The sequence below is a fragment of the Paucibacter sp. DJ2R-2 genome (assembly GCF_025717675.1).
Lineage (GTDB): Bacteria > Pseudomonadota > Gammaproteobacteria > Burkholderiales > Burkholderiaceae_C > Paucibacter_A.
The window spans coordinates 172434-229592 of the sequence record NZ_JAJIRT010000003.1 but is presented as its reverse complement, the minus strand read 5'-3'; the positions used below and the strand labels follow the sequence as shown (position 1 = coordinate 229592).

Sequence of the window (57159 nt, the reverse complement as noted above, 5' to 3'; positions counted from 1 at the left end):
AAGTGGCACACGCATCGCACCGATCGCACCCACTTGATCTGCACTTGGAAGACCTAAGACCCATAAGGGATTCGATGAAGCAGTGACGCCCAGTCCGCAAGCCGCTTCCTGATCCAGGAGACCATCAGCATGCTGGTCAAAAAAATGGCCGCCGGGACAGTGACCGCACCTACGGCACCCGTCAGTTCTGGCGCGATGTGCTGGCCAGCGGCGGGGATTTCGGACTGCAACTCATCGAGAAGCGGCGCTGCTCATGGCCGTTTGGCATCGAGGCAAGTTGCTGCCGCTTCTGCGCCGATACAGAACGTGGCAGTCAACACACAAGAGAACCCTTTGGGCTGTTGCTGCTGCACAAGGACCTCAGGGGAAGCATGAACCGTGCAGCGAGCTGCGGCGCAAATCGACCGTACAGGGGCGCTCCAGTTCGATCAATAACCAATGGCTTGCACGCAAAGTCTACAGAACGCTCAACGCGGCATGGCCTGAGACTCTCGACTACAGACCGCAGCTACAGCCTGACACGGCGTCATTCAAGCGTCAGCCAGACCAGCCCCATACAGCTCGAAGCGGCACATGAAGGCGTAGCCTGCTAACAGCTACCTTAAAGCACAGCGGCAGCCCACAAACTCGTCCAACAAATAGTCAGAAGAAATAGCTCAGGTCAGACTCAAGCACCAGCGCCAGTTGAGCGACCCTATTTCCCTTTTCGGAGAGCTTTCCTTGCAAATTGACCAAGTCCATTTGGGCATTCGCCAAAGCTTCAACCAGATTAGCAAGCTGCGACTTATGTTCAAACTTCTCCAATGATGAGTTGGAGTCTTGAAGCACCTTGGCAATGTCGGCGGCAGTCTCGATGCTGCTGAGTGCAGCCTTGATGGTTGAAATGTCGGGCATGAAATTACTACGTGAATTGCGCCGTGTGCCTCAACGCCAAAGCCACCTCAAGTCGCCTCGGTAGACGCGAATCAAGGCCGTGATGTCGACACGGCAGCCTCAGATTGCGTCGGATTGAAATCACGCACACCAAAGCAAAAAAGAAGATAGGATAACGTCGATTCCTTACTTTTACCAGTCGAGATTTTCCGAAGATGGCTTCTTGACATGTCGCAACCCGACCGCGACGACCGCGTGATCAACAGCGTCTGTGCGATGGAAGTCGCATCAATGCATCCAGTCGACCTTGAGCCCGAGAACGAAGATCAAGTGAGTGACCCGGATCCAAAGGTGGCGGCGGAACTGGCCAGCCTTCGGCCGCAATTGTTGAAGTTCGCGAGGTTTCAGCTGCGAAACAGCGCCGGTGCAGAAGACGCAGTCTCGGAGACCATGCTTGCTGCGCTCATGCGCGCGCCTTCATTCCAAGGAAAGAGCCAGTTCAAAACTTGGGTGTTCGGCATCCTCAAGCACAAGCTGATTGATCAGCTCAGAAAGCAACCGCGGGAAGTTTCCCTGGACGAAGATCCCGGCCTGATGGACACACTGTTTTTGTCCGATGGGCACTGGTCCAATCCCCCTTCAGATTGGGGAGATCCAGAACGATCACTTCAGCAGGCCGAGTTCTTCACAGTTCTGGAAGCTTGCATCGATCATCTTCCGGAGAAGCAAGGACGAGCCTTCATGCTGCGTGAATGGATGGACATGGACGTCGAAGAAATCACGAAGACACTGGGCGTAAGCCCTGGAAATTGCGGAGTGTTGCTGCACCGAGCGCGTCTACGCCTGCGCGAATGCCTCGAGCAAAAGTGGTTTTCGCCGCAGAGAGGCAAATGAAGTCCTTAGACATCACCTGTCGGCAAAGCTCATTGTTGCTGATGCAAGATGCAGACGAACCCAACTCGCTATTCGCTCAATGGCGGCTCAATCGGCATCTGGTGATTTGCAGCGCCTGCCGATGCTTCAAAGGCAATCTGACCCTGATGAAGCAAGCGACCGAGCGGTGGCGTAAGGAGTCAATTGGATTCAACTTCCCCACCAGTAGCCAATGAGGGATCTACGGCGCAGCCATGCTAGTCAAGCCACGAATAAGCATGCGCTTGATGGCCGAGCCGTTATCTGGTTCAAGCAGGAGCCAACGTGCCATCATCCGATGAGACGCCCCCGTCATCATGTCCAAAAGCACATCAGCTGGAACATCCTTGTTCACAAGGCCCGACTTCTGGCCCTCTTTCAGCACCTGGACATTGGCTTGAATCACGGCGGTTTGGATGAAATGAGGGTTCGACAGCCAATAGGCTGAGGGTATGCGCAGGAACACGACCGTCGCAAGGCGATGGCGGGCCATATAGAAGTCACACCAAGCCTTGGCGATGGCCACAACCTTCTTCGACGCATCAAGCGAAGTCTTGCGACCGATTTTTGCCAACTGCTGATTGAGTTCGTCCATATCCGGCTGGATACAAGAGTAGATCAGTTGATCCTTGGTGCCGAAGTACTTGTAGATCGTCTTTGGGCTCACACAGGCCCGCTTGCAGACCTCACGAATGGTGACTTCGTCATAACGCAGACCCCCAAACATATCGAGCAGGGTCTCTCGCAAGCGCTGCAAGTCCTCAGCACTGATTTCCCGGCCATCGCCTACAGAATTCTCTACCACTTCAGCTTCCCAATCATGCTGCCCCCACCTGGGGCAGCACACATCGTAGCGTGCAAGCGATAGGCACCGTCAGAACAGGCGAGCCGCCCTTTAAGCCCTATTTGTAGAAGACGTAAGCAGCCGTGTACGGCACACGGAGCTGCGTACCCAAAAGCCCCTTTCCGCAAGCTACATCCTGAGCGACGCCCCCCTTGGTGTCCAAGCGCTGAATGAAACTCACGCCTTGAAAGACTCCAGACGACGGCGTTGGCAGAGCATCCAGCAGCAATTGAGGGATCGCTTTCGGGCTTGCTGAAGGTACCGAGGCTCGAGACTTGCCTGCTACCTTGCTGCCGTCAAATGCCTCCCATGTTGGGCCATCGTAGTGACGACCCATGAGCTTGGTGAAGGCCGCATCTTGAAACAAGTCAGCCTCCGGCGCTTGAAAGACCCACTTGCCAGATCCAGGTGCCACAGGATCTGGCTCACAACGATAGATCTGCGAACCACGGGCGAAGATTACGGCACTTTCGGCGACTGCCCCGGGGGCAACAAGACTCTCTGGAACCGGAACTTCCGCGGCTGAACTCAAACCCGCGAATGCCAACCCAGTCACTAGAGCGAGCGCACGGGTCCAACCGAAAACTTCATTGGCAAATTTTAAACTCATCATTGTTTCTCCCGCGATCAAGAATCCAGAACACCACAGGCAATACGGGCGCCGCCACCGCCGAGTGCAACTGGATGATCAGCATGGTTGTCACCTCCTGCATGAATCATGAGCGAACGCCCTTTGAGATCGCTGGAACGCAGGCGCGGGGCCACGACGGCATTGGTCGCCTGGCCCTTCGCATCAACGTAAAGTGAGGGCAGGTCCCCCAAGTGACCATCACCCCAAGGACCCAAGTGTTGAGCGGTTTGTGCAGGATCAAAATGCCCGCCAGCTGCACCGCCGACCACAGCTTTCCCATTCACTTGACTGGGCCCACAGCTGGGCTTTTCATGAACATGAAAGCCATGCAGACCCGGAGGGAGTCCATACAGATTTGGAATTAGCTTGACGCCATATGTTGTGGCCTGGACTTCAATACTCCCGACCGGAACTTCCCGGCCGTCTTGGTCTATCAGGCTCATTGGAACAGTTACTGCGTGCGCCGCACCGGCACCTGCGAAGACCGCAAGTCCAAAAAGTGCGAGTGCCATAGACCTAGTTTTCATCGCGTACTCCATTCAGTGAAAAAGCTTCCGGGGGCCCCGGCTTAGAAGTATCGTGATCACTGAACCGAAAGCCCAATCGGATTCTTGAATGGCGACGTTGAGCTGAATCTATGGGTCGACAGCTCGGTCGCAGCGTGTGCAGTTCGCATGCCCATAACAGGCGCCATTGATGCGATGGCAAATTGGGCGGCACCCACAGGCTAACAAAGCTACCCAGCCATCCCCACACGCCAAGGTCAGATCTAGAAGTCTGACTGCCGTTCGTGCGAGTGCAAGCCCTCGGCGCTGATCGCTGGCGTTGGATATCCCGGCATGGACGCGGCATGACGCACAGGTACAACGGTACAGGCGCGCTTGTCCATTTGAGAACTTCTGATGGGCATTGCGCCCTCTTTAGGATGGGCGCTGGCCTCTAGACTCAATTCTGCGAGCCTGATATGCGAGGTTAGGCCTTTACGCAGAGTGCGCCCCTGAGTTCGCGGATATTCGAGTGCGCCTCGGCCAGCATGTGCCTTAGCTTGGCGTTCTCATTTTCGAGCAACTGCAATCGCTGGTCACCCATGGAATGCGCGCCGCCGCGTTTTGCCCGCCATCTATAAAAGGTGGTGTCACTGAAGCCGCCGAGACGGCACAGCTCCCCGATCGGCAGACCGGCTTCGGCCTGCTTGAGGAATCCAACGATTTGTTCCTCAGTGAATCGACTCTTGTTCATGCCCATCACAGTTCTGGTTGATGGACTTGCGTTCCACGATACCGGCACAACTCAAAGGGCCCGCGTCAGGCGAGGACCTGATGTGCTGAACGGCGTCATTCAAATGTTGCAGAGAATTGTTCACATCGCTACGAGGGAACAAGGGCAAGGCGGACTTACCCCCAGGAAGTCCCTTCTAAATTACGCTCGTTTTGTAGACCAGGACATGGCCTCAGAACGGCGCCGGCGGCGCGCAGTTACGAGACCCAAGCCAAGCAAAGCCGCCGAGGTGGATGCGAAGGTGCTGGGCTCAGGAACATCGGTGACCTCGATGCTCGTCGTGTACTGAAAGCTCCCCCCAGCGGGCTGCATGAAGTCCAGGGATTGAAAAGCTCCAGCGCTGTAAACCATGTACGTGCTCTGGCCCAAGAGCCCGCTGAAGAGGTCGCTTCCACCTGCCGCCATTGAGCGGCAAGTGCTGCCAACCAGGCTCAAGCAATCCTGTCCAATCAGGGCTTGAGACAAGGCATCAACCAGGGTCCAAGTCCAAGAGAAGGCTGTCGTGTTTGAACTCTGTCCATTTGCAAAAAATTGCCCAGTCACGGACATTCGCCGGATATGGCCTCCAGGCACGATAGAAAAAGCGAATGGGTCCTGATCAATGAACATTTGCGGCTCGCCGAGTGCATCCGTTGTGCTGCTCAAGGTCATGGTGCCGCTGATCGTGTTGATGCCGAGGCCGAGGGAGAACTGCGTCACGGGCCCAGAAACCAGGTCTCCTGAGACGGCCTCGTCATAGTGCACAGGCGAACTTTGCGAGTCCTGCGCAAACAGGACCAGGCCGACGCAGACAGTTGCAGCGAGGAAGTTTTTCATTTTGCTTTTGCCTCAAGGGCATGTGAGAGGTATGAGGCGGATCTCGCCCGAAGGCGAGATCCGCCAACGCAGTCTTACTGGATCAGACCTGTCAGGCTTGAGCTGCGAACATTTCGGCCCGATGTGAAATTGGCGCGAATAACATAGGGCTCAGCCGCGCCACCCGTCGTGAACGTGAAGGTGCCGGTCCCAACGCCGCCAGGCGCAACGGAAGCTGTTGCCGCGGCTTGGTTCAAGACACCTCCAGCTGCAGACAATGCGATAGCCGGAGTTATTGCCGTTGTGCCACGATTCATCGCTGTCCAGGTCACGGTGTAAGTCGTGTTCTTGCTCAGCGTCTGTGGGAGCGCGGACAGGCTTCCACTCAGGTTGCTCGAGAAGTCGACCACCCAGTTGCTGCTTCCGCCGCCAACCGTATTCACGGGCAGGCTCAAGTTGCTGAACCCGCTGGTTTGCGCTGTGAGCACAACCTTCTGCCCCAGGGGCAAATCCGTGATGCTCAGCTTGCCACTGTTGGGGACGGTGTAGCTGCGAGTTGCGATTCCAGGGTTGGACGGGAAGCTCGCAGAAACCGTTGCACCAATTGCGGCCGCGCCATTGGTGAAGTCGAGGTTCACTGCGTGAGCGCCTTCAAGATTCACAGCCCCCATGACGTAGGCATGGCTGTAGGCGATCCAACTCTCGCCCGAACCGTTGTTGATCGCATCAGCCGGCAGCTGGCGCGTCGAGTCAAAGTTCACCCAGAAAGAGTCGTTACCAGGGGTCGTGGTGTAACCACCGAAGACCGATCCATCAGCGGCCCACGACTCCATCAGCTGATTCGCCAACGAAGTATTGGGGATGCCTTTGAACATCGAACTTGGCTTCACACCGCCCGCCACGGCGAAGCCGCTGTTCAAGCCGGCAAACATCTGAACGTTGGCGTTGGCAAGGACCTGGTAGCTTTCATCATTCAAATAGTTGCCAACCTTCAAGAGGGTGCGTGCTGCCTGCCCCCAAACCTCACTTCCACCATGCAAGTGATTGCCAAACCAATAGATCGAAGCATTGGCGGAGTTGCCAGTGCCAGTCGGATCACGGTAGACCGTGTTGGGCGCGATCTTGAACGGGTTCGCATTGGCTGCAGGCTTCTGATATCCCTCTGCCCAAGTCTGCAAGACACGGTGCCACTTCGCGGAATCAGGATCGTTGGGAGCCAATTTCAGCAGATCGACAAAACCATCCAAGTTTGTGTAGATGTAGTGACCGAGATGCATCCAGCCCGTCTGAGCAGACTCCATCAGGAACGAGTTGTCATCCGCCGTATTGGCATCCGACTGGCTGAACTCCTTGAACATGCCATGGACACCAGCCAGCTTTTGCGTGTGGTTCAGGTACTGCCGCGAAGCAATTTCGCGCGCAACCGCCTTGGCTTCTGTCAAGTACTTGTCCTTCTCAGCACCCGTCTCGTCGGTGACCTGATACAGCAAGGTCGACGCCCACAAATACTCGACCAGCTCGCGAGTTCGCAGGCCCTTGTATCCCGTAGATTGGAGCGTCACAGTGCCCATGTCCCAACGCGGGTCAGTGATGGCGTACATGGCGCGAGCTTCGGCTTGCCATTGATACCACGGCCAGTTGTCCGGGCCGCCTGACGATTCGATCGAGTTGACGATGTCAACCTCGCCGGGCAAGTAGTACGGGCGATTCTTGGCCAGCTTCCAAGCCTTCTTCGCGGCCGTCAAATAGCCAGCAGCATTTGCGCCGGCGCCCGCGACGCCATTGAGCGCCTGATAGGCCTTTGCCAAGGTGACCGCACCGACATTCAAGTTGTTCCAAACGTAGACCTTTCCGGCCCAGAATGCGTTCCTGTTGTTGAACTCCTTGAGCAGGTTGATGTACAGCGAATGACGGAACCGCCCGTCAACCTGCGGGTCCGAAGAGGTCTCTTGAAGACCGACGATGTAGTCGGCGCCACGCTTGATGTTGGTCAGAATGGCGCTCTTCTGGGCGGCCGAGAACCGGCTCCGATGCAGTGCATCCAGGTCCACCAGCGCGCGCGTAGTGATTGCCGTGGATCCCATCTCTGTGTAATTGCTTGCGCAATCGATCCAGATCTGAGGGATGGGCGGAACCGCATTGGCGGTGCTGCCACTGGCGATCAGACTGGTACCAGAGGGGTCCGGGTTGTTGGACAGACGGACATCTGCTCGGGTGTTGCCTGTCGCCGGCAAGTAGCCGCCGAGATACGGCATGCCGCGCGCAGCCATGACAGGCGGGGTTGGGCCACCAAATCGATCTTCCAGCTGTTGGACGGCGATGGTGTACATGCTCGAATCCATCAGTGGCGTATCACCGATCTTGAACGGCTTGGAGGTTTGGGTGAACCCCCCAATCGTGACCTCCATCGTGTAGGTGCCAGCACTGGTCACTTGGCTGAAATCGATGGGGTAGTAATCGACACCCCACTTGTTCACTTTCGCGCCAACCGTCCCGGAAGCAGCGGCGCTGTTCGCCGAATTCAGAAGTCGCCAGGTCGCACCGGCCACGTTGAAGCTCGCGCTGGTCTGCGGGCTCGCACGAACCATGGCACGCTTCTCTCCATAGGTTTGGTAACCCAGCTCCGACGAATGCACGGTGGCGCCAGTTGCAAGCGGCGCACTCAACTGGGTCAAATTGATGTTATTGAAACGTACTGCTGTGCCGGCATGGAACATGCCCAGTTGTCCACTCAAGTAAGGCGAAGACGAGTCCGTGTACGTGAGCGTGGCAGTGGTGGCCCCATTGAAGTAGGCCTTGATACTGCCCCCAATGGCCTCAACCTTGACGTGATAGGCCGTTCCAAACGTCAATGCTGAAATTGGCTGAGTCAACAGAAGCGCACCGTTCTTGAAGAGCTCGATGGTGCTGCCCGTACTTTGCCGATGCAAAAGCAGCAAGTAGCCGTTTGTGAAGCTTCCGCTGCTGCGGAACACCAAGCCGCCTTGTGATGCCTGAGCGCCCGTACCAAGCAATGTGATATCGGCTTCGAATCGGATGTCACTACCCAACTCCGTTGTCGCAATGTCGAGGCCTGCAGCAGCTGTGGCCGTTACGCAATCTGCCGCATCAATGTTGGCGCTCCATCCTGCCACCGGCCAATTTGCGAGATGGACGTTCAAGCAAGCTGCAGAAGCAAAGGAATGAGAGAACAGGCCTGCTGCAAGAATTGCTGAAACCGCCACCGCATGCAGCTTGTGCGTATGGGACTTCGTGCGCTGCGCTCTTGGCTGCGAAGACAGAGTGCTCCGGAGAGCTTCCTTGTTTGTGGACATATTGGAACCTTGAAGTGTGTGTGGGAACAGTCGCATTGCAAACCACGCTCGCGCGTTTGATTGACAAGCGCGGCAGATTGCAAGCAGACAAAAAGCCAAGGCACCACCTGTCCCCATAGCTCACTTTGCCGCCATCCAATTTATCACTTATGAATATTTAATTTATTGGTAAAAACTCTCAACGTAGCCGAGTTTTGGGCCAGCCAAGCTGAAGTCACGTGCTCCGCCGAAACTGAAACCCTTCTCATACAGAGAATCGGCAAGACCATCCGCCCACATGTCAAAGGGAACAGAGCATTAGCAAAAGGTCATCGCCGGCTGCTCAGAAGTAAGCGTCCTGGCAAGTCATGTTGATCCGCAAAGCAGTGCCTAGGATGCTCGCATCCATCAGCGACTTGATGGATACGTACGCACCATGGACCAAGCAGCGCCAGGCCGCCGGCGGCGAATTCACAGCGCCGAGTTCAAGGCTCAGACCGTGCAAGCCCCTCCCCCCCCTGCAGCCGGGGATCTCGACGGCCACAGTAGCGATGGCTCAGAGCATTAGCGCAAACCTGCTGCGGCGCTAGTTCCAAGAGAGGGCTCAGCAGCCTATTGACTCAGTGATCGTCAGCGAGAAGCCTGCTGGCTTCATCGAGCTGCCGATGCCTGTGACACCCGCGCCGCCTGCGCCCAGCGCTGAGCCCATCCGCATTGAGGTCCGCCGCGACTCGACCATCATCGCGGTGACGTGGCCGGCAAACGCTGCCGATGTATGTGCTGCCTGGATGCGCGAACTGCTGCGTTGATCCGCATCGACACTGTGTGGCTCGCGACGACGCAACTGGACATGCGGGCCGGCACGAAGACCGCACTGGCCCGTGTCGTTCAGGTCTTTGGCAGCGCCAAGCCGCACCATGCCGACCTCTACGCCAACCGACGCGCCACGCTCATGAAGGTGCTGGCGCATGACGGCATCGGTGCGTGGCTGTCAACGCAAGCTCGGAGACCAAAAGGGCGGAACTCACAGAGCACCTCAGCGAGGTGCCAAGCGGCGAATTCGGGTGAGTCGTCGACCTAGACCTGCACGACACGAGCTCCGGCAAAGAGACTGCGCCACTTCGTCGGCATGGCTGCTACTCGCCGGCAGCCAGCCAAGTCAACATGACTTAGCCAGACGCTTACGCTCAGAGGGGCGAGGCGATGCCTTGAATTTCCAACCTAGAGATGGGTACAGCCCAAAGAACTTCGAACCAGAGGTCTACCGCTGGCCTGGTCCTGTTGACGGGATAGCTATCGGGTCGGAGCCGGCGCCACGGCGAGAACACCGATCAGTTTGGAGTTCACTCCGGGATGCGGCTGCCTGGCAGCGTCAGCAACCTTGCCAGCGCGTCTTTGCCGCAACAACGCAGGCCATTGAGGCTCTCGTTAACATGCGTCAAACTTTTCGGAGGCAGTTCAAAAACCAAGACGACTTAGTCGCGATGAGGGATTTCAAAATAGGTTGTCGGCAAGTGCTTTTTGTGCAGGCTTGCGATCCAATTTTCGTACAGCTTCCGGTGCAGTGCGCGCCTAAAATTCATCGAGTTGTCCAGTGCTATGCCCTGAACTAGCAGGATGGACAAATACAAATCAATTTCAATCGCCCAAGCACTAGTTGGACTGATCCGCCCTGCGATCTTAGGAAGCTCAGAACTAACGCGCGCGAGAAAAGTTCGCGCTCCCTCGAGGGAAGCTTCAGCATGCATACCAGTTCTCGCAAGCAACAGGAGCTCAGCTTGCGCCACAAAAATCGGCTTGTCGAGCAACAGCCAGAGGTTATGGAAAAAGCACTTGAAGACTTCGTGGGGTTCGCGTAAATCTCTCAATTCACGCTCCACAATTTGCAACCATTCGTCGCCCAATTGCTTATGACTTGAAGCGACGTCGGAACAATGTTGCCTCTGCTCCATTGCACATCCTTTCTAGAAATTCTTTAAACCGACGCCTCTTGGTCTCGTAAAACAGGTTTCAACACGCTCATTGTCGCCAAGGCGAAAGCCGCGCCCCAGAACAGCAGCGCAAGGCCGGTTGCCTGCTGGTCATCGACGAGATAGTTGACACACAGCTGCTGCTCAGCATCAAAGTAAAGCAATCCGGCTGTTGCCATCATCCATGCCGAGTTCCCCAAGAAAAATGAAGTAATGACTGGCGTGAGGCGTCTTCTTGCCGCGTGCACAAGAGCACCGGCCAGCAGCCAAGTAAGGTATTTGAGCGCCGCAACCTTCGGCTCCAACAACGACAGATCCACCGCTACTGGAATCATCCAACCGGCAAGCACGCAAGATGCGAAAGTGGCCGCGAGGAGGCCGCCGCCGTCAATGCGAGCAATAAACTTCAGGTGTACATCGGCATTGTTGGCGAACAGCCATCCAATCGCGAACAGAAAGGGGAACTCGAGCCCCATGTGAAAGCTCATGCGGCCTTCGAAGACGCCTCGTATTTGCGGCACCATCAGCAGGCAAAGCAAGGCCAATGCAACAAGTCTCTTCAAGGGAGCTCCCCATCCAGACGTCGGGCGAAGGCCAGTGCCTGTTGCCAGTCAGGCGTATCGAAGATTGCTGCAACTCGCCCATCTCGATTCACAACATGCAAGGTACCGTTGTGGGTGAAGCCACCAAATCCGTCTTCGATCGCCACGATGCCGAGTTGCCTCCTTGCAGCCGTCGCGTCTTGAAGGGAAAGCGGCGCAGCAATCGTCCAGAAGCCAGGGTTGGCGTTGTAGCGACGGGCATACGCCATCAAAGCTCCCGCGGTGTCATATTCAGGGTCGATGGACATTGACAGCAAGCGGACCGACGACCCGGCCGCCACGATCACCTGTTGAGCCTGGAAGAATTCAGCACCCAATGACTGGCACACTGACTCGCATCGGGTGTAAATGAAGTTCACTATCCCGACGTGACCTGTTGAAGGCACTCTGCGAGCTGTTCCAGACGCCTCGCGGAGTTCCAACACTGGGAAGCGCAAATTCCCGCTCGCCGCCGAGTCGCGACGGAGAGACTCAAAGGTCCAGAACTGAAAGCCAGCCGTCATCGGACCGACGACGACAAAGAAACCGGCCAGCACAAGTGCACACGCGGCCAAGGTGGATCCAATACGGTTCACGACGAGCGGCTCCTAGATCGCTTCGTACCCGACCGCCTTGCCGTCGACCACAACGAAACGCGCGAACTGCTGGAAAAAGCCGTAAAACAAGTTCCGCCCAATGCCTTTGGCGGTCTCTTGCAGTTCTTGCGCAACTTCCGCCGGGAACAGGGCCGAACTATGGTGATTCCAAAGCGTTATCCAACGCAAGAAGTGCTCAGGCCGGACGTCGGCAATGTCAGCCAGGGCCACGTGCTTCTTAAACACGTTACCTCTGAAGCTTCGCGTGCCAAGCATGACCGTGCTCCAGAAATCGGTCATTCGCTCCAAATGCACCTCCCAAGCATCCGCAGGGATACTCGCTTCGAATACCGGCCCTAACAATTCGTCCCTTCGTACGTCCACATAGAAGGCGTCGACGAGCCGGCGCAACGTGGTTCGGTTAACGCTGCCCCCTTGGGCTGAATGCAAATCAGCCATACAACACTCCGAACGCCTGAACTAAGGTGGAAGCAAGAATGAGGGCAAGAATGACACCGAGGCCTAGCTCTAGACCTAGCGTCCGTTCTTCTGCAGCCAGTTCCTCGTCACAACGGACTGCGCCATCAAACAAACATTTGCAATGCAACATTTCTTCGTCTCCAAGTTGACTGCAGAGCAATCAAGTCAATCGTGGGGTGGAAGTTCCTTTGCGCCGGCGAATGGTGCCGTGCGGTCCTTGAATGTGTCACGTGCTTGAGCCACCGACTCTGCGCTAACCGCCGGGGCGCTATTGCCCCACTGGGTGCGAATATGGGTAAGCAACGCTGCCATCTGCTCATTCGACAATTGGCCACCAAACGCGGGCATCACGCCGTTGTACTCGTTCCCTTTGACGGTGAGCTTGCCTGTGATCCCATGCAGCACGATGGCCACCGCCGTAGTGTCCTTGCCATTCACCCACTCGCTACCCGCGAGAGGAGGAAACACCCCGGGAAGACCCTGCCCACTGGCTTGGTGGCAGGCAACACACAAAGAAGCGTACAGCGCGGCACCGTCCACCTTGACAGCGCCCTCCTTCTTGCTGCCACTAAGTTCTTCCGCTACCCGACCGTCACCCCAAGAAGACGGGCTCGCGATATCGGCGGTGCTGATGTAAGCGATACCGAAGGAAAACAGCAGCGCTACCAAAATGATCAGCGGCCAGGGAATCGGATTGGTCTTCTCGTGAGGGTCCGGGTTCTCGCGCTGCTGCTGAGCCGTGATGTGAGGGTCTTGTTTCATTGCTACTCCACAGTTGGCGTTCAGCGGCTGGCGGGCGGCCTAGAAGCAGCCATTGCAGGCGCCTCTACCACCGGATAGTTGTGGCTCAAAGCCTTGAGGTAGGCAACAAGGTCAAGTGCGTCCCGATTGGCCACGACCAGCTTCCCCGCCGGCGCATGGCCAGGAGGCAACTTGACCTCTGTGTCCCCCGTTTCCAGGCTGGTCTTGATGTCGAAAAGGTAGGGGTAGCTCGGCATCACGCTACCCGGTACGTAGGCCCGCGGTTGGTAAAGATGCCCCAGGTGCCACTGGTCGCTAGGCTGGCGCGCTCCAATGTTGAACAAGTCCGGCCCTGTTCGCATCGTTCCAAGGAGGTGTGGTGTGTCGTAGGCATAGTCCGCGGCGACGCTCGCACGCCCCCAGCCACGCGCGAAGTCTGGAGCGAAGTTCTTGGCGCGCGGCTGCTGGGAGTGGCAGTACACACAGCCGTTGGCGATGTAGACCTGACGACCCCGCAGTTCCATACCCGTATATGGCTTTAGACCTTCAGGTGGCTTCACATCCCGAACTGTCATATAGGGCACGACAACGAGAACGCTCGTTGCGATACTCAACATCGTCATGCCGCCGGCGATCAACTTGGTTTCGTTATGCATGCTCGCCCCTCACAGTGTCTTCAGCAAGGTCGGCTGGCTGCGCCCAGCGGATTTGCCAGCCAGTAGCATCAAGAAGTGGACGGCGAACACAAGATGACCCAAAGCCATGAGCCCGCCTCCGATGCTGCGCGCTTTCAGATAGGGAATGGTGAGCGCCACTGACTCGATGAAAGGCTGACTCGCGTTTAGCATGGCCCTCCCCTGCAGCCAGCCACCGATGGTCAGGGAGACGAAGTAGACCGTGATGCCCACCGCTGCAAGCCAGAAGTGCGCAGCTATGAGAATTTGCGACGGCCACTCGCGGCCAGAAACCCGAGGCACGACGAAGTAAAGGGCGCCGAAGAACACCATTGTCACGAAGCCGTACAAACCCAAATGCGCATGTGCCACGGTGAAGTGGGTGAAATGGGTAACCACGTTCACGCTGCGCAAAGCCTCAAAGGAGCCTTGAATGGAACTGGCTGTGTACATCAGGCCCCCAAAGCCAATGAACCTCAGCGTAGGCGACGTTCGAAAAGCGTCGAGGTGCCCCTTCAATGTCTGGTGTTGATTCACAGTAAAGGCCAGGACCGGCACGATCATCATCATGCTTTGCACGATGGACAGCGTAACGAGCCATCCGGGAACGGGGCCACCGATGAGATGGTGACCACCCACCTGCCCATAGAAGAAGGCCAGCCCCCAGAAGCCCAGGAGCGATAGGTTGTAGCTCTGGACCGGCCGGCCGACGATTTTGGGCAGAAAGTAGTACACCGAAGCTAGGGCCAACGGCGTGTAAAACAGCCCAAGCACGTTGTGACCGAACCACCAGTTCGTCGCCGCTTGCTGCACGCCTTTGTGCAGATCAGGCACGTTGCCAACGAGGAACAGCACGGGAAACCAAAACAGTGCGCAACCCATGTACCAGACCGAAACATACAAATGTTCGACCTTGCGGTTGAGTAGCGTCAGCACGAGGGGCACGCCAACCAGGGCACCGCCAACCACGAACAAAATGTCAATTTGCCAGGGAATCTCCAGCCATTCGAGGCCGTCGCTGAATCCTGCTGCAATGGCGCCTAGGCCGGCGATGAGGGCTGCGTTCCAGAGAGCCGCGCCAAGAAACGCATACTTCGCTCCCACGAGTTCGGTCTTCAAGAGTCGGGGGATGACGAACAAGGCAATGCCCAGGCCGGCCATCGGCGCCCAGCCATACGCGACGGCATTCAAATGGATGGTCCGAATTCGGCCAAAGGTAAGCCAAGCCTGGCCCACAAGCCAATCAGGCTCATGAAGCTTGATGGACGCCGTTAAGCCAGCGGCGGAAGCGACAAGCAGCCATACAAAGGCACAGCAGATGAAAAAGAAAACAAGCGGTGCAGTCGACGCATCAGCACGTGCGCGGGATAGGAGTTCATTGTTGACAATTGGCGGCGTCCGTCCCGCAGCAGGGTCCTCGACAAGACCGATCTCGCCAGGAGCGAAGATGACCTCAGCACCCTTCGCCCCGCGCTCAAACATGTCGCTTCGCTGTGTCCAGATAAAAATCAACAAGGCGACGACCGACAAAACAAAGGCCGATAACAAGATGGCGGCGGTGTTCATTGAACCTCTCCAAGGTGGCATTGGCTAGCATGCAGCCGCGCGAGTAAGACAAGCGCGCTCAGCTTGAGCAATTCGAGCACTACATACGCGAGGTGGTGCGGCGAATTGGGCGAGGTTCTGCCCTCATTCAGCGAAACAAGTCGCTGAATCAGAGTTGGCATCACGAAGACCTGCTGCCCAATCAACGTGCCAGCGGCGGCCAAAAGATATAGACGCGCCTTGGAGGCAGGACTTTTTCCGGGCACCACACTCACGAACAGCAAAGCAAACGCAGTCCACTGCATGAGATGTGATGCTTCAAAGATGGTGGCCCCGACTGACACCAATTGGGCGTTGCTGAGACCGGGCGTTAGGAATTTGATTGGCTGCGCGAAGAAGGAAATTCCGAGCAGCATGCCGACCACCACCCAAGGAACAGCCTCAGTCCAGCGAGGTGAAGATAATTGGCGCATGTCAGCCATCCTGCCCATCGACGCGAGGACGAAGCAGCCATGGGGCATATACAGCGAGATAAAGCCCGAAAGCACACGCGTAGCAAACGCCTGCCATGACCAATGCGGCAGGCGTTGCAAGCGGCCAAGTCAAGGGCAGCACGACCCGAGTTAGAGCGGCGACGGCAACCAACACATAAGCCGCTGTCTCAACCCAGCCCACCTGGAGAGGTCGACCCGTGTGGCCGCGAGCGGTCCTGGTGAGCATCGCAATGATGAGACCAGTGGTCGCACCAACCGAAAACGCATGTAGGGCCGGTGAGACCGAAGACTCCGTCCATACGGCCCAGGCCAACAGCGCGAGCCCAACAGGAATCCAGGCATAGGCCAAGTGCAACGACCACAGAATTGGCCTGTGCAGCGTAACCTGCGGAGACCAAGTTAGCAGTCGCCACGCATGCAGCATCGCCGCTAGCGTCAGCACCGTCGCAGCCAGGCCACGAGGCCATTCCTGCAGCCACGCCCAAAGACTCACCAGGGTGGCGACCATCAGCAAGTACTCCCGCCACACTGGCACTGTATTGCTGAGTCCAGGCGTCACGTTGCGCGTAAAGAACGGGATGACTCGGCCGCCAATCACCGTTTCCAACACTACAAGCAGCGCTACTCCTGCATGCAGCGCACGCTGGGCCGGCCAGCTAAACACACCGCTCGCTCCAAGATGAAACCCCAAGTTTGCCAAACCCAGCGCCATCAGCACCACAGCGACGCCAGCATTGCGGAAATTCTTGGAGCGCACCAACAGATCGCCGAACAAAATTGCGACCATAGGCAGAAAGGCCACATCCAACACGAAAAAGACAGAATACGGCGCAAGTACAGCCGCCACTCGAGCAGTCAGCCAAAGCAGCACCAGCGCCCCCAAATGGGCGCCACGCGGCGTAGCGAGTCCAGTCCAACTCTTTCCCGCCGTCAGCAAAAAACCAACCACGACGGCACAAACGAACCCAAAAAGCATTTCGTGACCGTGCCATAGCGAAGGCGCCAAACCAGTTGCAGGCACGACACTCCCCGTAAAGACAGCCCACCAAAGCGGCATGAGCAGCACAGCACTGAGCGCGGCCAACAGGTAGAACGGCCGAAACGCAAGCCGCAAAGGCGGCCAACCATGCGGCGCATAAGTTGGACCTTGTCCAAGCAGAGGCAGCGATACCAGAGTGGGTTTCATACGCTCACATAACATACATGACTGATGGCATTTTAAGGCTACCCAACAAGAAAAGCAATAGGCGACGCGATGTCTTATAAGGTAGACTCTCCATGAATTTATGAGGGCCCGTATGCGCTTGACCGTCTACACCGACTACACGTTGCGCGTGATGATGTATCTGGCTGTGCGCCACCGCGACGATGGCATGTCTACAATCGACGAAATTGCGAAGGCTTATGACATCTCGCGGAGTCATCTCACCAAGATCGTCAATGAGCTAGCACAAACGGGCTTCGTGACTACGGTGCGCGGCCGCTCCGGCGGCATGCGAATAGCCAAGGACCCGAGTGAAATCTCAATCGGCTCCATTGTTCGAATGGCGGAGAAGGACTTCTCTATCGTGGCCTGCCATGACAAGGCGACCCCTCATCATTGCGCCATTCAGCCAACCTGCAATCTGAAGCGCCGCATGTCGCGAGCGATTGACGCATTCATGGCTGAGCTGGACTCAATGACGCTTGCCGAGTCAATTGCAGCACCCACCGTAGCCGCCTCATTACTGGGCATTGCACCGCAGCCAATAACAATCACTCCACGCAAGCGCAAAGCAGCAACGGTGCAGCAATAGCCCAACTCGCAGCACGTTGCACGCTTGCGGGAAGCGGTGCGCGCGGCGCAGCTTGTCAAGCTGCTCAAGGCTGCAGTGCACGGCCCGTCAAGATGGCGGGCCATGCACTAGCTCAGCCGCCTCAGCGGGCCTCAGCCCCCCCCCCCCCCCTTCACCACGTCCAACCGCACGGCGGGCACTCCTGGCCTAGGCACCGCTGCGCTTGGCACCTCGCTCCAGTTCAGTTCACCCTTGATGCAGACTTGGCGAACCTTGAACCAAAGGGTTGCTGGGGCGGCAGGAAGCGTTGCGCGCAGCGTGAATTCGTCGTACCAGTCGTCCTGCAGAAAATTGGCCTCAGTTAACGCAGTCCATCGAACCTCAACTACCTCGTCGGCAATTGACTTGCCGTGGGATTCATATGGGCGCTCAAGGAGTGCACGATGCGTTGCCAGTTCCCATCCCGGCTTTGGCATAGGTTTCGCGCCTCGCAGCCCGGACGGCAACGTGACGATGACCTGGCGCGTGGCCTTGCCATCACAACCATGGCCGACCCGCAGTACAGCCTTGTACGATTTTCCAGCCTCGGCCTCGGGCTGCTCGAGCGTCACATGAGCTTGCGCTATCACCGAAAGCGGCAGTAGCAGCGAGGCGATGAAATATTTCATGGTCGCGCTCCTCACAGGTCGAACTTCAGCTCGGCTAAGTAGCTGCGCTGAGGATAGGGATGGAAGTTCCAGTACTTGTCGTTGTTCAGGTTGTCCACACCGAAGGCGCCACTCCACTGGCGGTCAATCTTCCACACGACTCGCAGGTCGGCCGTCGTGTACCTGCTAACGCCCATGTACGCATAACCATTCACGTCGGTATTGTTCAGCGTACGGTACTGGCGACCGCTATGCCGTACCGCGAGGCTGCCACTCCACTGCTCATCGAAGCGATACCCGACCATGGCGGTCGCGCGCCAACGAGGGATGTTGGGCTGCCACTTGCCTACCGTGTCGCCAGACACCGCAACGAAGCCCTTATTCGCCTTTATCTTTGAGTCCGCGTAGGTGGCACTGGCGGACAAATCCAGCCCCTTCAGCAACCAGTCGTTCGCAGCGAGAGTGGCCTCCAGGCCACGTGTGCCGATTCGGTCAATGTTCTGGACGCGAGTGATGTTGTTGTTTGCCACCGCATCAAAGAGCGTCTGCGAATACAACGCATCGCGGGTGGATTCCGCGAATGCCGTCAACCGAGTTTGGATCTCGCCCCAACTGGTCTCTGCGCTCAGTTCACCCGTCCAGGACTTCTCTGGCTTCAGGCTCGGATCGTTGATGTAGCGGGAATTTGTGGTGGACGTGGCTCCATACAGCTCCGACACAGTCGGCAGGCGCACTGCCCGACCAATGGAAGCCTTCAGCACTGTGTCGGGCGTCCCTTGCCAGGAGAGCGCTGCCTTTGGCGAAATAAAGCCCGCGCTGCGAGCAGCGTAGATGCTGGGCGGCGGCGTCCCGGTTGCCGAGAAGTCTGTTCGACCGCCATAGGCCTGCCAGCGCTCGGTACGCGCGCCGAGCACGGCCCTCCATTCTGCGGCAAGCAACCAGGCGTCCTGAACATAGAAAACCTGCGTCCGCGTCTTGCCCTGCACGCTAGCTACGAGCGCGCCCGGCGCATCTGCGAGGTAGTTGCCTGTGATGCTCGAAGTCAAGTATGCGAGCTCGTAGCTGTCTTGCTGAACGCCCATGTCTACAACATGCATTCCTCCAGCGGGGCGCCAGATGCCCTTTAGCGCCAGTGTGCTCCAGCCAGTGTCGCCACCGTCCGCCAATGTGCCTGCGCCGCCCGTCAAAGCACCAGGCAGGGGATTGCCGGCGGCGTTCTGCCGCTTCTTGTCCCGCCGGTAGTCGTACGTACTCGCTGCAGCTTCCCAGTCCCAGGCGCCGCCCGTGCGGCTCTTGAGGGACACGCCCTGCATCACATGCACCAGTTGTTCCCGGGTGGCCACAAAGTCTGCACCCGTCAGCGGAGCGAACTGCTTACCGTCGATGACGATGGGGCCGGCATAGACAGCCGCTCCGCTGGCGTCCCAAAGGTAGCTCTGAGAATTGCCTTCCGACTCATTGCGCCAAGCGCCCCCGGTGTAGCTAGCCCGCAGCGTCGGGCTTAGGTCATAGGCAAGCTTGATTTTGAGGTGGTCTTGCGTTGTACTGTATCGGGTCACAGCGCCCAGCATGTACCAGGGCTGTCCGTTGCTGTTGGGAAGCAGAACAGCGCCAGCTACGGGAGTCCCTTTCGTTGGAGCGACCCCAGTGCTTACCAAGCGGTTCGCAAATGTCAGCGGCTGGCCGTCACTGTCAGTGCGGTTGACGTTGACCCACCAAGCCAGGTCACCCGAACGGTCGCCAACCGACGCGCTAGCCTGCGTGGCCCGGTAGGTTGAGTTCGTTCCGTAAAGGTCGAACGGTTGCGATACGTATCCCAGCTTGGCGTGAGCCTCAAACCTGGTCGGCATGCGTGTCACATAGTCCACCACCGCACCAACTGAGTTGCCGGGATAGGCGGCCGAGAACGGTCCATACATAACGTCCACGCGTTCAATCTCTTCTGGAGTCACCAACCCCCATCGGGGTGGGAAGCTCAGGCCGCCAACACCGTTGCCGAGATAGTTGGACAGCAGGATGCCGTCGGCATAGACCGCCGACCGTGCACTGTTGCCTGTGCCAGAAGCGCGGCTGGACAAGATAGCGTGGTTGTAGTCGCCGATGTAGCGCTTGCGTACCAACAGGCTGGGCAGGTACTTGAGCGCGTCTTCCGCATCGGTCGCGTTGATGGTCCGCTCAATGTCTTGACGGGTAACCGACTCACGGGTCGTGGGAATATTTGTAGGCAACGAACTGGGTGCAGCACCTTGCACACGAACGAGCGCCAGCTTCTGAACAGGCCGATCGTCGCTGCAGTCGTCGCACGCCATGACGGCCGTGGCTGACATTGCAGTGAGAGAGAGAGCGATGGCGCGCGCCAGAGGATGAAGGCGAAGTGGGAAGCGATTTTTCACGGGAAACCTTAAATTCGTATGGACTTGGCAAGTCGAGGTGGTCTATTCGCGCATCGCGAACTGCTGCCGCAACGGCGGCGGGTCAGTTGCGGGGTGGCCCGCGACAACAGGAGACCCGAGGCTCGGGCGAGGGTGTGTCATGGGCTGCACTTGAGGCACCAGAAGACTCGAAGGGCTGGGCATCGGCGGCATCACCCATCGATAAGGGCGGAGCATTGCCCAGCGACCGGACAACGCACATCGCGCAGCAGTCCAGAGTTGGCAAGCCACCGCGTTCGCAATGGCCGCGGAATGCTTCAGCCAGCACCCGCCCTACCTCATGTTGCAGGACGCGTGAGATGTCAGGAGCGATGGCGGCCAGCAAGAGCATCGACGTCGCCACCCAGCGACGCTTCAGCAAACACGCACGACCTTTGCAGCAGAAAACATACATTGCACGTCCAATTTAACATGCAACTCACATGAACCTTTAAATCCCGCAAGCAATTAAGTATTTACATAGTATTAGCCGCAAAACATTCAGGGGCTCTACTTGATTAACAATCATAAACAATGTATCTTTGAGTCTCACAAATGTTTGGAGGTCTCATGAATCCAGGCCACACCCTTGGTCTCACATGGCGCGGAGCCGCCACCACTATCGCGCTACTGACAGCACTCCTCTCAAGCCAAGCCTGGGCCGCTAAGCGCGAGTTCGAAATGAATATCGAGGACACGCGAATCACATTGGTGGAAAAGCAGCAGTTCCACACGTTCGCGTTTGCGGGCCAGGTACCCGGCCCAATGTTCTACGTGGACGAGGGTGACGACATGGAAATTCAGGTCAACAACCTGACTGCCCTGCCCCACACGATCCATTGGCACGGCATGCTGCAGCGCGGCACCTGGAAGATGGACGGAGTTCCGGACGTAACCCAGGAAGGCATCAAGCCCGGCGACAGCTTCACCTACAAGTTCAAGGCAGAGCCCTCGGGGACGATGTGGTATCACTGCCATGTCAACGTGAACGAACACGTTGCGCTGCGCGGCATGTGGGGTCCATTCATCGTCAAGCCCAAAAAGCCGACAGCTCTGGAAAAGCGCGTGACGAAGGACTTCATCCTGATGTTGTCCGACTGGGATTCGAAGTGGGCGAACAAGCCCGGGTTTGGCGGACTGCCGGGCGACAAATTCGACTACTTCACCATTAACGGGAAAGCCTTCCCAGAGACGGAACCGCTGCGTATTACAAAGGGCGACGTCGTTCGCATCCGCCTTATTGGCGCGGGTGATGCTGTCCACTCAATCCACATCCACGGCCACGCCTTCCAGATCGCCTTCAAGGACGGTTTCCCGCTGGCGTCTCCCATAACTGCCGACACCGTACTCATCGGCCCTGGCGAACGCTACGACCTCATCTTCGAGGCCGACAACCCTGGTCGCTGGATGGTCCATGACCACGTGGACAGCCACACGATGAACGGTGACCGCCCTCATGGCGGGCTGATGACCGTCATTGAGTACACGGAAATTAAGAGCAACGACTCCTTCTATCCGTGGAACAAGCGCGTGCCCAAGCCGAACTTCTACTACCAGGAGTCGCTGCAGAAGGGCCCGGGCATCTACACCAACGAGACCTTCAAGGGTCAGGCCATCCAGTGAGGTCGCAGCCATGAAAAAAATCACCTTCACGATGCTGGCCGTGACCGCACTCGGTGTAGCCACGACCTCCCACGGCGCAACCGGCGCCGAGCTGCTGAAAAGCCAGTGCGTTGCCTGCCACGCCGTCACTAAGCCCGCTGAAGGCGGTCTCGAACGGCTCCTGCAACGCAAAGGTCCGGACCTCTACTACGCTGGCAACAAGTTCAACCGCGACTGGCTCACGGCATGGCTGCAACAGCCTACCGTACTGCGTCCAGGTGGCGCCACGTTTGCGAACGCAGTTAAGGCAAGCGATCCGGGAACGCCTGACGTCATCGACGCAGCGAAGCTCATTCCCCATCCAAAGTTGAACGCCGCCGACGCCACAGCGGCTGCAGACGCGTTGATGGCGTTGACTACCAGCGACCTTGTCACCAAAGGGGCGTTCAAGGGCGACCCAGTCAATGCGTCTATGGCAGCCTTACTTTTCAACAAGCTGCGCGGCTGCGCGTCCTGCCATTCGGCGAAACCGGGCTCGGGCGGCAGCTCAGGCGTCGAACTTCTCAGCGCCGGTGAGCGACTGCAGCCTGACTACGTCGTTGAGTACATCCGCAACCCGCAGAAGTTCGAGCCGCACATTTGGATGCCGAAGCTGGATCTGACTGATGCCGACGTGCAGAAGCTGACCGGCTATATCAACACGCTTAAGCAAGGGGGTGCGAAATGAAGCGCTGGATCACGTTTACGGCTGCCTTCTTGGCTGCCGCCGTCACGCATGCGGCCGAACCGCCCGCTCGCGCAGTGCGCAACTACAACGCCTATTGCGTGCAGTGCCACGGCGTCAATCGAGACGGCAATGGCATCAACAGCCGCGATATGGCCGTCAAGCCGCGTGACCACACGGACACGAAAGGCATGGGCGACACACCCGACGAACTGCTCTTCAAGGCCATCAAGGCCGGCGGCCTGGGTGTAGGCAAGTCTGTGCTCATGCCCAAGTGGGACGGCGTTATGACCGACGAGGAGATAGGGGAACTGGTGGCCTATCTCCGCTTCGTTAGCAAGACCACCGCCAAGTGAAACCAGAAACGACAACTGAAAGTATGACCATGAAGAAGACATCGCTAGCCCTGGCCATGGCCCTGGCACTCGTGGGCGTCGCGCACGCCAAGACAGTGCAGGTCACACTAACCGCCAAAGAAGTGGAGCTGCCTATTGATAACAAGGGCACGATGTACCGCGCGTGGACCTACGACGGCCAAATTCCGGGGCCTGTCGTTCGCGTCACCGAAGGCGACATCGTCGAGTTCACCCTGGTGAACGACAAGACCAGCAAAAACTCGCACTCCACCGACTTCCACGCCGCTCGCGTCGACGTCGTCAAGGAGTTCGAGTCCATCAAGCCGGGTGAAAGCAAGAAGTTCACCTTCCCGGCCACTTACCCGGGCACCTTCTTCTACCACTGCGGCTCGGACCCGATGATCCAGCACATCGCCCGCGGCATGTTTGGCGTCATCATCGTTGACCCGAAGGACGCCAACGCGCTGCCCAAGGCCGACCGCGAGTACGTGCTGGTCCAGTCCGAGTTGTACCCCAACCCTGACAACCAGGCCGACATGATGGCCGGCAAGTGGACCAACACGATGTTCAATGGCGGCATCTTCAAGTACGACCCCGTGCATGATCCCGCCGCGACCCGCATCCTGCAGGCCAAGCCGGGTGAACGCGTTCGCATCCACTTCGTCAACGCGGGCGTCAATGAGTTCTCGTCCTTCCACCCCATCGCGGGCATCTGGGATCGCGTCTACATCAGCGGCAATCCGAAGAACGTCATCTACGGCGCGCAGAGCTTCACTGTTGGCCCTGGCGACGGTGCTGCGTTCGACATCATCTCGCCGGTCGAAGGCGCCAATGCGCTGGTCAGTCACGTGATGAAGCAAGCCCTGACGGGTGCCATCGCCATCTTGCAGTTCAGCAACGATGCTGATCCCAAGGCCGGCAAGGGCGACAACATCGTCGTGCGTTAAGCACTACGCGGCTCTGGTAGCCGCGTGACAACGAGAACTTCCTATGTCCAAACGCATCGCTATCGGCATGGCCTTCGTGGCTATTGCCGCGACCGGCTACGCCCTAGTGCGCCAACTGGCACCGCACGGCATTAGCCTTAAGCCGGTGGCACAAGCCGTCAATGAGGTAGTGCCTCAGGGATGGACCTGCCCGATGCATCCGGATGTTTTGCGCGACGCCCCAGGCACGTGCCCCATCTGCAATATGGCGCTCATTAGGGCGGAAGTCAGCAACTCCAATACCGAAGTGGTTGTCCAGGTGAGCGCTGCACAGCAGCGCTCCATCGGATTGGTGACTGAGGCGGTGGGTGCGTCACCCCTGGCGAGCCATGCCCTGGGCAGTGGGCAGGTGGTTCAGGACGAAGGCGCTAGCGTGTTGCTGGCGCCCAAGGCCGAGGGCTGGGTGCGGAGCCTGGCCGTAGGAGGTGTGGGCCAGCCAGTGCGCAAAGGTCAGTTGCTTTACGAGCTGTACTCGCCTGAGCTGCAGCAACGTCAGCGTGAATATCTCGACCTGCTCACCAGACGTGACGGCCTGTTGAACCGGTCCGGTGGCATGGGTGCTATCGGCAATGCTGCGCCAGAAATCATGTTGGCCAGCATCGCCAAGGAGCGCTTTCGCGCTCGCACGCGCTTGCTCGCTGCCGACATTCCGGAAGATGTCCTGCAGGAGCTTGAAACCAGCCGGCGGGTGAGAGAGCTGGTCCCCATTCGAGCTGAGCGAGACGGCGTGGTCACTAGCCTGAGCATGCGCGAGGGCAGCGCTGTCAGCCCTTCCCAGCCCGTCTTAGGCTATGCCGACACACGCCGCATCGCGGTGGAGTTGAGCTTCTCGCCGGAACAGCTGGGCACGCTTGGCGCCCGCGCCCGGGTCCGGGTCCGGGTGCAGTCCAGCGTCGATCCCCGCCAAGTCGTCGCCCTGACGATTCAGCCTCAGCAAGCACTTGTCGACCCCGTTAGCCGCTTGGCCAAACTACGTGCGGCACTGGAACCGGGCAGCCAAACAGCGGCATTTCCACCGGGCAGTCTAGTACGGGTTCAGTTGGCCAGCGCGACGCCGGCGTTGCTGACCGTTCCACGCGATGCGGTAATGCGTATCGCCGGAGCCGACCAAGTCATCGTGGCGGACGAGCACACCCGCTTTCGCCCGGTGCAGGTCAGTCTGGGTCGAGAGGATGCGGACCGTGTTGAGGTGCTCTCCGGCCTCCAAGCCGGCCAGCGTGTCGTAGTCAATGGGCAATTCCTGATTGGTACGGAGGCCTCGTGGACAGCAGCCCGCGCCCGCTTGGCTACCCGCACTGCTCTTTCGACCGCGGTGCCAGCAGTCACTGCGGAACATCACCATGAACACTGACCGACTCATTGCTCGGGTCATCCGAGCCTCGTTGAATCACGGGCGCTGGGTGGTGCTGACCGTGGCGATGCTCGGTGCAATCGCGACTGCGCTGGCCTGGCAGCTCAAGCTCGACGCTCTGCCCGACCTGTCAGATACGCAAGTCATCTTGAAGGTTGAGGCCCCTGGCCAACCACCGCGCCAAGTTGAAGACCAAACCGTCTACCCAATCACATCAACGCTGCCGGGCATACCCGGTGCCGCGACGGTCCGCGCTGTCTCGATGTTCGGTGAGGCATTCATCTACGTTGTATTCCATGACGGCGTTTCTCCAGCCGAGGCGCGCGCTGCTGTCCAGCAGCGCATGTCGCAGCTGCAGTCCGCCCTCCCCTCCGGCAGCAAGGTGGCGCTCGGACCAGATGCGGCGGGCACTGGTTGGATTTACCAATACGTCTTGACAGGCCCGCTGCCACTGGACCGCCTGCGCGCGCTGCAAGACACAGTGGTTCGGCCCGCGCTGCAAAGCCTTTCGGGAGTTGCCGAAGTCGCCAGCATCGGAGGCTCCGCTCGGCAGCTGCAGATTGAACTGGACCCGATCCGCGCAACAGCACTTGGCATCACACCGGAGTCGGTATCCCAAGGGCTGCGGGATGCCAACCAACTGCGCGGCGGTGGCGCAATGGAAGTCGGAAGGCAGCGCACCGTCATCGCGATGGATGCCCGCACCACTGGCCCGCAGGACATATCCAACGCGGTCGTGGGTCAAGACTCCGCCGGGCAGCCTGTCCGGCTGGGCCAGGTGGCGCGCGCGAGTTGGGGCCCCGCCCCCCGCGAAGGCGTCGCCGACCTGGACGGACGCGGTGATGCTGCAGGTGGCATCGTTGTCATGCGCCAGGGCGAGAACGCCGAGCGCACTCTGCGTGCCGTCCACGAGCGCGTGGCCAAGCTGCAGTCCAGTCTGCCCAAGGACGTGGCGCTGGAAGTTACGTATGACCGCTCGACGCTTATCCACGCGTCCGTGAAATCGCTGGCATCTCGTCTTCTCGAAGAAGGCGTCGTTGTCTGTGTCGTCTGCCTGATTTTCCTACGTCGTTTGCGCTCGGCGCTGGTGGCGGTGCTCAGCCTGCCGGTCGGCCTATTGGTCGCGCTCGCGGTGCTGGAACGCCAGGGCATCACCGCAAACATCATGTCTATGGGCGGCTTGGCCATCGCGGTAGGCGCCATGATCGATGCGGCCGTGGTCATGGTCGAGACACTGCACCGCAAGCTCGAGCAGCCAGGAGCAGGCATGAGCCACCGCGCATTGGTGCTGGAAGCTGCACAAGAAGTAGGCCCAGCGCTTTTCTTCTCGCTGCTGGTCATTACCGTGTCCTTCCTTCCCGTGTTCTCGTTGCAAGGGCCGGAGGGTCGTCTCTTTACTCCATTGGCGTTGACAAAGACCTACGCGATGGCAGCAGCAGCGGCGCTTGCCGTCACACTCGTGCCGGTGTTGATGGCCCAGTTCGTGCGCGGGCCAGTGCAGCCCGAACTGGGAAATCCCATCAACCGCATTTTGCAGGCGGGCTACCGCCCACTGCTGCGCGTTGCTCTCGCTTACCCTCGCCGCACAATCGCAGTCAGCGCGCTGGCAACTTTGACGATGCTGTGGCCGCTAGCTCACCTGGGCAGCGAATTTATGCCGTCGCTGGACGAAGGCGACCTCCTCTACATGCCGACGACGCTGCCCAGCGTGGCCGTCGATGAGGCCGCAGACATCCTGAGCCGCACCAGCGCGCTAATTCGCCAGCAGCCGGAGGTGGCCTCAGTGCATGGCAAGGCCGGTCGCAGCGACTCCGCGACCGACCCAGCGCCAATTTCCATGCTCGAAACTACCGTGCGACTCAAGCCGCGCGCAGAGTGGCCAGACCCGTCACTGCCGATGGCGGCGCTTATCACCCGGCTGGACGCAGAGCTGCGACTCCCCGGGCTGGCAGCAAGCTGGGGGCATCCCATCCGGACGCGCATAGACATGCTGGCCAGCGGCAGTAGGACGCCTCTGGCGCTGCGCGTGACGGCTCCGGATGCCGCCCATGCGGCTCGCGTCGCCCTCGAGGCGGAGGCATTGCTGCAGCATGTGCCCGGCGTGCGCCGCGCAGTGGCCGAGCGAAGCGCTCAGGGGAGGTTCCTCGAATTGCATCTGGACCGAGCGCGCCTGTCCCAAGCAGGCTTGCGTGCAGCGGACGTCGCGCAGTGGGTGGCTGGGCCTGCTGGCGGCGGCGAGGTGGTCGATGTGCTCAGCATCGGGCGAGAGCGCGTCCCAGTGGTAGTCCGGTTGCCCCGCGCTGACAGAGACTCTATCCAAGCCCTCGGACGCCTACAGTTGCTCTCCAGCAGCGGCGCCATCGTGCCGTTGGCCGAGGTCGCCGAGCTGAGACTGACTGAAGGCCCGAGCGAACTAAAGACTGAGAACGGCCAGCCCGTGGCCGATGTGCAACTTGACCTGGACAGCGCCGACACAGGCGCAGTGCTCGCCCACGCACGCTTGGCCCTGCAGGAGCTTGAGGCTCGCCACGATGGCTCGCAACTGACGTTCGTCGGTCAGCAGCTGCGCCTGACCGAAGGACGCTGGCGTCTGGCGGCCATCAGCGCGGCAACGCTGGCGCTGGTAGCCGGCATCCTCGCGCTGCACTTCCACTGTGCACGGTGTGTAGCCATTGTGCTGACCAGCCTACCAGCTGCGGCAGCGGGCGCATTCTGGCTGTGCTGGCTGCTCGGCCTGCAATGGTCGTTCGCCGTCGCTGTCGGGCTGCTCGCGCTGGCGGGTCTTGCAGCCGAGTTCTGCGTAGTAATGCTGCTCTACCTGGATCAGGAACGCAGCCGGCATCCCGAGTTGTCGCTGGCCGAAGCGGTCACACGCGGTGCCTTGCTGCGGCTGCGGCCGAAAGCGATGACTGTCGCTGTCATCCTCGGCGGTTTGTTGCCGCTGCTGTGGTCTGACGGCGTCGGCGTGGACGTAATGCGTCGCATCGCGACGCCGCTGGTAGGCGGCATGCTAACGGCACCTCTGTATGTTCTGCTGGTCGTGCCAGCGATGTATGCCTGGGTGGTGCGCCGATGAACCGCCTACTGCGCCTACTGGGCTCCATGCCATTCGCGGTCGCTGTGCTGGCAGTGGTGGCCGTCGCGGCCAGCATCGGCTCGTTGGTCGAGCAGAACCAGCCTTTCGCCTTGGATGTGGGCCGATACGGGCTGATTTGGGCCAGCAGCTACCGCCTGATAGGCTTGCACGACATCTATCACGCGCCTTGGTTTCTAGCATTGCTCGGCTTCCTGACTGTGTCTACTGGCCTGTGTGTCTGGCGTCACACGCCGGGCATGTGGCGTGAATCGCGTGGGTTCAAACACCACCTGAATGCTGACCAACTGGCCCGTTTGCCTGTCCGGGCACAGCTGAACATCCATGCCGACCTTCAGGCGCAGGTGCTGGTAGCACTGCGGGCGGGCGGATGGCGCTGGCGCGGAGAGGGTCTGACGATTTCAGCCAAGAAGGGGCAGGTTCGCCGACTCGGCTATATCGCAACGCACTTGGCCATCGTCGTCATCAGCGTCGGCGGACTCGTGGATGCCAATCTCGGCTTGCAGGTAAAGCTCGCTTCCGGCCGAGCGGACCCAGCTCCGATGGGACGCCCACCAGCTGAGCTGAGCGCGTCAAGCCGCCTAAGGCCGGACGCCGGCGCGTTTCGCGGTGCGATGCGTTTGGTGGAAGGCCAAGCCGACCAATGGGTCAGCCTCAATCTATCTGATGGGTACCTGCTACGGCAGTTGCCTGTGACCGTGCGTCTCGTCGGGTTCCGTATCGAGACACATCCAGGCGGCCAGCCACGGGACTTCGTAAGCGACATCGAGATTAACGACCCCGCAGTTCGCAGTGGTCCTGTGCCGCTGCGAGTGTCGATGAACGCACCGGCCCACCATGGACGGCTACGCTTTTACCAGTCTGGCTTTGATGACGGCGGATCAGTACTTCGCGGCACGTGGCTGCTTCGCGGCGGCGTGGACAGCCGGAAAATGCAAGCCCAGGTCGGGCAACCACAATCGATTCTTGTCGACGGCCAACCCCAGACGGCAGAGTTCACAGGCTACAAGCCGCGCAATCTCGTGTCGCCGGAAGCATCGGCATCACGAAGCTGGCGGGAGACTTTCCTCTCGGGCAGCCAAGCGGCAAAACGGGTCGACCTGGGCCCTAGCGTCGAGCTGCGCTTGCGCGACAGCTCGGGGCAGATTCAGACCGAGACCGTATTTCTACGTCCATTGACCTTTGACGGGCGCCAATATTCGGTGTTCGGCGTCATGGACGGGCAATCCGAGCAGCGCTACTTGAGAATTCCCGTGGGCTCCGACGGCACGCTGCATGACTACCGCCAGTTGCTGGGGGCACTCCAAGACCCAGCGACTACATCGCAACTGACGGCTGATGCACCCAAGGTGGTCGCACAGGCATTGCCCTTGGCACTCCAGCAATTCCTAAACGGTGGCTTTGCACGGGTTGGGGACGCCAACACTCAGCGGGTGCTGGTCGAGTTGCTGTCACGGTACGCCATGCAGACGTGGATCGCGCAACACCCAGAGCAGACGCCCGCCGATGCACTGACGTTCGTTAGCGACGCCTTATTGGCCTACAGCCACTGGGCCGAAGCTGGCAAACCGCCACTGGTGCAGGTTGACGAGGTGCGGCCAGTGGCAGCCAGCGTGCTGCAGGTTAGCGAAGCGCCCGGCGAAATCATTGTTTACGCAGGTATGGCCCTACTCGCCCTCGGCGTCACGCTGATGGTGCTGTGTCCCGAGCGGCGTCTGTGGGTGCGCGAAGTCCCAGGCGGCGTGATGTTCGCGCTAGCAGCACACCGCCCACTAGATGGCCTGAATGAAGAGCTTCTGGCCTTTCTTGACCCCATGCGGAAGGAGTCTGTATGAACTGGATCGTAGGCGCACTAACCCTATTTTTCGTAAGCGTACTTGTCCATTGGTGTGGTGTGGCCACGTTGTCCCGCACCCTGGGCAGTAGCCAAGCTCAGATATTCGGCATGGGCCTCGCCACTATTGCGGCTTTGCCAGCTTATTCCGTGGCTTGGTGGCGTCAATCCGCCAACCCATGGCCCGCTCGCCTAACACAGTCAGCCTTGGGTCTGGGCGCAAGCGGACTGGCGCTGCGTTGGGTGGAGTCGTATCGGCTCGCCGACGGCATCGGGCATGTGCCAATAAGCAACTTGTACGAGGTGTTCGTGCTCTTCGTGCTGATAGTTGGCGCCATGCAGCTGCGACTTCAGTCCCGCCGAGACCTGGCGAACCTGGGCGCCTTCCTGGCGCCAATTGGTTCGGCTGCCGTTGCATTCCTGTTCTGGTACGCGCTGGCACGTGGCGGCCATGAGCAAGCGCCGCTCGTTCCTGCGCTGGACTCCTACTGGATGAAGCTGCATGTGCCGGCGAACTTCATCGGCTACGGCGCGTTCTGCCTAGCCGCCATGTGTAGCCTGGCCTGGCTGGCCGCCGATCTCCCCTTTGCCGAGGTACGCCTGCCAGCCAAGAAGGCCCTCGAACAGGCAAGCTACAGCCTCATCGCAGTCGGCTTCGTTGCTTTCACCGTTGCCACAGTGCTGGGCGCGCTATGGGCTGCCGAAGCATGGGGCGGCTACTGGAGCTGGGACCCGAAGGAAACCTGGGCGCTGGTGGTGTGGCTGAATTACGCCGCTTGGCTCCACCTACGCCTAGTCGGTGGCGGTCGTCGTAATCGCCTGTTGGCATGGTGGTCGCTTGTTGGGCTACTCATCACTCTTTTTGCATTCCTCGGCGTGAACATCTATCTTTCGGGGCTCCATTCATACGGCGCCCTATGACACCAAGCACCGCAACTCTGGCCGTGTACTTGATCTGCGGCGGCATTCTCGCGAACGTCTCCGCTGCCTGGGCTCTCTCTGCGAGGACCGTTTGGCTGCGCTTGCTTGCGCCCAGCATCCTGTTTCTTTCTTGGCTCGCTACATCACTCCTGTTGGATGACAGATGGCCCAATGCCGAATTTGCTGGTCACTCCGCGGCCGTTGCCGCTGCACTTTTCATCATTTCTGGATTCCCTACCTTCATCGTGTACCGCTGGACGCGGTCATAGCGTAAGCCCCCTCCCAGAAACAGACAGCTAAAAATTGAAGATTGCGGTCCGCCGAAAAGGAAGGGGCGTAGATGGGAAGAGCAAGTTCAACGAGAGCCAAAATTGCGGCGATCTTGAAGGAAGGCGTGGCAGGAGTGCCAGTGGCTGAGGTCTGCCGTAAGCACGGCATCAGCACGGCGACCTAGTACGGCTGGAAGAGCACGTACGCAAGTGCCATGATGTCCGAGCTGACACGCATGCGCGAGCTTGAAGCGGAGAACGCCCGGCTCAAGCGCATGTATGCCGACCTGGCGTTGGAAGCGGCGGCGATGAAGGAAGTCATTGCAAAAAGTACTGAAGCCGTCAGCTAAACGGTTGGCGGCCGAAGACCTGATCCAAGACCGAGGTCTGACGGTGAGCAAGGCCTGCGGGAACTTGCGTCTGTCTAGGATGGCGTACAACAAGCCTGCCGGGTCGGCGGTGACACGAGAAGCCGAAGTGATCGACGCGCTCACCGCAATAGTTGAAATCAGCCCGCGCTGGGAAATCTGGAAGTGCTTCGACCGGCTGCGTCAGAATTGGCGCCGCTGGAATCACAAGCGCGAGCGGCGCGCGTATTGCCAACGGGAGCTCAACATCCGCAAGCGAACCAAGAAGCGCATCCAGATGCGCGATTCTGTTCCGCTGCAAGCAAGCGCTCTGGTCAATCGAGGTTGAGCCTTGGACTTCATGCAGGACGTGCTCTGCGACGGTCGCAAGTTTCGAACTCTCAATATGATCGACGAAGCCAACCGGTAGGCGCGGTACATCGAGGTCGGCATCTCGATTCCATCGCCTCGGCTGATCCGAGCCTTGAAGCGTTTGATCGACTGGTACGGTGCCCCGGACAGCAACCGCATAGACAACGACCCGGAGATGACAAGCCAGGGATTTCACCGACTGGGCGTATGCGTCCAGCCAAGTCATCTTGACTGGCTGACCTAGCTTCAAGCTATGTCGGCTGCGCCCAGCGATGCGGCAGCAACTCAGCGATACGGCTGGCGGGCTGTGTCGGCAGCCTGGTCAACACGTCCTTCAGGTAGGCCCACGACTCCAGCCCATTGAGCTTGGCTGACTGGATCAAGCTCATGACGGCCGCTGCCCGTTTGCCCGCACGCAGACTGCCCGCGAAGATCCAATTGCTCCGGCCCAGCGCTACCGGCCGGATACGGTTCTCAACCCAGTTGTTGTCGATGGGCAGCATGGCGTCTGTGAGGTAGCGCGTGAGCGCCACCCAACGTTTGAGGCTGTAGTCGATGGCCTTGGCTGTGGCGGAGCCGTCTGGCACCTTCTGCCGGTGCAGCGTGAGCCAGAGATGCAATGCATCGGCCACAGGCTTGGCCTGGCTCTGTCGGGCCTGCAGACGTAGCTGCGGCGCAGATGCCTGCACCTCGCGCTCGACCTCGTACAGCTTGCCGAAGTGGCTCAGTGCCTGCTCGGCGATCTGGCTGCGATGGTTTGCCCAGAGTTTGTAGAACTTGCGCCGCGCATGCGCCATGCAGCCGACTTCCAGCTAGCCTTTTGCCAGCAGCGCCTTGTAGCCGGAGTAGTCATCGCAGACGAGCGCGCCACGCCAGTCGCCCAGGAACTCCATCGCGTGCTTGCCGGCGCGACTCTCGGCGAAGTCGTAGACGACGATGCGGCTGTCCTCGAACTGGCCGGTGGAGTAGCTCCATAGATAGGCCCGATGCGTCTTGCCCGCGCCGGGGTCAAGCATCGCTACCGGCGTCTCATCGGCATGAAGCACGCGGTGGCCGAGCATCTCTGTCTTGAGTGCGTCCACCAGGGCTGTAACTGCACGCCACATGCGCCGCCCCAGGCGGCCAATGTCGAGCGCGGCAGTGTCACGCCGGAGCGGGCATAAATGCCTTCCTGGCGATACGGCGGCTGATGATCGGCGTACTTGGCGACCAGCTCCTGCGCGAGCAGGCCAGCGATAGGATGCCCTTGTCGATGACGTGTGCCTCGACCGGCGCTTGCATCAGGCGCTCGCACTTGGCGCAAGCCCACTTGCCACGGATATGGCACTCGACGGTAAACACGCCCGGCTCGTAGTCCAACTTCTCGGCCACGTCTTCGCCGATGCGCTTCATCTGGCAGCCGCAGGCGCATTGGGTGTTGTCGGGCTCGTGGCGGAACTCGCGGCGTGGCAGCTCTGCGGGTAGCGCTTGCCGCTTGGGTGTCTGGCGCTCTGGACTGGCCGGCTTGGTAGAGAGTTGCTGCAACTCGCTTTGCACGGCCTCCAGGTCTTCATCGACCGAGTCTTCGAGCAAGCTGCGCTGATCGCCTTGGAACACTTCGCTGCTGGCCGCGAACTTCATCCGCTTGAGCACCGCGTTCTCGTGCGTGAGCTTGTCGATGGTGGCCTGCTTGTGGCGTACCTCGTTCAGCAGTCGCTCGCTCAGCTCGCGCAGCTGCGCGGGCGTCAGGTCATCGAGTTGGGCTTCGTGGATTATGAGAATGCATCTTGCCCGCTTCGATACCAGCAGGCATCGGCACTTCCGGCAATTGCACTACAGCACGCGAATGACTTCGGCCTCGCCCATCATCTGCCATGGCAAGCCCCGTACAGTGCATCGAGTTGCACCCGACTCAGACTCAATGTGACTTTGACGTGATGGGGCCAGATGAACTTGCCACGATGCAGCCGCCGGGCGGCCAGCCAGATGCCAACACCGTCGTGCACCAGCACCTTCATCCGGTTGGCTCGACGATTGGCGAAGAGGTAAGCCGTATGCGGATGAGCCGCGCCGAAGACCTAGACCACGCGGGCCAACGCTGACTCGGTGCCCGCCCGCATGTCCAGCGGCAAGGCCGCCATCCACACAGAGTCGATGCGGATCAACGCAGCAGCTCGCGTGTCCAGGCGGCGAACTCGGCCGCCGCCGATGTCGGCCAGTTGATCGTCATGACGATGGCGCCACGGCGAAGTTCAACCTGGATGTCGGCGCCGGCGATGGGCGTCGACGCCGAGGGCATCGTGGCAAGCGACACCGAAACAAAGCCACTTGAGATCGCGGGAGCCGATGGCTTGCCCTCGCGCAGCAATTGCCGCCAGCGGTGCACGGCATTGGCATTGATGCCGTGGGCAACCTTCGCAACCGAAGCGCCTGGTGCTGCGCATTCGACCAGCTCCTGAGCTTTCAACGCTTTGCTGTAGTTCCGTCGTCTTGCGGGTTTCTCGCTTGCCATCGTGTCCACCTGTTGATTGAACTGACCCCGTGAAGTTGGACGGGTGGTGGGCTAGTTCGTGGCGACGCGTTGACGATATTCGATGGGGCTCAGTCCGTTCAATTTCAGCCGTATTCGGTCCCGGTTGTAGTAGCGGATATAGCCCCTCAGGCCGACCTCCAGTTCTTCCACACTGGCGAACTTGTTGAGATGGAAATACTCCGACTTCAACGTCCCGAAGAAGCTCTCCATCGCAGCATTGTCCAGGCAATTTCCCTTTCGAGACATGCTTTGCGTGATGGAACGTTCACGGAGGCGTTGCCGGTACTTGTCCATCTGATACTGCCAGCCTTGGTCGGAATGCAGGATCGGGCGGTCATCTGGTCCGAGGCGAGAGAACGCCCTGCTGAGCATCGTGCCGATCATGTTGAAAAGCGGCCTTCTCGCGGTCGTATACGCAAGTATCTCGCCGCTGAATAAGTCCATCACGGGGGACAGGTAAAGCTTCTGCCCGTCGACCTTGAACTCGGTAACGTCGGTCACCCACTTCTCGTTTGGACGCGCTGCCTCAAAGTCTCTGTCGATGAGATTCGGAGCAACTTGCCCCACCTGCCCGCGGTACGACCGGTACTTCTTCAAGCGGACGAGCGACTTCAGCTGCAGCTCTTCCATGAGTCGCTGCACTGTCTTGTGGTTGATCACGCTGCCTTGCCTGCGCAGCGTCGCCGTGATGCGCCGATAGCCGTATCGGCCTTTGTGTCGGTCGTAAATCGCCTTGATCTGGTCTTTGGTGGCCGCGTACTTGTCTACGACCTGCAGAGCGGTCTGCTGATAGTAAAAGGTGCTTCGGGCTAGGCCTGCGGCGCGGAGGAGCGCCGCGAGAGGATATTGAGGCCTTAGTTCAATCACGATTTGCGCCCGCTGCCTGGCGCCGATTTCGCTTGAGCCTGAACTAAGGCCTTCAATTTTTTTAGGTAGGCGTTCTCCGTGCGAAGAGCTTCCAGCTCGTCAAGCAATTCTTGGCGGCTCGGTGTCTCCGCGTTGGCAGGATCGGTCGCGGGCTTTGGCACGCCACTCTGCGCAGCGCGTTCTCGATGTGAAGGTTTATGAGGCATCAGACCGGCTATACCGTCTCTGTCATATGCCTGCTCCCATGAGGCGATGGAGTCGAAGCGGCGGACATTGAACAGGGCTCCCGCCTGTCGATAGGACAGTCCCTCCGACTTGAGCTTCCGGAGGACCTCCAGCTTGAAGTTTAGGTCGTACGCCTGACGCCGCTTCCGTTGGATTCCCGCGATACCGATTGCCTCATATGCGGCAACCCATTTGCGAAGCGATGCGACGTCGACGCTGTGAAGCGCTGCCGTAGCTCGGAGCCCCAGTTCGCCAGAGCGGTAGCTCTCGACGGCATCCAGCTTTTGCTGCTCGGAGTATTTGTTCAAGTTGGTGTCTCGTATGAGTCCAGCTTTCTGGGGTCAGTTCATTGATTGCGTGGACACGATCCTTGCAGCCGCGATGCCTCAATTCAAGACGGGATGGCCGGACGCATACAACTGGGCTGCCTCCAAGGGCATCAAGCTCAATCACACCGAACCCGGCGAGCCCACCCAAAACGCGTACATCGAAGGATTCAACCGAACCGACCGGCACGAGGTCTTGGACGCCTAGGTGTTCAAGAGCATTGAACAGGTCGAGCACATCACCGAGGAATGGCCGCGCATCTACAACGACCAGCGTCCTCACGACGCCCTAGGCGGACGGCCTCGCAATCAGATCTTGTACAGGAAAACCAATGCCGTAGATTCCAGCAATCGACTGTCTACTTGACTGGGAAGCTTACAGTATTGAATTATTGGCAATTACGCCCCCATCAGCCTCGAATTCCAAAAAACTATGTAATTGCGAACGCGCTTAGCCACATATAGCGCGTCGTCCGCATGCCGCAATAGTGATTCAGGCTTGACATCAAACTCACCATGAATAGCCCCACCAATACTCAAGGTGACCGTAGATTTCACTGACGACCCTGTATGTTCGATGTTCAGATCCCACACGGCTCGCTGCATTTTTGTGGCTGCTTCCAGAGCGGAAATTGGGTAGCCGGACGGCAATAGCGCAATGAATTCCTCGCCACCAAACCGCACCAATGGTGCCGCATCACCCAAAGTATCTCTCAATGCCTTCGCAATAGAAATCAGACATCTATCGCCATCTAAATGACCGTAGGTATCGTTATACTGTTTAAAGTGATCTATATCGCACAGCAGAATCGCCATCGGCGCCAAAGGTGGTTTTGAGCTATACCACAATTCAGGTAAAAGCCGCTGTAGGGCTCGCCTGTTCAGCGTTTGCGTGAGTGGATCTTGATCCGCCAATCGCTGCCAATGATCATTGACAGCCCGAAATTCATCCAACTGTCGGTGAATTGTCTGTTTCGCAGCAGCGAGTGCAGACATATCGCGCAATACACCGGTCAAGAACATTTGGTCTCCGTGGACGGTGCAAGTCATGCTGAGCGATAGAGGAATTTCTCGGCCTTCCTTAGTGAGGCCAATAATATCAATGTAGCCATTAAACTTGCGAACTTTGCCTCCAGTCTTCAGGTATGCCGCCATGCCTGTACGGTGCGCGTCGCGGAATCGCTCTGGCATCAGCCAAGTTAAATCCAGCCCAAGTAGCTCGTCCTGAGAATAACCCAGTAACTGGGTTGCAGCCTTGTTGGCCACTACAATTGTTTGATCCGGTCTAATTGTGATGATGGCGTCAACGAGCTCATCCGCAATTATCCCCATCATCCCAAAACGATCAGAATCGGCGTCGTTCGCCATGACCAATTGCACTCCTGATTCCAGGGCTAGTCGCAACGCACCTTTGCGGCTAGAAACAGTCACCCGACTAGGTATCGACTGCTGCTCCAAGACCCATGATTCACTACGAGCCATCGGCTGCGCGCAAGGGTAAGGAAGCTCGTAGAGCTGCGCACTAGGGCATCAAATAGGCTGCAACCCAATGCGAAAAGTACTGACCAGATCAGTCAGCCCTTCAGCCTGCAGTCGCAAGCTCTCAGCAGCTGCCGCACTCTCTTCAACCAGTGCTGCGTTTTGCTGGGTCACGGTATCAAGGTGCGACACCGCTTCTCCAACCTGGGCGATGCCTTGTGCCTGCTCACTGCTGGAGTCTCGAATCTGGCTCACCAAGGTGGATACCTTGGCTATGCGCCCCACAATTTCGTGCATCGCGTGCCCCGACTCGGCAGCCAATTTGGTGCCGGCATCAACGCGCTCGCTGCTCGAGCTGATTAGCTCTTTAATTTCCCTCGCTGAAGTGGCGGACCTCTGAGCTAGCGTGCGAACCTCGGCGGCAACGACGGCGAAGCCTCGCCCATGCTCCCCCGCTCGCGCGGCTTCGACTGCCGCGTTTAGAGCCAAGATATTTGTCTGAAAGGCGAGCGCATCAATGATGCTTGTGATTTCAGCGATGCGCCCGCTCGCCGCCGAGATGCTATGCATGGTCTCTATGACTTGCGCAACCACAGCTTGACCCGACCTAGCCGCTTCGCTGGCGCTTTCTGCCAATTCGGTCGCCTGCTGCGAGCTGTCACTGTTCTCGCGAACTGTGGCCGTCAACTCTTCCATCGAAGCAGCCGTCTCTTGCAGGCTGCTTGCTTGAGTCTCGGTGCGCTGCGACAGATCTGAGTTGCCCTCAGCAATTTCAGTGCTGCCGGTTGACACAGACTCGGCACTGAGTCGTATCTCGGTCACGAGCTTCACAAGGCTTCCGTTCATGAGCTGCAGCACACCAAGAAGCTGGCCGAGCTCGTCGCGACCTGCTTGGCCTACGTCGCTAGTCAAGTCGCCCGCGGCGACAGCCTTGGCGAGCGCCAACGCTGAGCCGATTGCACGTGAGGTTGCGCGCGCCACTGTCCACATCAACCAGAAACCAAGCGTTGTAGCCATCAGTACAAGGGCCGCAATCGCGAACACGGTGCTCTTGGCGTCCGCGACTTGAGTCGATAGCAACTTCTCAATCTTCTCAAAAGCCGGCTCGATAAAGGCGAACTGCGTATCAATGATGCGCGTTGTTGCGGCCAGGTAGTCTGCCGCTGGCATAGTCAGCTCGGTCGGTTTCAGAATGCCTCGGTCAACCATCTCAATGGCCTCCTGAGCCGCCGACGCGGCTGCCGCATGTCGTGCAGTCAGCGCGGGGCCCAGCGACGCATCTGCTTCCACGCTGCGCTTAAAGTCCCGCGCTGTGGCATCAAGCTGGACACGCGCGGTCTCGACCAAGGTCTGTAATCGCATGCGCTCTTCTGGTGACGCTTGGCCCTTCGCAAGCAGACTCACTCCCACTGCCCGCATCCGCCCCAACGATTCGCTGAGCTGCGGGGCGTGCATCAGGACTGCACTGATGAGGTAGTAGCTAGCAGCTGACGGGTCTAGGTGCATGCTTGACACATACACAACGTTCTCTAGAGCCGCCAGTTCCTGCTCGATCAGGGATGTGTGAGCACGAAAGCTGGCTGGTCCAACAAGGTCACGTCGGCCCAGTGCTGTCGCAATCTCGTCCCAGCCCGTGTTGATCCGCGCCAATTCGGCGTTGAGCGCTTGGCTTTTCAGCAAGCCGCTGGACTTGATAGCCTTAGCTAAGGCCAGCTCAACTTCTGCCTGCTTAAGGGAACGATTTTTGGCAGCGTCAGGCTTTCCACTGAGCGCCAGCGCGGTTATTCCGCGGTGCTGCTGAGTCAATCTCACGAGCCTGAGCATGTCTCCTGCCGGCGCCAAGCCTCGAGCTTCAGCGTCTGCCATGGCGATATCTTCGCTATGAGACTTGATGGCAATCCAAGTCGGGACTGCGGTCATGCAAAACGCCAGGGCGCCAATCAGCACGAACTTGCGCGCCATCGATTGATCGTTGATCCAATGAAGCATTTTTGGCCCTTGATGTTCCTAAGATGCGACTGTCCGGTCACCATGCGCAGCTCAATGCAAAGCCTCAAAAGCCCGCGCGAAATGCGCAAGCTCCGATGACCTGACCATCATCGCCTCCAAATGATCATTAAAACACATTTCAAATACATGTATAAATAATACATTGAATGTTCGCGTGCGCAAATCAACCATGATTCCAAGATTGGTATTCATGGTGTAGCTCCCAAGGACAGAGCATCCGAGATACTGGTGCCAAACCATGCCCCCCCCAAAAAACGTCAGCTTCCCCTGAAAACAGACCGTGCCTAACGGGAGAGTGCGGGCCCAACGAAGGAGGATGAGGTAGTAACGAGGAAGAGCAAGTTCAGCGAGAGTCAGATCCTGGCGATCCTGAAGAAAGAGGTAGCCGGGGTCGCGGTGACAGAGACCTGCCGCAAGCACGGCATCTGCGCGGCAACTTGGTACGGCTGGAAAAGCAAGTACGCAAGGGCTAGGCTGCTGCCGATTCCGCGGGCGCCGAACTAATCTCGATGAGATTTTTCGAACTCTATGCCGCCACGGTGCTGGAACCATCAAGATCTCACAGCCTGCGAAACGCCAACGGCGTCTGCGGCCTTCTCGCTCGTGACGCCGGTTGCAACCTGAACCCGGAACTGACGCTCGACCTCTCGCCGTAGCGGAGGTGCCCCAGGAGATCGTATTGCGTCTATGCCAGTCAACTGCTTCATCCATCCTATGGGTCGCCCCAAAAACACCTCCTGGTTGAAGGTGTTGCGACGACCGGTTGAATCCGCCTTGGGCGCCCTGATCCGAATGATGCAAAAGTGCCAGCGGTTTGCCGCGACGCCAAACGGCCATCATCAGCGCATCCGCCACCAGCTGCGATGTCATGCTGGCCTGTATCGACCAGCCCACTGCGCGGCGTGAGAACAGGTCCAGCACCACCGCCACGTACAGCCAGCCTTCGGCCGTCCAGATGTAGGTGAAGTCCGCCACCCACTTCTGATTCGGCCCCTTGGCCTTGAATTGTCGATCCAGCACATTGCTCGCGGCCACGCCTCGTTGGCTGTCATCCTTGGGTAGGCCGCGCCGCCTGGGCCTTGCACGCAGCGCTTGCTGCTGCATGAGCTTCTCGATCAGGTGCAGCCCACAAGTCCACGCCACTGGCCAGCACGTCGCGCCAGACCCGGCGGGCGCCGTAGGTGCGGTCACTGTCCAGGAATCTTGTTTGACCTGCTTGCCTATGCCCTCATGGGTCAAGCTGCCCGCGATTCTCAGCCTAATCAGCCAGGCATAGAAGCCGCTGCGCGAGACACCGAGCGCCCCACAAATCACCAACGCCGGCCAAAACCCTCGGCGCTTCGCCACGAACTCGAACTTCACAATGAGTCCTTGGCAAAGCATGCCGTGGCCCTACTTAAGATGTCTCGCTTAATCTTCAGCCTGCCCACTACCTGCTTCAACTGCACATTTTTGGCCTGCTCGGGCTTCATCACGCCTTTGCCGGGAAATGCCTGCCGCAGATCGACCGCAATCTCTCGCATCCAAGTCCTCAGCATCCCGTGGTGGATATCCAAGGCCAGCGCCGCCTGCTTGATCAACACGACACGCTCCTGGACCAGCTTCACCACCTCAACTTTGAACTCCCAGCTGAATTTCCTTCCTGCTCCCAGAACCCACCTCCGATTTCACTTCACACCTTAACAAGGTGTCCATGAGACCGGCAGCAACCCGCCGCCCAACAAAGCCTACATCGCACTCAGCTTGAAAACCTCAACAGCTTTCACGAGAGATTGAGCCTGAACCTTTAGGCTTTCAGTTGCGGCGGAACTCTCTTCCACCAGGGCGGCATTCTGCTGCGTGGCCTGGTCCATCTGGCTGACCGCCTCTCCCACCTGCACCACGCCAGCGCTTTGCTCCATACTCGCTCTGCTGATCTCTCCGACAATGTCTGACACGCGCTTGGTTGAAGTCACAATCTCCACCATCGTCGCACCAGCCTGATCCGCCAACGATGCCCCTTGCTCGACGCTCTCGACACTGGCTCCGATAAGAGTCTTGATCTCCTTGGCCGCAGCAGCCGAGCGTTGCGCAAGGCTGCGCACCTCGCTGGCCACGACTGCGAAGCCTCGGCCTTGTTCGCCGGCGCGGGCCGCTTCAACGGCAGCATTCAATGCAAGGATGTTGGTCTGGAATGCGATGCCATCAATGACACTGATGATGTCGACGATCTTCTTGCTGCTGTCGTTGATACCCCGCATCATCTCAACGACCTCTCGTACAACTGCGCCACCTTTCATGGCTACTTCCGAGGCGCCTTGCGCCAATTTGTTGGCGTGCTGAGCGTTGTCAGCGTTTTGCTTGACTGTTGCGCCCAGCTGCTCCATCGATGCAGCGGTTTCCTCTAGGGCCGATGCCTGTTGCTCGGTACGCTGGCTCAAGTCCAGGTTTCCGTCTGCGATTTCAGCACTGGCCGTCGCGATACTGTGACTGGTACTGCGAACACCCCCTACCAAGGCGCGCAATGACTCTTGCATCACTTGCATCGCATTGAGAATCTTGCCCATTTCATCGTTTCTGTCCGAGCTCGCATCCTGGGTCAAGTCACCACCAGCAATGCGGGCTGCCACTGCAACAGCTTCCGCCGCGGGACGAGTCAGTCCGCGAGTGATCCAGATGGCTAGAACAACAGCCAAAACGCCAGCAAACAAAGCAGCGAAAAGCAGAAGGCTTCGACTCTCTGCATAAGCGTAATCCGCTTGAGTCTTGGCGGCGTCCATAGCCCTACCTTCCCTCTCTACGAGCTCTGACAGTGCAGCCAAATAGCTCGACTGTGCGCTGCGAAGCGACTTTTCATTGAGCGCTATTCGCGCGGCGTCGGTGTCCCCCCCCTTGATTGCAGCAGCCACCTTGTCCAGGTTGCTTCGATATGCCGCCTCGGCTTCCTCCGCAGCCTTCAACAGCAAACGGGTATCGTCGCTGCTTACGACCCGAGTCAGAAACTCCTGTTTCCTGTCGATTTCGCCGTGTAGTTTGTCGACTTCCTTGAGACTGGACTGGATCAAATCCATTTCATCAGCCATCACGGCGCGGCCAAGTGCACTCGAAGTCTCGTGCGCCATTGAGATCATCGTCGCAGATAGCTGTTCCACTTGCGCCTGCCGAGTAAGTGATGCCACTGTGAGATTGAGTGCGGCCAGGCGCGTGACACCAAAGATCACGCTGCCCAACAACAACAGTGTCAGAGCGCCGAACGCGCCACCAAGCCGCACACCGATGCCAGCATTACGTAGGCCGAGTTGATTCATAGGAAAAGGCTACTTTTGTTGTGAGTAGTGCGACGACTGAAGACATTGCGCCGCATCATTGCGACTTGGCTTCCTTGATGAAAGCATCAATCACAGCCTTGGCAGGAGGCTTGGGCGCACCCATCGTTGCCAAAGCGAGCGGGCGTTCAAGCTTCTTCGTATCGAGCGTCTTGTTCTTGGACAAATCGACAAAACCTTTGCCTACGCCGGTGATGCCGGCCTCATCGGCACCGACCATTTCAGCTGCGCGCTTGACACTGGTCTGCGCCTTCACGGTCGATCCGTACTCAACACCTCCCATCACGATCTTCTTCACCATCGCACGCGTGCCACCGGTAATGGCGTCGCTGTAGACAACAATTGGCAGGTCCTTGCCGCCGACACCCTTCCAATTGGTGATCTTGCCGGTATGGATGTCACGAATCTGTTCCCAAGTAAGTTTGCCCACAGGGTTGGACGGATGCACGACAAACACAATTTCGTCTTTCTTCAGCTCGAAGAACTGGATCGTCTTGGGATCGACCTTTTTGCCAGCTGCAGCCGCCGCCTCGATAGCAATTTCCATCGGCTCCGACACCATGGCGATGTCGCTAGCGCCCTCAACCAAATCAGCGAGACCTTTGCCTGTGCCCGAGCCGATGATGGCTAGCGTGTGCCCGGTGCTCTTCTCGACCGCCGGCTTTGCCGGCGAGATCACCACGTTAAGTACCGTTGTGGCCCCGGTCATTTTTACCGTGTCAGCTACGGCAGTGCCAACAAGGTTTGCAGCAGCCAGCAAGCTGCCAAAAAGTTTGAACGTCTTACTCATGGTCTTCTTTTCTTTCAATAGTGGGCGGATAAACCAGAGGCCTTTGAAGATGGCGGGTCATGAAAGCAATCGCTGCTCAACTTAGGCCTCAGCACAAGGCTGCATCAACTGAGATCAATAGGTGATGCAACTCGAACCACGCCTTAGGGACGCATTCCCAGCAAGCGACTGACAGCAAAATCCAAGAACTGGACCCGTTAGGGCGAAATAGCCCCATTGACACAAATTTGCCAAGGGCGCCCGGGCCGAACTAACGCGACAACCCGACTCAGTGGGGCAGGGAGACTACGCAACCGCAAGAAATGTCAGCCATCGCCCACCGAACACCCAGATCGACGTTCGGCACAATCAGGACACACATATTGGTCATGCCGACAACAGGTCCGAGCGTGAGAGCTATCAGGGCGGGCCTCTCATGGGAACCGATTTCCCACCTGCGCTGAACGTCGATGACGCACACCGCAGTGATAAGGCGCTGCGTGAGACCTTCAGTCGAAGTTGCGACGCCTCTGTCAGCGACAGACTGACGTCTGCACCGAAGGCCACGCCGGCAGTCGACATGACATGTACACCTGAACAAATGCCAAAGCCTTGAACCGGTCCAGATGAAACGTAGATGGTTTGATTCCCTCGATAGTCAGCACGTCTAGATTGCTTGGCGAAGAGCAATCCGGCCCCGCCCGCGTCGACTGCGGTGACTGCGGTGACTGTCATGATTTGCATGCTTGACACGATGTTCCCTGCACCGAATTTCACGAACAAAAGATTCATCAATGACTCTAGATTACGCGAATTTACAACCCAATGCAATCTTTGAGGCTGGAATGATTTGGACATAAGCAGCCATTTGAGCGCGCGATCAAGGAGGGCAGCTTCGTACGCTCAAATGAAATGCTCGACCTCTGAAGTTCGACGGTGTCCCAGCTGCTGGCCGATCAGGAGGAGACCGTGGGAACGTACCCTCTTCAACGGACGACCATCAAGAGGTCAATGACTTAGGCCAGTGACGTATCTCTGGAGCGTTGCATGCTTCCAAGGTAAGGTGTGCCGGGAATGGAGGCGGAACTCAGTACGCACACCGACGCATCGCTGGGCACATGCGCATCAACCTACGCGTGCGACTTGGACTGATTCAAGACTCCTCGACCTACAGGTGCTTTCATGGACTCAGCATTCGCTATATCAGACTCTTGGCAAGAGTCTGAGTCGAGCTATCCGTCCGCAGCAAAGCCGGCAATTACAGGAGCGCGTTGTATACGTCCCGCCAACTCACCTTGCCTGGCTGACGGCCTAAGCGGACTTTGGTCTATGCCGATTGCGTCCATCGGTGCGACACCAATTCCGCAATGCGACTGGCTGGTTTAGCCAGCAGCATATTCAGCACGCCCTTCAGGAAGGCCCTGGGCTCCCGCCCATTGAGCTTGGCTGACTGGCTCAGGCTCATGACGGCTGCTGACCGACGTTACTGAGTTCAAGGTCAGCCGGCAGAAGCTTTACCTGCCCCCCGTAATGGACTTATTCAGCGGCGAGATACGTGCGTATACGACCGCAAGGCGGCCGCTCTTCAAAATGATCGGCAGGATGCTCAGCAGGGCGTTCTCTCGCCACGGACCAGATGACCGCCCGATTCTGCATTCCCACAAAAGCTGGCAGTATCAGATGGACAAGTACCGGCAAAGCCTCCGCGAACATTCCATCACGCAACGCATGTCTCGAAAGGAAATTGGCTTGGACAATGCTGCGAAAGAGAGCTTCTTCGGGACGTTGAAATCGGAGTATTTCATCTCCACAAATTCGCCAGTGTGGACGAACTGGAGATCGGCCTGAGGGGCTATATCCGCTACTACAACCAGGACCGAATAAGGCTGAAATTGAACGGACTGAGCCCCACCGAATTTCGTCAACGCGTCGCCACGAACTAGCCCACCACCCGTCCAACTTCACGGGGTCAGTTCAGTTTTGCGTGGACACGATCCATCCATTCGCGATGGCTCAATTCAAGATGGGATGTCCAAACGCATACAGGCCTCTGGCCGAGACGATTGCGAGTTCGACAAGACCGTTTTGGCTCACCGCGACGCCCAGGGAAAACTAAAGCATCTGTGGAATTCGCGACGAGGGAATGAATGCCCATGCAAAGGGAAGCAGCCCTCAATTCGCAAGTCAAGGCATTCCATAGCGCCAGACCTAGAACAAACGACCTACGGGAATCCAGAAGCCATTCAGCCCGTTTGCACCTAGCTATCCTCTCGACGAGGAAACTGCCTGCTGAGCCCCCATGCGATGGCTTGGACCTGCGCACTATCCGTTTCACTCAAAACGGCCGCGGCCTTTTGATGCACGGAATACAGCGGCCGAGGATCAAGAAGACTAGGGTCTCTGTATGGTCCACGTCCCCAATGCGCCTCGAAGACCACACCATGCGCGTGGCGCTCAACAGCAGAGAACCCAACAGCCCCGCCCTGCTCCGCCACAAACCGCAGAGCATTTCCATCACCTCGGCTGACGCTTTCGTTCAGCGCGCTGCGCGCGGCTTCGCGCCAGCTGGCACTGGAGGGATGCCGCTGAATAACCCACTGTGCGAAGACTGGCGCGGAACCGAGTAGCTCAGATTTGATCGCCTTTTGCGCGAGCTCATCTGCTTGCTTCAACCGCCCCGAATCCACACCAACGCAAGCCACAGCTGGCTGTGTACGACTTATCGGATTTGCAGGAAGACAATTCATCAATTGCTCCAACAGCCACTGAGCCTGTCGTGGGGTTCCGCGGTTCAGTACGGCTTCTATATGGGGGCCAAAGCCCTCCGAGCCAACCCCGAGAAGATCTCGGTCTGCGCGGTCAGGCGGCTCAATGACCTGCGTCCGCGAAGGCGCCGGTCGCACAGGAGAAACTTCCAGTTCGCCTTCAGCATCCCTTGTGCCAACAAGAACATGCGGCATGGCCCCTAAGGGATCAACCGGCCAGAACAACCAGCCAGATAGTCCAAGAGTCGCTCCTGCGCTCCAGAACAGAAATAGCCTCCAACGCGCGGTCATATCACTGCCCCTCAAACGAAGAGAACACAGAGTCCCACTGTCGTGCGGACATCACCACTCTCACTAGTCAGGAAGCAGCAACTCAATCCAACGCACGGTCCAGATGCGTGTAGCCGCCATCGACAAACACCCATTGGCCCGTCGTGTGCCCTGCACGCACCGACATGAGAAAGACGACTTGCGCCGCGATCTCCTCTGCCGTGGTCATTCGCTGACCCAGGGGAATTCGCTTCGTGATCTCAGCAACTTTCTGGTCGGGATCCGCAAAGCTGCTGAGCCACTCTCGATACAGCGGCGTCATGACTTCAGCAGGCACCACCGCATTGACCCGAACCCCATCACCTCGAAGTGCCGCCGCCCACTCTCGCGTGAGCGAGAGCTGAGCGCCTTTGGCCGCACAGTAACCGCTTGTGTTTCCTTGCCCAGTGACTGCCGTCTTCGATGAAATATTGACTATGGCTCCACGACTCTTGCGCAAGTGCGGCACGCACAAGTGGGCCATCAAATAGTAGTGATGCAGATTGCGCACGAGCGAAGCCTGGAAGTCGGCAAGGCCTGCATCCAAACCGACGTTGTCGTTGACGCCTGCGTTGTTGACCAGGCCATAGATCGCGCCAAACTCTTGAACGCATCGATCCACCGCCATCCGGCAAGCCACCTCATCGGAGAGGTCGAGTTGATAGAAGCGCGCCGATGGCTGCAACGCGTGCAGGCTTTGCTCGAAATCAGGACTAAGCACACTTCGGCCAAACACAACAGGAATGGCACCCTCAGCAGCAAGCGCCAAGGTAATGGCTCCGCCAATCCCTGCCCCGCCCCCAGTCACGATGACGACCTTGTTATCCAAATGCAATTGCATGGAATCTCCAGATGCGAGCTGAGTCGACTCAATCACGCTTATGAATGTGAGCCGCCAAGGAAGCGGGCTTCATGGTGATGGAATAGCCAGGCTTTGTGGGCGGCATATAGGCAGCATTCTTGATCACGCAAGGATCTTCGAAGTGCTCGTGCAAATGATCGACGAACTCAATCACCCGGCCTTCACGTGTACCGGCTATGCACAGATAGTCAATCATTGACAGATGCTGCACGTATTCGCACAGGCCAACGCCACCCGCATGCGGGCACACCGGCAGATCGTACTTGGCAGCCATCAACATCACAGCCAACACTTCGTTCACACCACCCAGGCGGCAAGAGTCGATTTGCACGACATCGATTGCCCCACGCATGATGAGCTGTTTGAAAATGATGCGGTTCTGGCACATTTCGCCGGTGGCCACCTTCATCGGCAGCACCGCCTCGCGAATGGCACGGTGGCCCTCGACATCATCTGGGCTCGTCGGCTCTTCAATAAACCATGGATTGGCGAACGCCAAGTCCTTCAGCCAATCAATCGCCTGCGGCACTTCCCATACCTGATTCGCATCGATCATCAGCTTGCGATCTGGACCGAGCACTTCACGCGCAATGCGAAGGCGGCGCACATCGTCCTCACGATCCCGGCCGACCTTGAGTTTGATGTGGTTGAAGCCCGCATCCACAGCCTCCTGGCACAGACGGCGCAGTTTGGCGTCGTCATACCCCAACCAACCAGCCGATGTGGTGTAGCAAGGGAAACCTTCAGTCTTCAGCGTGGCGATGCGCTCGGCCTTGCCTTTGCCCCGTTCCGTCAGCAGAACCAGTGCCTCTTCTGGGGTGATGCAATCTGTGATGTAGCGGAAGTCGATGCAGCGAACCAGTTCCTCGGGGCTCATGTCCGCCACCAACTGCCACACCGGCTTTCCGACCGACTTGGCCCACAGATCCCACACTGCGTTGACCACCGCACCGGTGGCAAGATGAATCGCCCCCTTATCGGGCCCGATCCAACGAAGTTGGCTGTCAGAAGTGATGTGACGCCAGAATCGCCCCATGTCAGCGGCGATCCAGTCCAAGTCCAGCCCAAGCACCATATGGCGCATGGCATCAATCGCAGCGCAGCAGATCTCGTTGCCCCGCCCGATGGTGAAGGTCAATCCATGACCTTCCAGGCCAGGTTGATCGGTCTCAAGGATCACGTAGGCCGCTGAGTAATCGGGGTCCGGATTCATGGCATCGCTGCCATCCAGACTCTGTGAAGTTGGGAAGCGCACATCGAGCACGCGCAAATTGCGAATCACTGGCATGGTGTTGGGCTAACTTTGTGAAATAGAAGGCTGGCGGAACTCAGGCCTGTACGGTCGTCTGACGCTGCTCACCCAGGCCCTGGATGCCCAAATGGATGGTTTGTCCAGCGCGAAGGTAGACAGGCGTCGGCTTTTGACCGAGGCCGACGCCTGGAGGCGTTCCTGTGGAAATGATGTCGCCTGGTTGCAGGCTCATGAAGCGGCTGAGATAACTCACCAGATACGCGACACCAAACACCATGGTGCGCGTGTTGCCGGTCTGGTAGCGGCGCCCATCCACTTCGAGCCAAAGGTCGAGGTTCTGAGGGTCCGGAACCTCGTCAGCAGTCACCAGCCACGGGCCGATGGGACCGAAGGTGTCGCAGCCCTTGCCTTTGTCCCACTGCGTACCGCGCTCCAGCTGGAACTCGCGCTCGGAGACATCGTTGATCACGCAATAGCCGGCCACGTGCGACAGCGCATCTTCCTCTTTGATGTAGCGACCTTCACGGCCGATCACCACACCCAACTCCACCTCCCAGTCGGTCTTCACCGAGCCACGAGGGATCTCAACCGGATCGTTCGGCCCGACGATGGCGCTTGTCCACTTGCCAAATACGACCGGCTCCGAAGGGACTGGCATGCCAGACTCAGCAGCGTGATCAGCGTAATTCAAGCCAATGCAAATGAACTTGCCCACGCGCGCCACACAAGGCCCCACACGAATGTCACTCCCAAGGACGCCCTCGATCTCAGGGAGCAGCGATTGATCCACCGAGCGCAGGAAAGCCAAGCCCTCAGGCAGCAGCACATCCTCAGCGAGATCCGGGACCACGCCGGACAAATCGCGAAGCTTTCCTTGCGAATCCAGCAAAGCGGGTTTCTCTTGGCCCTTCGGGCCGACTCGAAGTAGTTTCATAAATTCAATCCTGAGTGTTCAAGCTCAGACCTTCAGGCCGTAGAACGCCACAGCGTTCGCCGACCAGATCTGATTCTGTTCATGGGGTGACAACTCGCCGATGAGCGCATCACTCACCGCGACCCAACGTTCGTAGTTGCCGGCTAAATTGAGCACAGGCCAGTCACTGCCCCACATAAGTCGACTGGGACCAAAATGCTCCAACAGGAACTCCCAAACGGGTCGGATCGCATGGAGCGCCTTGTCCATCGTGGCCACGTCAGCAACTGAGGCCTCGTTGAACAGCCCTGAGAACTTGCAATGCAACTGAGGCTGCTGTGCCAAGGAGCGCATCTGCGAGCGCCAGTGGCTCATGCCGTCGCTGGACCATCCATCCCGCAGGGCGGGTTTGGCGGCGTGGTCGATAACCACCTCAAGTCCCGCATGCTGCCGGGCGAACAGCTCCAGCATAGGCAGATGGTCCACCTTCACCAGTGCGTCCAACTTCAGCTCCAGAAGCGTCATGGCGTCCCAGACCTGCACGCCTGGCGCCCGTAGCAGCCAATGTGGGTCCGGCAAATCCTGCAGCATCGGACGTATGCCGCGGAGCTTTGAGTTGGTTGCCATTCGGATGAGTCGCGAGACGCAATCTGGGGCTGCTAGGTCAACCCAACCCACCACTCCCGCGACCCAAGGCGTCACCTCGGCGATTTCCAGCATGAAAGCAGTCTCCGCCTCCGTTGCTGCAGCCTGGACTAGAACCGAATGCCGGACATCTGCCGCCTGCATCAGAGCGGCAAGCTCCGGCGGCAGAAAGTCTCGTCTCAGTGGAGCGAGCGCTGGGTCATCCGGCGACATCCAGTGATAGTCACCTCGCGACGGTCGCCAGAAATGGTGGTGGCTGTCGAGTCGAACCGCCTCTGCAGACCGAGAACCAGTCGCATCTGGCTTCAAATCGTCACCCCTCCGTCGACCAGAATGGCCTGACCGGTCACAAAGCTGGATTCATCGCTCAACAGATAGACCACCTGAGGGACGATGTCGTCTACGGTCGCAAGACGCCCCATAGGCTGGCGCGCAATGAAGTCCTTTTCTGCTTGAATCGGATCCGGATTGGCTGCAATTCGCTCACGCAGCGAAGGCGTGTCCACAGTGCCCGGGCAGATGGCATTGCAACGCAAGCCGGCGCGAACAAAGTCTGCTGCCACGCCCTTGGTCAAGCCGATCACTGCCGCTTTGCTGGCTCCGTAGGCTGTTCGATTGGCGAAGCCTTTGATCGATGAGGCCATCGAAGCCATGTTCAAGATAGAAGCGCTGCCGCCCGTCCGTTCGGACTTGGCCAGCATGCCTGGCAAAAAGGCACGGATCATCCGGTACATGCTGGTCACATTCAGCTCAAAGCTGAATGCCCAATCCTTTTCCTCACAGTTCAAGACGCTGCCGTTGTGCACATAGCCGGCGCAGTTGAAGAGCGCGTCAATTTCACCGACCCGCTGAGCAAGCGCCAGGATCGCCGAAGCATCCATCACATCCAAACGATGCACTTCAACGCCCGGGGCGTCAGCCTTCAGGCGATCCAACAAGTCCTGATTGATGTCGGTGGCGATGACACGCGCACCCTGCGCGGCGCACGCCAGCACACTTGCCCTCCCAATTCCCTGACCTGCTGCCGTGATCAAGATGGTCTTCTGGTTCAGTCTCATCGCCTAGCTCCGCCGGGTTGCGCACAAGATTGCAGGCTTCAAATCCTGCCGTAAATTTCATGCATGAATCGTACATTCATGGATGAACACTGGTCAACAAAAATCTTGCCAACAGATACAAAACGCCCATTGCCGACAACATGGCGATCATGCCTGTGATTTTCACTGATGAACTGTTATTCTACCAGTGACATTAAAGAGCCCTTCGGCCGGTCTTCACTACGGATAGCCCTCTGATCATGCTTAAGAACATCGACCCCATCCTTTCCCCCGAGCTGCTGGCACACCTACGCGCCATGGGGCACGGCGACGAAGTGGCCATCGTTGACGCCAATTTCCCCGCTCAGCGCGTCGCCCAAAGACTCGTCCGACTGGATGGCGTTTCGTCTACGCATGTGCTGACAGCTGTCTTGTCTCTGCTGCCACTCGACACCTATGTCGACGCTGCAGCCCATGTGATGCAAGTCGTCGGAAGCGAGGATGTGCCCCCCATTGCCAACGAGTACCGGGACATCGTGGTGAAGCAGTCCGGTTCCGCGTTTGGCCAACTCGGGAAGATCGAGCGCCACGCCTTCTACGAGCGCGCCGCCCGCAGCTACCTCGTGATCGCAACCGGAGAAACAAAGCTGTACGGCAATGTGATCCTGACCAAAGGCGTGATTCCGCCCGCCAACTGAGGACACCAGCGCTACACAGCGCTGCTTGCCGGCCCCGCCCTTGCTTGACCAGGGCGCAGTGCCGCCGCGGAGCGCTGCCTGATTTATTAGCAATCGGAACGGAGCATTTGTGAACAAGATCAAGACCCTGCTGGTCGCCAATCGAGGCGAGATCGCCATTCGGGTGATGCGCGCGGCCAGCGAGCTCGGCATACGCACTGTGGGCATCTATGCCAACGAAGACCGCTTTGCCTTGCACCGCCTGAAGGCGGATGAGAGCTATCTCGTGGGCGAGGGCAAGAAGCCCATTGCCGCCTATCTGGACATTCCCGACATCATGCGCATCGCCCGGGAAGCCGGCGCCGATGCCATTCACCCCGGCTACGGATTCCTATCCGAAAACCCAGAGTTCGCTGATGCCTGCGCCAATGAGGGGATCTGCTTCATCGGCCCCACGGCAGAGGTCATGCGAACCTTGGGCAACAAGGTGGCCGCCCGAACTGCGGCCATGGCCGCGGGCGTGCCAGTCATCCCCGCATCGCAGGCCCTGCCCCAAGAACCAGATGAGCAACTCCGCATCGCCGCCGAGATCGGTTATCCCCTGATGCTGAAAGCCAGCTGGGGTGGCGGTGGGCGGGGTATGCGCGCGATCGAGTCGGCCGATCAGCTGCTGGAACAAGTGGCCGCCGGTCGGCGTGAGGCACTGGCCGCCTTCGGCAACGACGAGGTGTACTTGGAAAAGCTCATCCGCCGTGCTCGCCACGTGGAAGTCCAGATCCTTGGCGACTTGCATGGCCAGCTTGTGCACCTCTTTGAACGCGACTGCTCGGTACAGCGGCGCAATCAAAAGGTGGTGGAACGAGCACCAGCCCCTTACCTCGAAGACACCCAACGCCAGGCCCTTTGCGCCAGCGCGCTCAAGCTCTGTCATCGCGTGGGCTACACCCACGCCGGTACGGTGGAGTTTCTGTATGACGTGGACAGCGAGCAGTACTACTTCATCGAGGTGAACCCGCGCATCCAGGTCGAACACACTGTCACCGAGGAAGTGACCGGCATCGACATTGTCAAAGCGCAAATCCGCGTCAGCCAGGGTGCACGCATCGGTGAAGCAGCGTCCGGCGTTCCTGCCCAGCAAGACATCCGACTGCAAGCCCATGCACTGCAATGCCGGGTCACGACAGAAGACCCAGAAAAGGGCTTCGCTCCCGACTATGGCCGCATCAGCGCCTACCGCAGCGCCGCAGGCTTTGGCGTGCGCCTGGACGGCGGCACCGCATACAGCGGCGCCGTGATCACCCCGTTCTTTGATTCCTTGTTGGTCAAGGTCACCACACGCGGACAAACGCCAGCCGAGGCCATCCAGCGCATGGATCGCGCCTTGCGCGAGTTCCGCATCCGCGGCGTCGCCACCAACCTCCAGTTTCTGGAGAACGTCATCCGCCATCCCAGCTTTGCGGACGGCAGCTGCACCACCCGTTTCCTGGACAACACGCCCGAGCTGTTCCGTCTGGCGCCACGCCGCGACCGCGCCACTCGCCTGCTGCGCTTCTTGGGCGAAGTCACCGTCAACGGCAACCCTGAGATGAAGGGGCGCAAAGCGCCGGAGCATGCCATCCCCGCCGCGCACAAGCCCGCCCAGGGCGGACATGGCGAATTGCCGGCTGGCACACGGGACCGCTTGCGTCTGCTGGGACCGCAAGGCTTCGCCACATGGATGCGTGAACAGCCGCAGGTCCTGCTCACCGACACCAGCATGCGCGATGCCCACCAATCGCTCTTCGCCACGCGCATGCGTACGCGGGACATGGCTGACATCGCGCCCTACTACGCACGCATGCTGCCGCACCTACTCTCTGTGGAGTGCTGGGGTGGTGCCACCTTCGACGTGGCCCTTCGCTTCCTGAAAGAAGACCCCTGGGACCGCCTGCGTCGCCTGCGTGCCGCAATGCCCAACCTGCCACTGCAAATGCTGCTGCGCTCAGCCAATGCAGTGGGCTACACCAACTACCCGGACAACGTAGTCCAGTTCTTCATTCGCCAGGCGGCTCAGACCGGCGTGGACATCTTCCGCGTGTTCGACTCGCTCAACTGGGTGGAGAACATGCGCGTGGCCATGGACGCCGTGATCGAAGCCGGTGCAGTGTGTGAGGGCACGATCTGCTACTCCGGTGACCTCTTCGACAGCAGCCGACCCAAGTTCGGCCTGAAGGCCTATGTCACCATGGCCAAGGAGCTGGAACGTGCGGGCGCCCACGTGCTGGGCATCAAGGACATGGCCGGAATCTGCCGCCCCCGCGCCATCCGAGAATTGGTGCGTGTGCTGCGCGAGGAAGCCGGCTTGCCAATCCACTTCCACACCCACGATACCTCGGGCATCTCTGCCGCCACCGTGCTGGCAGCGATCGACGCTGGCGTGGATGCGGTGGACGGAGCCCTGGATGCACTGTCGGGGCTGACCTCGCAACCCAACCTCACGGCCATCGCCGATGCCTTAGCCGGAACGGAACGCTGCCCCGAGGTGAACACCACCTCCATGCGAGAGATCTCGGCCTACTGGGAAGGCGTGCGCCGCCACTACGCACCGTTCGAAGCCGAAATGCGCGCTGGCACCTCCGAGGTATACGGCCACGAGATGCCGGGCGGTCAGGTGACCAACTTGCGCGAACAAGCGCGATCCCTCGGCATTGCCCACCGCTGGTCCGAAATTGCGAGGGCCTACGCTGACGTCAACCAGCTTTTTGGCGATATCGTCAAAGTCACCCCCACCTCAAAGGTGGTGGGCGACATGGCCCTCTTCATGGTCATGAATGGCCTCTCGGCCGAGGATGTCCTGGATCCCGCGCGCGACATTGCTTTCCCGGACTCGGTGGTCTCGCTGTTCAAGGGTGACCTAGGTAGGCCTACCGACGGGTTCCCAGCCGAATTGGCAGCCAAGGTCTTGCAAGGCGAGTCTCCCCTGCCCGGCCGCCCCGGCCTGGGCCTGGCGCCAGCGGATCTGGAGGCCGAGCGCAACCACGCCTCCAAGATCGCGGGCCACCACGCCAGCGACCAAGAGCTGGCCTCCTACCTCATGTACCCCAAGGTGTTTGCCGACTACCACGCCCACCTGCGCAACTACGGTGACGTCAGCGTACTGCCCACATCCAGCTTCTTCCATGGACTCAAGGCAGGTGACGAACTGGCCGTACGCATCGATGCCGGCAAAACACTGGCCATTCGGTTGCAGGGCATCTCCACTGCGGAAGACGCCGACGAGACACAAGAGTTGTTCTTTGAAGTGAATGGCCAACCCCGGCTGCTTCGCGTGGAACGTGCGGGCAAGCAAGCTGGTACCCGCGACCGCGCCAAGGCCGAGCCCGGCGACAACAGCCAAGTGGGCGCACCCATGCCCGGCCTGGTCGCCAGCGTGGCCGTTCGCGTGGGCCAACGTGTTCGCCGCGGTGACACCCTGCTCTGCATCGAATCCATGAAGATGGAATCGTCGGTCTTCGCTGAACGAGATGGCTGCGTGGCCGAACTGCTGGTGACCACCGGCCAGATGGTGACAGCGAAGGAGTTGCTGATCCGGCTGGGGGACTGAAAGAAAGCAGGACCTCTGAGGTGCTGTCCTGCCGGATGCGTGGACGAGCGACCGGCGACCTCCACCGAATTCAACATCTACTGCGCATCAGCCCCTCGACCCTCGACATTCATGAAAACTAGCTAAGCAGGACGCGGCGCTACTTCTGTTGTGAATTAGGCCCGACGGGTGGTTCATTGGTTTGGTCGAAAACCGATTCCCAGGACCACTCACATCATCCGTTCGGCCAGAGCATTGACCGAAAAGGTTTCCGTGAATGACGCCGCGTCAAAGGACGCTGCATAGAGACTAGACATGGTTTTGAACCAAGATCATTCGCCATCACAAGAGGCCCTGCTCAAGGGCTATTGTGGTTGCGACCGAAGTTCCAGAAGTATCTTGGCACTTTTTGCACCGACTTTGATGGGGCGCCATGAAGAATCAAAAAGTGCCACCAGAACATCCGAAAAAACTAAAGGCCAAGGCTCTTTTGCCATTGTTTTGCAAATCCAAAAATCAAAGGAAAAATTATGCCGATCCAACATAGGCGCGTAGGGAAAAATGGCGTAATCGTCAGCAATCTTTGTTTGGGAACAATGAACTTTGGATGGAAAACATCTGAAAAAGAAGCCTTTAGAATAATGGACAAAGCGCTGGACCATGGCATCAACTTCTTTGATACTGCCGACGTTTATGGCGGCGAAAGCGTAAACGGAGATTTCCAAAAAAAGGGACTTACCGAAGAGATTATTGGCAAATGGTTTGCTCAAGGCGGTGGGCGCAGGGACGCTGTAGTGCTGGCTGCAAAAGTATATGGCTCGGTCAAACGAGATGACCGCTTAAGAGAGCCCAACACAGATGGCTTGTGCTTGTCTGCCATGAAAATCAAAAAGCACTGTGAAGATAGCTTGCGACGTATGCAGACAGAATGGATAGATCTTTATCAAATGCACCATATTGATAGAGAATGCCCTTGGAGCGAAATCTGGGATGCTATGAATTCGTTGCGGATCCAAGGTAAGATCGTTTACAACGGTTCAAGCAACTTTGCCGGCTGGGATATTGCCACAGCAAACCAAGAGGCTGACAAGCGTGGAATGCACGGCTTGATAGCAGAGCAAAGTATCTATAGTCTAGTTAACCGAACTATAGAGCTAGAAGTAATTCCATCATGCAAGCACTATGGCATGGGCATAATGCCGTGGAGTCCGCTGGCTGGGGGCATCTTGGCCGGACTATTGGATAAAT

53 protein-coding genes and 5 pseudogenes (1 of these 58 cut by a window edge) are annotated in these 57159 nt (G+C 58.7%); 20 read left to right on the top strand and 38 right to left on the bottom strand.

Going from position 1 to position 57159, the window contains the following annotated elements; translation table 11 throughout:
* Window positions 1–642 precede the first annotated feature (642 nt).
* The gene (locus tag LNV28_RS10365) at window positions 643–894 is read right to left on the bottom strand and encodes a hypothetical protein (RefSeq protein ID WP_263568924.1); all 252 of its coding nucleotides are present in this window, start codon (window positions 892–894) and stop codon (window positions 643–645) included.
* A gap of 207 nt (window positions 895–1101) precedes the next feature.
* On the opposite strand from LNV28_RS10365, the gene LNV28_RS10360 reads away from it, so the two are divergent.
* Window positions 1102–1767: a sigma-70 family RNA polymerase sigma factor gene (locus LNV28_RS10360; protein ID WP_263568923.1), complete on the top strand. Its 666-nt coding sequence runs from the start codon at window positions 1102–1104 to the stop codon at window positions 1765–1767.
* A gap of 220 nt (window positions 1768–1987) precedes the next feature.
* Here LNV28_RS10360 and LNV28_RS10355 read toward each other — a convergent pair whose 3' ends face one another.
* From LNV28_RS10355 to LNV28_RS10325, 7 genes are all read right to left on the bottom strand, one after another.
* Entirely contained in the window at window positions 1988–2590 is a 603-nt protein-coding gene (locus LNV28_RS10355; protein ID WP_263568922.1) for a TetR/AcrR family transcriptional regulator, read from the bottom strand.
* Between the two features lie 97 nt (window positions 2591–2687).
* Window positions 2688–3242 carry a DUF3455 domain-containing protein gene (locus LNV28_RS10350; RefSeq protein WP_263568921.1) on the bottom strand — a complete coding sequence of 185 codons (555 nt, stop codon included), beginning with the start codon at window positions 3240–3242 and terminating at the stop codon, window positions 2688–2690.
* A 14-nt stretch (window positions 3243–3256) separates the two neighbouring features.
* Entirely contained in the window at window positions 3257–3772 is a 516-nt protein-coding gene (sodC, locus tag LNV28_RS10345; protein ID WP_263568920.1) for a superoxide dismutase [Cu-Zn] SodC, read from the bottom strand.
* A gap of 460 nt (window positions 3773–4232) precedes the next feature.
* Window positions 4233–4499, bottom strand: a complete 267-nt coding sequence (locus LNV28_RS10340; protein ID WP_263568919.1) for a transposase — start codon at window positions 4497–4499, stop codon at window positions 4233–4235.
* 180 nt (window positions 4500–4679) lie between these two features.
* Entirely contained in the window at window positions 4680–5354 is a 675-nt protein-coding gene (locus tag LNV28_RS10335) for a PEP-CTERM sorting domain-containing protein (RefSeq protein WP_263568918.1), read from the bottom strand.
* A gap of 74 nt (window positions 5355–5428) precedes the next feature.
* Window positions 5429–8647, bottom strand: coding sequence for a cellulase N-terminal Ig-like domain-containing protein (locus LNV28_RS10330; RefSeq protein WP_263568917.1), 3219 nt, complete (start codon window positions 8645–8647; stop codon window positions 5429–5431).
* Between the two features lie 583 nt (window positions 8648–9230).
* Window positions 9231–9596: a hypothetical protein gene (locus LNV28_RS10325; protein ID WP_263568916.1), complete on the bottom strand. Its 366-nt coding sequence runs from the start codon at window positions 9594–9596 to the stop codon at window positions 9231–9233.
* On the opposite strand from LNV28_RS10325, the gene LNV28_RS25200 reads away from it, so the two are divergent.
* Window positions 9501–9707 carry a hypothetical protein gene (locus LNV28_RS25200; protein WP_411969960.1) on the top strand — a complete coding sequence of 69 codons (207 nt, stop codon included), beginning with the start codon at window positions 9501–9503 and terminating at the stop codon, window positions 9705–9707. The genes LNV28_RS10325 and LNV28_RS25200 overlap by 96 nt on opposite strands.
* A 394-nt stretch (window positions 9708–10101) precedes the next feature.
* Here the strand turns inward: LNV28_RS25200 and LNV28_RS10320 are convergent, their stop codons facing one another.
* The 9 genes from LNV28_RS10320 to LNV28_RS10280 all read right to left on the bottom strand — a co-directional run bounded on the left by LNV28_RS10320 (window position 10102) and on the right by LNV28_RS10280 (window position 16893).
* A complete protein-coding gene (locus LNV28_RS10320) occupies window positions 10102–10578 on the bottom strand; it encodes a hypothetical protein (RefSeq protein WP_263568915.1) in 477 nt (158 codons plus the stop codon).
* 23 nt (window positions 10579–10601) lie between these two features.
* Window positions 10602–11159 (bottom strand): hypothetical protein, encoded by a 558-nt coding sequence (locus LNV28_RS10315; RefSeq protein ID WP_263568914.1) that lies wholly within the window; start codon window positions 11157–11159, stop codon window positions 10602–10604.
* On the bottom strand, window positions 11156–11773 hold the full coding sequence (locus tag LNV28_RS10310) for an SCO family protein (RefSeq protein WP_263568913.1): 618 nt from the start codon (window positions 11771–11773) through the stop codon (window positions 11156–11158). Before LNV28_RS10310 ends, LNV28_RS10315 begins: the two co-directional genes overlap by 4 nt.
* A gap of 12 nt (window positions 11774–11785) precedes the next feature.
* Complete coding sequence (locus LNV28_RS10305) at window positions 11786–12232, bottom strand: group III truncated hemoglobin (protein WP_263568912.1); 447 nt, start codon at window positions 12230–12232, stop codon at window positions 11786–11788.
* 186 nt (window positions 12233–12418) lie between these two features.
* Entirely contained in the window at window positions 12419–13015 is a 597-nt protein-coding gene (locus tag LNV28_RS10300; RefSeq protein WP_263568911.1) for a c-type cytochrome, read from the bottom strand.
* Window positions 13016–13035: 20 nt separating this feature from the next.
* A complete protein-coding gene (locus tag LNV28_RS10295) occupies window positions 13036–13650 on the bottom strand; it encodes a cbb3-type cytochrome c oxidase subunit II (protein ID WP_263568910.1) in 615 nt (204 codons plus the stop codon).
* Between the two features lie 9 nt (window positions 13651–13659).
* Window positions 13660–15234, bottom strand: coding sequence for a cbb3-type cytochrome c oxidase subunit I (locus LNV28_RS10290; protein WP_263568909.1), 1575 nt, complete (start codon window positions 15232–15234; stop codon window positions 13660–13662).
* A complete protein-coding gene (locus LNV28_RS10285) occupies window positions 15231–15686 on the bottom strand; it encodes a hypothetical protein (protein WP_263568908.1) in 456 nt (151 codons plus the stop codon). The genes LNV28_RS10290 and LNV28_RS10285 overlap by 4 nt, the downstream gene beginning before the upstream one ends.
* 1 nt (window position 15687) lies before the next feature.
* A complete protein-coding gene (locus LNV28_RS10280) occupies window positions 15688–16893 on the bottom strand; it encodes an NnrS family protein (RefSeq protein ID WP_263568907.1) in 1206 nt (401 codons plus the stop codon).
* A gap of 112 nt (window positions 16894–17005) precedes the next feature.
* Here LNV28_RS10280 and LNV28_RS10275 point away from each other — a divergent pair, with 112 nt between their 5' ends.
* Window positions 17006–17503 (top strand): RrF2 family transcriptional regulator, encoded by a 498-nt coding sequence (locus tag LNV28_RS10275; protein WP_263568906.1) that lies wholly within the window; start codon window positions 17006–17008, stop codon window positions 17501–17503.
* Window positions 17504–17634: 131 nt separating this feature from the next.
* Here the strand turns inward: LNV28_RS10275 and LNV28_RS10270 are convergent, their stop codons facing one another.
* Window positions 17635–18150 (bottom strand): YcnI family copper-binding membrane protein, encoded by a 516-nt coding sequence (locus tag LNV28_RS10270; protein ID WP_263568905.1) that lies wholly within the window; start codon window positions 18148–18150, stop codon window positions 17635–17637.
* Between the two features lie 11 nt (window positions 18151–18161).
* Window positions 18162–20456: a TonB-dependent receptor gene (locus LNV28_RS10265; RefSeq protein ID WP_263568954.1), complete on the bottom strand. Its 2295-nt coding sequence runs from the start codon at window positions 20454–20456 to the stop codon at window positions 18162–18164.
* Between the two features lie 654 nt (window positions 20457–21110).
* Between LNV28_RS10265 and LNV28_RS10260 the strand changes: the two genes are divergently transcribed.
* From LNV28_RS10260 to LNV28_RS10215, 10 genes are all read left to right on the top strand, one after another.
* Entirely contained in the window at window positions 21111–22163 is a 1053-nt protein-coding gene (locus LNV28_RS10260; RefSeq protein ID WP_263568904.1) for a multicopper oxidase domain-containing protein, read from the top strand.
* Window positions 22164–22173: 10 nt separating this feature from the next.
* Window positions 22174–22869, top strand: coding sequence for a c-type cytochrome (locus LNV28_RS10255; RefSeq protein ID WP_263568903.1), 696 nt, complete (start codon window positions 22174–22176; stop codon window positions 22867–22869).
* Entirely contained in the window at window positions 22866–23222 is a 357-nt protein-coding gene (locus LNV28_RS10250; RefSeq protein WP_263568902.1) for a c-type cytochrome, read from the top strand. The genes LNV28_RS10255 and LNV28_RS10250 overlap by 4 nt, the downstream gene beginning before the upstream one ends.
* Window positions 23223–23251: 29 nt before the next feature.
* Complete coding sequence (locus LNV28_RS10245) at window positions 23252–24169, top strand: multicopper oxidase domain-containing protein (protein ID WP_263568901.1); 918 nt, start codon at window positions 23252–23254, stop codon at window positions 24167–24169.
* Between the two features lie 43 nt (window positions 24170–24212).
* Entirely contained in the window at window positions 24213–25559 is a 1347-nt protein-coding gene (locus LNV28_RS10240; protein WP_263568900.1) for a heavy metal-binding domain-containing protein, read from the top strand.
* The gene (locus LNV28_RS10235) at window positions 25549–28635 is read left to right on the top strand and encodes an efflux RND transporter permease subunit (protein ID WP_263568899.1); all 3087 of its coding nucleotides are present in this window, start codon (window positions 25549–25551) and stop codon (window positions 28633–28635) included. Before LNV28_RS10240 ends, LNV28_RS10235 begins: the two co-directional genes overlap by 11 nt.
* Window positions 28636–28661: 26 nt before the next feature.
* Complete coding sequence (locus LNV28_RS10230; RefSeq protein WP_263568898.1) at window positions 28662–30488, top strand: cytochrome c biogenesis ResB family protein; 1827 nt, start codon at window positions 28662–28664, stop codon at window positions 30486–30488.
* Entirely contained in the window at window positions 30485–31408 is a 924-nt protein-coding gene (ccsB, locus tag LNV28_RS10225) for a c-type cytochrome biogenesis protein CcsB (protein WP_263568897.1), read from the top strand. The genes LNV28_RS10230 and ccsB overlap by 4 nt, the downstream gene beginning before the upstream one ends.
* A gap of 484 nt (window positions 31409–31892) precedes the next feature.
* Window positions 31893–32027: a hypothetical protein gene (locus LNV28_RS10220; RefSeq protein ID WP_263568896.1), complete on the top strand. Its 135-nt coding sequence runs from the start codon at window positions 31893–31895 to the stop codon at window positions 32025–32027.
* Window positions 31999–32373, top strand: coding sequence for a hypothetical protein (locus tag LNV28_RS10215; RefSeq protein ID WP_263568895.1), 375 nt, complete (start codon window positions 31999–32001; stop codon window positions 32371–32373). The genes LNV28_RS10220 and LNV28_RS10215 overlap by 29 nt, the downstream gene beginning before the upstream one ends.
* Window positions 32374–32647: 274 nt before the next feature.
* Here the strand turns inward: LNV28_RS10215 and LNV28_RS10210 are convergent, their stop codons facing one another.
* The 3 genes and pseudogenes from LNV28_RS10210 to LNV28_RS10200 form a co-directional block, all read right to left on the bottom strand.
* Window positions 32648–32785: a transposase domain-containing protein gene (locus tag LNV28_RS10210; protein ID WP_263568953.1), complete on the bottom strand. Its 138-nt coding sequence runs from the start codon at window positions 32783–32785 to the stop codon at window positions 32648–32650.
* A pseudogene (gene tnpC, locus LNV28_RS10205) lies at window positions 32771–33609 on the bottom strand (IS66 family transposase); the annotation flags it as partial. The pseudogene tnpC and the gene LNV28_RS10210, both read right to left, overlap by 15 nt.
* Complete coding sequence (locus LNV28_RS10200) at window positions 33540–33992, bottom strand: IS66 family transposase zinc-finger binding domain-containing protein (protein WP_263568894.1); 453 nt, start codon at window positions 33990–33992, stop codon at window positions 33540–33542. The gene LNV28_RS10200 and the pseudogene tnpC, both read right to left, overlap by 70 nt.
* Here LNV28_RS10200 and LNV28_RS10195 point away from each other — a divergent pair.
* Window positions 33984–34313, top strand: coding sequence for a hypothetical protein (locus LNV28_RS10195; protein WP_263568893.1), 330 nt, complete (start codon window positions 33984–33986; stop codon window positions 34311–34313). The two genes, LNV28_RS10200 and LNV28_RS10195, sit on opposite strands and share 9 nt — an antisense overlap.
* Here the strand turns inward: LNV28_RS10195 and tnpB are convergent.
* The 3 genes from tnpB to LNV28_RS10185 all read right to left on the bottom strand — a co-directional run bounded on the left by tnpB (window position 34241) and on the right by LNV28_RS10185 (window position 36308).
* Window positions 34241–34393 carry an IS66 family insertion sequence element accessory protein TnpB gene (gene tnpB / locus LNV28_RS25195; RefSeq protein WP_411969951.1) on the bottom strand — a complete coding sequence of 51 codons (153 nt, stop codon included), beginning with the start codon at window positions 34391–34393 and terminating at the stop codon, window positions 34241–34243. The two genes, LNV28_RS10195 and tnpB, sit on opposite strands and share 73 nt — an antisense overlap.
* Window positions 34394–34536: 143 nt before the next feature.
* Window positions 34537–34887, bottom strand: a complete 351-nt coding sequence (locus LNV28_RS10190; RefSeq protein WP_263568892.1) for a transposase — start codon at window positions 34885–34887, stop codon at window positions 34537–34539.
* 51 nt (window positions 34888–34938) lie between these two features.
* A protein-coding gene (locus LNV28_RS10185) for an IS3 family transposase (RefSeq protein ID WP_411969950.1) occupies window positions 34939–36308 on the bottom strand; the annotation gives its coding sequence in 2 pieces (ribosomal slippage) (window positions 34939–35817 and window positions 35820–36308; 1368 coding nt in all).
* A gap of 13 nt (window positions 36309–36321) precedes the next feature.
* On the opposite strand from LNV28_RS10185, the pseudogene LNV28_RS10180 reads away from it, so the two are divergent.
* A pseudogene (locus LNV28_RS10180) lies at window positions 36322–36693 on the top strand (integrase core domain-containing protein).
* Window positions 36694–36725: 32 nt separating this feature from the next.
* Here LNV28_RS10180 and LNV28_RS10175 read toward each other — a convergent pair.
* From LNV28_RS10175 to LNV28_RS10140, 8 genes and pseudogenes are all read right to left on the bottom strand, one after another.
* A complete protein-coding gene (locus LNV28_RS10175) occupies window positions 36726–37694 on the bottom strand; it encodes a sensor domain-containing diguanylate cyclase (RefSeq protein WP_263568890.1) in 969 nt (322 codons plus the stop codon).
* Window positions 37695–37856: 162 nt separating this feature from the next.
* Entirely contained in the window at window positions 37857–39794 is a 1938-nt protein-coding gene (locus LNV28_RS10170; RefSeq protein WP_263568889.1) for a methyl-accepting chemotaxis protein, read from the bottom strand.
* A 51-nt stretch (window positions 39795–39845) separates the two neighbouring features.
* Window positions 39846–40007 (bottom strand): hypothetical protein, encoded by a 162-nt coding sequence (locus tag LNV28_RS10165; RefSeq protein ID WP_263568888.1) that lies wholly within the window; start codon window positions 40005–40007, stop codon window positions 39846–39848.
* A gap of 362 nt (window positions 40008–40369) precedes the next feature.
* A pseudogene (locus tag LNV28_RS10160) lies at window positions 40370–40522 on the bottom strand (IS30 family transposase); the annotation flags it as partial.
* A gap of 67 nt (window positions 40523–40589) precedes the next feature.
* Window positions 40590–41467 (bottom strand): annotated as a pseudogene (locus LNV28_RS10155) (IS3 family transposase); the annotation flags it as partial.
* A 75-nt stretch (window positions 41468–41542) separates the two neighbouring features.
* On the bottom strand, window positions 41543–43102 hold the full coding sequence (locus tag LNV28_RS10150) for a methyl-accepting chemotaxis protein (RefSeq protein WP_318013846.1): 1560 nt from the start codon (window positions 43100–43102) through the stop codon (window positions 41543–41545).
* 55 nt (window positions 43103–43157) lie between these two features.
* Window positions 43158–43910 (bottom strand): substrate-binding domain-containing protein, encoded by a 753-nt coding sequence (locus LNV28_RS10145; RefSeq protein ID WP_263568887.1) that lies wholly within the window; start codon window positions 43908–43910, stop codon window positions 43158–43160.
* Between the two features lie 1306 nt (window positions 43911–45216).
* On the bottom strand, window positions 45217–45354 hold the full coding sequence (locus LNV28_RS10140; protein ID WP_263568886.1) for a transposase domain-containing protein: 138 nt from the start codon (window positions 45352–45354) through the stop codon (window positions 45217–45219).
* A gap of 11 nt (window positions 45355–45365) precedes the next feature.
* Between LNV28_RS10140 and LNV28_RS10135 the strand changes: the two are divergent.
* A pseudogene (locus tag LNV28_RS10135) lies at window positions 45366–45832 on the top strand (IS3 family transposase); the annotation flags it as partial.
* A gap of 1195 nt (window positions 45833–47027) precedes the next feature.
* Here the strand turns inward: LNV28_RS10135 and LNV28_RS10130 are convergent.
* The 5 genes from LNV28_RS10130 to LNV28_RS10110 are packed head-to-tail and all read right to left on the bottom strand — an operon-like array spanning window position 47028 to window position 51693.
* Window positions 47028–47804, bottom strand: a complete 777-nt coding sequence (locus LNV28_RS10130) for an SDR family oxidoreductase (protein WP_263568885.1) — start codon at window positions 47802–47804, stop codon at window positions 47028–47030.
* 28 nt (window positions 47805–47832) lie between these two features.
* Window positions 47833–49113, bottom strand: a complete 1281-nt coding sequence (locus LNV28_RS10125; protein ID WP_263568884.1) for an L-fuconate dehydratase — start codon at window positions 49111–49113, stop codon at window positions 47833–47835.
* Window positions 49114–49153: 40 nt separating this feature from the next.
* Complete coding sequence (locus LNV28_RS10120; RefSeq protein ID WP_263568883.1) at window positions 49154–50011, bottom strand: fumarylacetoacetate hydrolase family protein; 858 nt, start codon at window positions 50009–50011, stop codon at window positions 49154–49156.
* A 24-nt stretch (window positions 50012–50035) separates the two neighbouring features.
* The gene (locus LNV28_RS10115; protein WP_263568882.1) at window positions 50036–50944 is read right to left on the bottom strand and encodes an amidohydrolase family protein; all 909 of its coding nucleotides are present in this window, start codon (window positions 50942–50944) and stop codon (window positions 50036–50038) included.
* Window positions 50941–51693, bottom strand: coding sequence for an SDR family oxidoreductase (locus LNV28_RS10110; RefSeq protein WP_263568881.1), 753 nt, complete (start codon window positions 51691–51693; stop codon window positions 50941–50943). The genes LNV28_RS10115 and LNV28_RS10110 overlap by 4 nt, the downstream gene beginning before the upstream one ends.
* Before the next feature lie 239 nt (window positions 51694–51932).
* Here LNV28_RS10110 and LNV28_RS10105 point away from each other — a divergent pair, with 239 nt between their 5' ends.
* The 4 genes from LNV28_RS10105 to LNV28_RS10090 all read left to right on the top strand — a co-directional run.
* A complete protein-coding gene (locus LNV28_RS10105; protein ID WP_263568880.1) occupies window positions 51933–52370 on the top strand; it encodes an RbsD/FucU family protein in 438 nt (145 codons plus the stop codon).
* Between the two features lie 109 nt (window positions 52371–52479).
* Window positions 52480–55932: a pyruvate carboxylase gene (locus LNV28_RS10100; protein WP_263568879.1), complete on the top strand. Its 3453-nt coding sequence runs from the start codon at window positions 52480–52482 to the stop codon at window positions 55930–55932.
* 294 nt (window positions 55933–56226) lie between these two features.
* On the top strand, window positions 56227–56466 hold the full coding sequence (locus tag LNV28_RS10095; RefSeq protein ID WP_263568878.1) for a hypothetical protein: 240 nt from the start codon (window positions 56227–56229) through the stop codon (window positions 56464–56466).
* Window positions 56442–57159 carry the 5' portion of an aldo/keto reductase gene (locus LNV28_RS10090; RefSeq protein WP_263568877.1) on the top strand. It continues 302 nt past the right edge of the window, so the window shows 718 of its 1020 coding nt (coding positions 1–718); its start codon is at window positions 56442–56444; its stop codon lies off the right edge, out of view. Before LNV28_RS10095 ends, LNV28_RS10090 begins: the two co-directional genes overlap by 25 nt.

Coding starts and splice junctions, on each gene's coding strand:
- LNV28_RS10365 (WP_263568924.1), bottom strand. CDS start 894: ATGCCCGACATTTCAACCATCAAGGCTGCACTCAGCAGCATCGAGACT.
- LNV28_RS10360 (WP_263568923.1), top strand. CDS start 1,102: ATGTCGCAACCCGACCGCGACGACCGCGTGATCAACAGCGTCTGTGCG.
- LNV28_RS10350 (WP_263568921.1), bottom strand. CDS start 3,242: ATGATGAGTTTAAAATTTGCCAATGAAGTTTTCGGTTGGACCCGTGCG.
- sodC (WP_263568920.1), bottom strand. CDS start 3,772: ATGGCACTCGCACTTTTTGGACTTGCGGTCTTCGCAGGTGCCGGTGCG.
- LNV28_RS10340 (WP_263568919.1), bottom strand. CDS start 4,499: ATGAACAAGAGTCGATTCACTGAGGAACAAATCGTTGGATTCCTCAAG.
- LNV28_RS10335 (WP_263568918.1), bottom strand. CDS start 5,354: ATGAAAAACTTCCTCGCTGCAACTGTCTGCGTCGGCCTGGTCCTGTTT.
- LNV28_RS10330 (WP_263568917.1), bottom strand. CDS start 8,647: ATGTCCACAAACAAGGAAGCTCTCCGGAGCACTCTGTCTTCGCAGCCA.
- LNV28_RS10325 (WP_263568916.1), bottom strand. CDS start 9,596: ATGCGCCAGCACCTTCATGAGCGTGGCGCGTCGGTTGGCGTAGAGGTC.
- LNV28_RS10320 (WP_263568915.1), bottom strand. CDS start 10,578: ATGGAGCAGAGGCAACATTGTTCCGACGTCGCTTCAAGTCATAAGCAA.
- LNV28_RS10305 (WP_263568912.1), bottom strand. CDS start 12,232: ATGGCTGATTTGCATTCAGCCCAAGGGGGCAGCGTTAACCGAACCACG.
- LNV28_RS10300 (WP_263568911.1), bottom strand. CDS start 13,015: ATGAAACAAGACCCTCACATCACGGCTCAGCAGCAGCGCGAGAACCCG.
- LNV28_RS10295 (WP_263568910.1), bottom strand. CDS start 13,650: ATGCATAACGAAACCAAGTTGATCGCCGGCGGCATGACGATGTTGAGT.
- LNV28_RS10290 (WP_263568909.1), bottom strand. CDS start 15,234: ATGAACACCGCCGCCATCTTGTTATCGGCCTTTGTTTTGTCGGTCGTC.
- LNV28_RS10285 (WP_263568908.1), bottom strand. CDS start 15,686: ATGCGCCAATTATCTTCACCTCGCTGGACTGAGGCTGTTCCTTGGGTG.
- LNV28_RS10280 (WP_263568907.1), bottom strand. CDS start 16,893: ATGAAACCCACTCTGGTATCGCTGCCTCTGCTTGGACAAGGTCCAACT.
- LNV28_RS10275 (WP_263568906.1), top strand. CDS start 17,006: ATGCGCTTGACCGTCTACACCGACTACACGTTGCGCGTGATGATGTAT.
- LNV28_RS10270 (WP_263568905.1), bottom strand. CDS start 18,150: ATGAAATATTTCATCGCCTCGCTGCTACTGCCGCTTTCGGTGATAGCG.
- LNV28_RS10265 (WP_263568954.1), bottom strand. CDS start 20,456: ATGTCAGCCACGGCCGTCATGGCGTGCGACGACTGCAGCGACGATCGG.
- LNV28_RS10260 (WP_263568904.1), top strand. CDS start 21,111: ATGAATCCAGGCCACACCCTTGGTCTCACATGGCGCGGAGCCGCCACC.
- LNV28_RS10255 (WP_263568903.1), top strand. CDS start 22,174: ATGAAAAAAATCACCTTCACGATGCTGGCCGTGACCGCACTCGGTGTA.
- LNV28_RS10250 (WP_263568902.1), top strand. CDS start 22,866: ATGAAGCGCTGGATCACGTTTACGGCTGCCTTCTTGGCTGCCGCCGTC.
- LNV28_RS10245 (WP_263568901.1), top strand. CDS start 23,252: ATGAAGAAGACATCGCTAGCCCTGGCCATGGCCCTGGCACTCGTGGGC.
- LNV28_RS10240 (WP_263568900.1), top strand. CDS start 24,213: ATGTCCAAACGCATCGCTATCGGCATGGCCTTCGTGGCTATTGCCGCG.
- LNV28_RS10235 (WP_263568899.1), top strand. CDS start 25,549: ATGAACACTGACCGACTCATTGCTCGGGTCATCCGAGCCTCGTTGAAT.
- LNV28_RS10230 (WP_263568898.1), top strand. CDS start 28,662: ATGCCATTCGCGGTCGCTGTGCTGGCAGTGGTGGCCGTCGCGGCCAGC.
- ccsB (WP_263568897.1), top strand. CDS start 30,485: ATGAACTGGATCGTAGGCGCACTAACCCTATTTTTCGTAAGCGTACTT.
- LNV28_RS10220 (WP_263568896.1), top strand. CDS start 31,893: ATGATGTCCGAGCTGACACGCATGCGCGAGCTTGAAGCGGAGAACGCC.
- LNV28_RS10210 (WP_263568953.1), bottom strand. CDS start 32,785: ATGAGCTTGATCCAGTCAGCCAAGCTCAATGGGCTGGAGTCGTGGGCC.
- tnpB (WP_411969951.1), bottom strand. CDS start 34,393: ATGAAGGTGCTGGTGCACGACGGTGTTGGCATCTGGCTGGCCGCCCGG.
- LNV28_RS10190 (WP_263568892.1), bottom strand. CDS start 34,887: ATGGCAAGCGAGAAACCCGCAAGACGACGGAACTACAGCAAAGCGTTG.
- LNV28_RS10175 (WP_263568890.1), bottom strand. CDS start 37,694: ATGGCGAACGACGCCGATTCTGATCGTTTTGGGATGATGGGGATAATT.
- LNV28_RS10170 (WP_263568889.1), bottom strand. CDS start 39,794: ATGCTTCATTGGATCAACGATCAATCGATGGCGCGCAAGTTCGTGCTG.
- LNV28_RS10165 (WP_263568888.1), bottom strand. CDS start 40,007: ATGAATACCAATCTTGGAATCATGGTTGATTTGCGCACGCGAACATTC.
- LNV28_RS10150 (WP_318013846.1), bottom strand. CDS start 43,102: ATGAATCAACTCGGCCTACGTAATGCTGGCATCGGTGTGCGGCTTGGT.
- LNV28_RS10145 (WP_263568887.1), bottom strand. CDS start 43,910: ATGAGTAAGACGTTCAAACTTTTTGGCAGCTTGCTGGCTGCTGCAAAC.
- LNV28_RS10140 (WP_263568886.1), bottom strand. CDS start 45,354: ATGAGCCTGAGCCAGTCAGCCAAGCTCAATGGGCGGGAGCCCAGGGCC.
- LNV28_RS10130 (WP_263568885.1), bottom strand. CDS start 47,804: ATGCAATTGCATTTGGATAACAAGGTCGTCATCGTGACTGGGGGCGGG.
- LNV28_RS10125 (WP_263568884.1), bottom strand. CDS start 49,113: ATGCCAGTGATTCGCAATTTGCGCGTGCTCGATGTGCGCTTCCCAACT.
- LNV28_RS10120 (WP_263568883.1), bottom strand. CDS start 50,011: ATGAAACTACTTCGAGTCGGCCCGAAGGGCCAAGAGAAACCCGCTTTG.
- LNV28_RS10110 (WP_263568881.1), bottom strand. CDS start 51,693: ATGAGACTGAACCAGAAGACCATCTTGATCACGGCAGCAGGTCAGGGA.
- LNV28_RS10105 (WP_263568880.1), top strand. CDS start 51,933: ATGCTTAAGAACATCGACCCCATCCTTTCCCCCGAGCTGCTGGCACAC.
- LNV28_RS10095 (WP_263568878.1), top strand. CDS start 56,227: ATGGTTTTGAACCAAGATCATTCGCCATCACAAGAGGCCCTGCTCAAG.